At 72.4% G+C, this 57,053-nt stretch carries 51 protein-coding genes and 1 pseudogene (2 of these 52 only partly in view); 24 read left to right on the top strand and 28 right to left on the bottom strand.

Annotation, left to right across the window (positions count from 1 at the left end; genetic code table 11):
- The 8 genes from H7H31_RS31430 to H7H31_RS31465 form a co-directional block, all read right to left on the bottom strand.
- Positions 1-1,103, bottom strand: the 5' portion of a protein-coding gene (locus tag H7H31_RS31430; RefSeq protein ID WP_187065071.1) for a lactate utilization protein B. 373 nt of this gene lie to the left of the window's left edge; only the first 1,103 of its 1,476 coding nucleotides appear in the window; the start codon lies at positions 1,101-1,103; the stop codon falls past the left edge of the window.
- A 17-nt stretch (positions 1,104-1,120) separates the two neighbouring features.
- Positions 1,121-1,873 carry a (Fe-S)-binding protein gene (locus tag H7H31_RS31435; RefSeq protein WP_187065035.1) on the bottom strand — a complete coding sequence of 251 codons (753 nt, stop codon included), beginning with the start codon at positions 1,871-1,873 and terminating at the stop codon, positions 1,121-1,123.
- Positions 1,874-2,108: 235 nt separating this feature from the next.
- Positions 2,109-3,164, bottom strand: a complete 1,056-nt coding sequence (locus H7H31_RS31440) for an NAD(P)-binding domain-containing protein (protein WP_232110397.1) — start codon at positions 3,162-3,164, stop codon at positions 2,109-2,111.
- Between the two features lie 329 nt (positions 3,165-3,493).
- Complete coding sequence (locus H7H31_RS31445) at positions 3,494-4,696, bottom strand: LLM class flavin-dependent oxidoreductase (protein WP_187065037.1); 1,203 nt, start codon at positions 4,694-4,696, stop codon at positions 3,494-3,496.
- Positions 4,696-5,733 carry an ABC transporter substrate-binding protein gene (locus tag H7H31_RS31450; protein ID WP_187065038.1) on the bottom strand — a complete coding sequence of 346 codons (1,038 nt, stop codon included), beginning with the start codon at positions 5,731-5,733 and terminating at the stop codon, positions 4,696-4,698. Before H7H31_RS31450 ends, H7H31_RS31445 begins: the two co-directional genes overlap by 1 nt.
- Positions 5,730-5,912 carry a hypothetical protein gene (locus tag H7H31_RS31455; protein ID WP_187065039.1) on the bottom strand — a complete coding sequence of 61 codons (183 nt, stop codon included), beginning with the start codon at positions 5,910-5,912 and terminating at the stop codon, positions 5,730-5,732. Before H7H31_RS31455 ends, H7H31_RS31450 begins: the two co-directional genes overlap by 4 nt.
- Before the next feature lie 5 nt (positions 5,913-5,917).
- On the bottom strand, positions 5,918-6,904 hold the full coding sequence (locus tag H7H31_RS31460) for an ABC transporter ATP-binding protein (RefSeq protein WP_232110172.1): 987 nt from the start codon (positions 6,902-6,904) through the stop codon (positions 5,918-5,920).
- Positions 6,877-7,686, bottom strand: coding sequence for an ABC transporter permease (locus H7H31_RS31465; protein ID WP_187065040.1), 810 nt, complete (start codon positions 7,684-7,686; stop codon positions 6,877-6,879). Before H7H31_RS31465 ends, H7H31_RS31460 begins: the two co-directional genes overlap by 28 nt.
- 920 nt (positions 7,687-8,606) lie before the next feature.
- Between H7H31_RS31465 and H7H31_RS31470 the strand changes: the two genes are divergently transcribed.
- From H7H31_RS31470 to H7H31_RS31490, 5 genes are all read left to right on the top strand, one after another.
- Positions 8,607-9,275 (top strand): hypothetical protein, encoded by a 669-nt coding sequence (locus H7H31_RS31470; protein WP_187065041.1) that lies wholly within the window; start codon positions 8,607-8,609, stop codon positions 9,273-9,275.
- 1 nt (position 9,276) lies between these two features.
- The gene (locus H7H31_RS31475) at positions 9,277-9,780 is read left to right on the top strand and encodes a phage holin family protein (protein ID WP_187065042.1); all 504 of its coding nucleotides are present in this window, start codon (positions 9,277-9,279) and stop codon (positions 9,778-9,780) included.
- The gene (locus H7H31_RS31480; protein WP_187065043.1) at positions 9,756-10,454 is read left to right on the top strand and encodes a DUF3618 domain-containing protein; all 699 of its coding nucleotides are present in this window, start codon (positions 9,756-9,758) and stop codon (positions 10,452-10,454) included. The genes H7H31_RS31475 and H7H31_RS31480 overlap by 25 nt, the downstream gene beginning before the upstream one ends.
- 181 nt (positions 10,455-10,635) lie before the next feature.
- Positions 10,636-11,640: a YihY/virulence factor BrkB family protein gene (locus H7H31_RS31485; protein WP_232110173.1), complete on the top strand. Its 1,005-nt coding sequence runs from the start codon at positions 10,636-10,638 to the stop codon at positions 11,638-11,640.
- A 42-nt stretch (positions 11,641-11,682) separates the two neighbouring features.
- The gene (locus H7H31_RS31490; protein WP_187065045.1) at positions 11,683-12,102 is read left to right on the top strand and encodes a YjbQ family protein; all 420 of its coding nucleotides are present in this window, start codon (positions 11,683-11,685) and stop codon (positions 12,100-12,102) included.
- A gap of 230 nt (positions 12,103-12,332) precedes the next feature.
- On the opposite strand, the gene H7H31_RS31495 is transcribed toward H7H31_RS31490, so the two are convergent.
- A complete protein-coding gene (locus tag H7H31_RS31495) occupies positions 12,333-13,208 on the bottom strand; it encodes a S1 family peptidase (RefSeq protein ID WP_187065046.1) in 876 nt (291 codons plus the stop codon).
- A 617-nt stretch (positions 13,209-13,825) separates the two neighbouring features.
- Between H7H31_RS31495 and H7H31_RS31500 the strand changes: the two genes are divergently transcribed.
- Positions 13,826-16,900: a helix-turn-helix transcriptional regulator gene (locus H7H31_RS31500; RefSeq protein WP_187065047.1), complete on the top strand. Its 3,075-nt coding sequence runs from the start codon at positions 13,826-13,828 to the stop codon at positions 16,898-16,900.
- 487 nt (positions 16,901-17,387) lie between these two features.
- On the opposite strand, the gene H7H31_RS31505 is transcribed toward H7H31_RS31500, so the two are convergent.
- Both H7H31_RS31505 and H7H31_RS31510 read right to left on the bottom strand, forming a co-directional pair.
- Positions 17,388-19,166, bottom strand: coding sequence for a S8 family serine peptidase (locus H7H31_RS31505; protein ID WP_232110174.1), 1,779 nt, complete (start codon positions 19,164-19,166; stop codon positions 17,388-17,390).
- 786 nt (positions 19,167-19,952) lie between these two features.
- Positions 19,953-22,529: an ATP-binding protein gene (locus tag H7H31_RS31510; RefSeq protein ID WP_232110175.1), complete on the bottom strand. Its 2,577-nt coding sequence runs from the start codon at positions 22,527-22,529 to the stop codon at positions 19,953-19,955.
- 581 nt (positions 22,530-23,110) lie between these two features.
- Here H7H31_RS31510 and H7H31_RS31520 point away from each other — a divergent pair.
- The 4 genes from H7H31_RS31520 (at position 23,111) to H7H31_RS31535 (ending at position 28,090) form a co-directional block, all read left to right on the top strand.
- Positions 23,111-23,545 carry a hypothetical protein gene (locus H7H31_RS31520; protein WP_187065049.1) on the top strand — a complete coding sequence of 145 codons (435 nt, stop codon included), beginning with the start codon at positions 23,111-23,113 and terminating at the stop codon, positions 23,543-23,545.
- Between the two features lie 69 nt (positions 23,546-23,614).
- Positions 23,615-24,160: a hypothetical protein gene (locus H7H31_RS31525; RefSeq protein WP_187065050.1), complete on the top strand. Its 546-nt coding sequence runs from the start codon at positions 23,615-23,617 to the stop codon at positions 24,158-24,160.
- Positions 24,157-26,988, top strand: a complete 2,832-nt coding sequence (locus tag H7H31_RS31530) for a ribosome-inactivating family protein (RefSeq protein WP_187065051.1) — start codon at positions 24,157-24,159, stop codon at positions 26,986-26,988. Before H7H31_RS31525 ends, H7H31_RS31530 begins: the two co-directional genes overlap by 4 nt.
- Before the next feature lie 310 nt (positions 26,989-27,298).
- Positions 27,299-28,090, top strand: a complete 792-nt coding sequence (locus H7H31_RS31535; protein WP_187065052.1) for an alpha/beta fold hydrolase — start codon at positions 27,299-27,301, stop codon at positions 28,088-28,090.
- 289 nt (positions 28,091-28,379) lie between these two features.
- Here H7H31_RS31535 and H7H31_RS31540 read toward each other — a convergent pair whose 3' ends face one another.
- The 3 genes and pseudogenes from H7H31_RS31540 to H7H31_RS34705 form a co-directional block, all read right to left on the bottom strand.
- On the bottom strand, positions 28,380-28,529 hold the full coding sequence (locus H7H31_RS31540; protein ID WP_372456076.1) for a hypothetical protein: 150 nt from the start codon (positions 28,527-28,529) through the stop codon (positions 28,380-28,382).
- 279 nt (positions 28,530-28,808) lie between these two features.
- The gene (recA, locus tag H7H31_RS31545; protein WP_187065053.1) at positions 28,809-29,885 is read right to left on the bottom strand and encodes a recombinase RecA; all 1,077 of its coding nucleotides are present in this window, start codon (positions 29,883-29,885) and stop codon (positions 28,809-28,811) included.
- A 307-nt stretch (positions 29,886-30,192) separates the two neighbouring features.
- Positions 30,193-30,312 (bottom strand): annotated as a pseudogene (locus H7H31_RS34705) (proton-conducting transporter transmembrane domain-containing protein); the annotation flags it as partial.
- 177 nt (positions 30,313-30,489) lie between these two features.
- Between H7H31_RS34705 and H7H31_RS31550 the strand changes: the two are divergent.
- A complete protein-coding gene (locus H7H31_RS31550) occupies positions 30,490-30,942 on the top strand; it encodes a YbhB/YbcL family Raf kinase inhibitor-like protein (RefSeq protein ID WP_187065054.1) in 453 nt (150 codons plus the stop codon).
- Positions 30,943-30,974: 32 nt separating this feature from the next.
- On the opposite strand, the gene H7H31_RS31555 is transcribed toward H7H31_RS31550, so the two are convergent.
- The gene (locus H7H31_RS31555; RefSeq protein WP_187065055.1) at positions 30,975-31,319 is read right to left on the bottom strand and encodes a DUF6343 family protein; all 345 of its coding nucleotides are present in this window, start codon (positions 31,317-31,319) and stop codon (positions 30,975-30,977) included.
- Between the two features lie 386 nt (positions 31,320-31,705).
- Here H7H31_RS31555 and H7H31_RS31560 point away from each other — a divergent pair, with 386 nt between their 5' ends.
- Positions 31,706-32,104 (top strand): ChaB family protein, encoded by a 399-nt coding sequence (locus tag H7H31_RS31560; RefSeq protein ID WP_187065056.1) that lies wholly within the window; start codon positions 31,706-31,708, stop codon positions 32,102-32,104.
- 79 nt (positions 32,105-32,183) lie between these two features.
- Here the strand turns inward: H7H31_RS31560 and gdhA are convergent, their stop codons facing one another.
- Entirely contained in the window at positions 32,184-33,524 is a 1,341-nt protein-coding gene (gene gdhA / locus H7H31_RS31565; RefSeq protein ID WP_222625604.1) for an NADP-specific glutamate dehydrogenase, read from the bottom strand.
- 534 nt (positions 33,525-34,058) lie between these two features.
- Between gdhA and H7H31_RS31570 the strand changes: the two genes are divergently transcribed.
- The 5 genes from H7H31_RS31570 (at position 34,059) to H7H31_RS31590 (ending at position 37,866) form a co-directional block, all read left to right on the top strand.
- Complete coding sequence (locus tag H7H31_RS31570; RefSeq protein ID WP_232110176.1) at positions 34,059-34,958, top strand: LysR family transcriptional regulator; 900 nt, start codon at positions 34,059-34,061, stop codon at positions 34,956-34,958.
- A 415-nt stretch (positions 34,959-35,373) separates the two neighbouring features.
- Positions 35,374-36,021, top strand: a complete 648-nt coding sequence (locus tag H7H31_RS31575) for a DUF4360 domain-containing protein (RefSeq protein WP_187065058.1) — start codon at positions 35,374-35,376, stop codon at positions 36,019-36,021.
- Positions 36,006-36,158, top strand: coding sequence for a hypothetical protein (locus tag H7H31_RS31580; RefSeq protein ID WP_187118182.1), 153 nt, complete (start codon positions 36,006-36,008; stop codon positions 36,156-36,158). Before H7H31_RS31575 ends, H7H31_RS31580 begins: the two co-directional genes overlap by 16 nt.
- A gap of 413 nt (positions 36,159-36,571) precedes the next feature.
- On the top strand, positions 36,572-36,931 hold the full coding sequence (locus H7H31_RS31585) for a hypothetical protein (protein WP_187065059.1): 360 nt from the start codon (positions 36,572-36,574) through the stop codon (positions 36,929-36,931).
- An 80-nt stretch (positions 36,932-37,011) separates the two neighbouring features.
- The gene (locus tag H7H31_RS31590; RefSeq protein ID WP_187065060.1) at positions 37,012-37,866 is read left to right on the top strand and encodes a maleylpyruvate isomerase N-terminal domain-containing protein; all 855 of its coding nucleotides are present in this window, start codon (positions 37,012-37,014) and stop codon (positions 37,864-37,866) included.
- Between the two features lie 28 nt (positions 37,867-37,894).
- Here the strand turns inward: H7H31_RS31590 and H7H31_RS31595 are convergent, their stop codons facing one another.
- Together H7H31_RS31595 and H7H31_RS31600 are read right to left on the bottom strand one after the other, a co-directional pair.
- Positions 37,895-38,383, bottom strand: a complete 489-nt coding sequence (locus H7H31_RS31595; RefSeq protein ID WP_187065061.1) for a glutathione peroxidase — start codon at positions 38,381-38,383, stop codon at positions 37,895-37,897.
- 213 nt (positions 38,384-38,596) lie between these two features.
- Positions 38,597-39,463 carry a TauD/TfdA family dioxygenase gene (locus H7H31_RS31600; RefSeq protein ID WP_261905882.1) on the bottom strand — a complete coding sequence of 289 codons (867 nt, stop codon included), beginning with the start codon at positions 39,461-39,463 and terminating at the stop codon, positions 38,597-38,599.
- Between H7H31_RS31600 and H7H31_RS31605 the strand changes: the two genes are divergently transcribed.
- Complete coding sequence (locus tag H7H31_RS31605) at positions 39,386-40,564, top strand: Rossmann-fold NAD(P)-binding domain-containing protein (RefSeq protein WP_187065063.1); 1,179 nt, start codon at positions 39,386-39,388, stop codon at positions 40,562-40,564. The two genes, H7H31_RS31600 and H7H31_RS31605, sit on opposite strands and share 78 nt — an antisense overlap.
- A 109-nt stretch (positions 40,565-40,673) precedes the next feature.
- On the opposite strand, the gene helR is transcribed toward H7H31_RS31605, so the two are convergent.
- A complete protein-coding gene (helR, locus tag H7H31_RS31610) occupies positions 40,674-42,824 on the bottom strand; it encodes an RNA polymerase recycling motor ATPase HelR (protein ID WP_187065064.1) in 2,151 nt (716 codons plus the stop codon).
- Positions 42,825-43,449: 625 nt separating this feature from the next.
- On the opposite strand from helR, the gene H7H31_RS31615 reads away from it, so the two are divergent.
- The 3 genes from H7H31_RS31615 (at position 43,450) to H7H31_RS31625 (ending at position 46,293) form a co-directional block, all read left to right on the top strand.
- Positions 43,450-44,283, top strand: a complete 834-nt coding sequence (locus H7H31_RS31615) for an SDR family oxidoreductase (protein ID WP_187065065.1) — start codon at positions 43,450-43,452, stop codon at positions 44,281-44,283.
- Between the two features lie 337 nt (positions 44,284-44,620).
- On the top strand, positions 44,621-44,971 hold the full coding sequence (locus H7H31_RS31620) for a YciI family protein (RefSeq protein ID WP_187065066.1): 351 nt from the start codon (positions 44,621-44,623) through the stop codon (positions 44,969-44,971).
- Positions 44,972-45,009: 38 nt separating this feature from the next.
- On the top strand, positions 45,010-46,293 hold the full coding sequence (locus H7H31_RS31625; protein WP_187065075.1) for an RNA polymerase sigma factor: 1,284 nt from the start codon (positions 45,010-45,012) through the stop codon (positions 46,291-46,293).
- A gap of 52 nt (positions 46,294-46,345) precedes the next feature.
- Here H7H31_RS31625 and def read toward each other — a convergent pair whose 3' ends face one another.
- Positions 46,346-47,050, bottom strand: a complete 705-nt coding sequence (gene def / locus H7H31_RS31630; protein ID WP_232110177.1) for a peptide deformylase — start codon at positions 47,048-47,050, stop codon at positions 46,346-46,348.
- Between the two features lie 98 nt (positions 47,051-47,148).
- On the opposite strand from def, the gene H7H31_RS31635 reads away from it, so the two are divergent.
- Positions 47,149-47,736 (top strand): ArsR family transcriptional regulator, encoded by a 588-nt coding sequence (locus H7H31_RS31635; RefSeq protein ID WP_372456075.1) that lies wholly within the window; start codon positions 47,149-47,151, stop codon positions 47,734-47,736.
- Positions 47,737-48,098: 362 nt separating this feature from the next.
- Here H7H31_RS31635 and H7H31_RS31640 read toward each other — a convergent pair whose 3' ends face one another.
- Positions 48,099-48,752 carry a choice-of-anchor C family protein gene (locus tag H7H31_RS31640; protein ID WP_187065068.1) on the bottom strand — a complete coding sequence of 218 codons (654 nt, stop codon included), beginning with the start codon at positions 48,750-48,752 and terminating at the stop codon, positions 48,099-48,101.
- Positions 48,753-49,133: 381 nt separating this feature from the next.
- Here H7H31_RS31640 and H7H31_RS31645 point away from each other — a divergent pair, with 381 nt between their 5' ends.
- Positions 49,134-49,682 (top strand): nucleoside deaminase, encoded by a 549-nt coding sequence (locus H7H31_RS31645; protein ID WP_232110178.1) that lies wholly within the window; start codon positions 49,134-49,136, stop codon positions 49,680-49,682.
- A 60-nt stretch (positions 49,683-49,742) separates the two neighbouring features.
- Here the strand turns inward: H7H31_RS31645 and H7H31_RS31650 are convergent, their stop codons facing one another.
- The gene (locus H7H31_RS31650) at positions 49,743-50,150 is read right to left on the bottom strand and encodes a RidA family protein (RefSeq protein WP_176160279.1); all 408 of its coding nucleotides are present in this window, start codon (positions 50,148-50,150) and stop codon (positions 49,743-49,745) included.
- A gap of 504 nt (positions 50,151-50,654) precedes the next feature.
- Between H7H31_RS31650 and H7H31_RS31655 the strand changes: the two genes are divergently transcribed.
- Entirely contained in the window at positions 50,655-52,064 is a 1,410-nt protein-coding gene (locus H7H31_RS31655) for a polysaccharide lyase 6 family protein (RefSeq protein ID WP_187118183.1), read from the top strand.
- 93 nt (positions 52,065-52,157) lie between these two features.
- Here H7H31_RS31655 and H7H31_RS31660 read toward each other — a convergent pair whose 3' ends face one another.
- The 6 genes from H7H31_RS31660 to H7H31_RS31685 form a co-directional block, all read right to left on the bottom strand.
- Positions 52,158-52,955, bottom strand: coding sequence for an N-formylglutamate amidohydrolase (locus H7H31_RS31660; protein WP_187062087.1), 798 nt, complete (start codon positions 52,953-52,955; stop codon positions 52,158-52,160).
- Between the two features lie 10 nt (positions 52,956-52,965).
- Positions 52,966-53,229, bottom strand: a complete 264-nt coding sequence (locus H7H31_RS31665; RefSeq protein WP_187062088.1) for a hypothetical protein — start codon at positions 53,227-53,229, stop codon at positions 52,966-52,968.
- Between the two features lie 553 nt (positions 53,230-53,782).
- Positions 53,783-54,841 (bottom strand): chitinase, encoded by a 1,059-nt coding sequence (locus H7H31_RS31670; protein WP_187062096.1) that lies wholly within the window; start codon positions 54,839-54,841, stop codon positions 53,783-53,785.
- 416 nt (positions 54,842-55,257) lie between these two features.
- Complete coding sequence (locus tag H7H31_RS31675; RefSeq protein WP_187062089.1) at positions 55,258-56,178, bottom strand: D-alanyl-D-alanine carboxypeptidase family protein; 921 nt, start codon at positions 56,176-56,178, stop codon at positions 55,258-55,260.
- An 88-nt stretch (positions 56,179-56,266) separates the two neighbouring features.
- Entirely contained in the window at positions 56,267-56,953 is a 687-nt protein-coding gene (locus tag H7H31_RS31680) for an HAD family hydrolase (RefSeq protein ID WP_187062090.1), read from the bottom strand.
- A gap of 62 nt (positions 56,954-57,015) precedes the next feature.
- Positions 57,016-57,053, bottom strand: partial view of an Lrp/AsnC family transcriptional regulator gene (locus H7H31_RS31685; RefSeq protein ID WP_176160271.1) — the end only. 445 nt of this gene lie beyond the right edge of the window; only the last 38 of its 483 coding nucleotides appear in the window; the start codon falls outside the window, past its right edge; it ends in the stop codon at positions 57,016-57,018.

Here is a 57,053-nt window from a genome sequence, read left to right on the forward strand (position 1 = left end):
TACGGCAGGGACGCGTCCAGCGCGCTGACGGTGCCCCGGAGCTGCGGCGTCAGGATCGCGCCGATCGGTCCCGGGTAGGCGGACCCGTAGGCGTGGCCGCCGGCGCGCTCGTAGACGGGGCACACGTTGAGGCAGGCGGAGCAGCGGATGCAGCGCAGGGCCTGGCGTCCCACCTGGTCGGCGAGCGCGTCGGTGCGGCCGTTGTCGAGCAGGACCAGGTGGAAGGCGGCGGGGCCGTCGTCGTCCGTGACGCCGGTCCACATCGAGGTGTAGGGGTTCATGCGCTCGGCGGTCGAGGAGCGCGGCAGCAGTTGCAGGAAGACCTCCAGGTCCCGCCAGGAGGGGATGACCTTCTCGATGCCGACGACCGAGATCAGCGTCTCGGGCAGGGTCAGGCACATCCGGCCGTTGCCCTCGGACTCGACGACGACCAGGGTGCCGGTCTCGGCGACGACGAAGTTGGCGCCGGAGACGGCGACCTTGGCCGACAGGAACTTCTCCCGCAGGTGCAGCCGCGCGGCCTCGGCGAGTTCGGCCGGCTCGTCGGTGAGCCCGGCCGGCGCCGGGCGGCCCCAGCGGCTCATCTGGGTACGGAAGATGTCGCGGATCTCGGCGCGGTTGCGGTGGATGGCGGGCACCAGGATGTGCGACGGCAGGTCCTGGCCGAGCTGCACGATCAACTCGGCCAGATCCGTCTCGTACGCCGTGATCCCGGCCGCCGCCAGCGCCTCGTTGAGGCCGATCTCCTGGGTGGCCATCGACTTGACCTTGACCACCTCGCGCTCGCCGGTCTCCCGCACCAGGCGGGTGACGATGGCGTTGGCCTCGGCGGCGTCGACGGCCCAGTGCACCTGGCCGCCGGCGGCCGTGACGGCGGCCTCCACCTGTTCCAGGTAGTGGTCGAGGTGGCGCAGGGTGTGGTCCTTGATGGCGGCGCCCGCCGCGCGCAGCTCGCCCCAGTCGGCGAGTTCGGCGACGGCCGCGGCGCGCTTGGCCCGGATGGTGTGCGTGGCGTGCCGCAGGTTGTTCCGCAGCGTGGTGTCGCGCGTGGAGTGCTCGGCCGCGTCGGGGAACGCGGGGGCGGCGCCGGGCGGGGCGGGCATGCCGAGGTGGATACGGGTCACAGCACCCTTCCTTCCGTACTGGCCAGGATCTCCGCGAGGTGGACGGGGCGCACGGCCGAGCCCCGGCGGGACAGGGTGCCGCCGATGTGCGTCTGGCACGAGTTGTCCACGGTGCACACCACGTCGGCCCCGGTGGCGTCGATGGCGCGGGCCTTGTCGGCGCCCATGGCGGCCGAGACGGCGGCGTTCTTGACGGCGAACGTGCCACCGAAGCCGCAACACTCGTCGGCCCCCGCCAACTCCACCAGCCTGAGCCCCCGCACCTGGCGCAGCAGGGCCAGCGGCCGGTCGCCCAGGCCCAGCATGCGCAGCCCGTGGCAGGTGGGGTGGTAGGTGACGGTGTGCGGGTAGTACGCGCCCACGTCGGTCACCCCGAGGACGTCCACCAGGAACTCCGTCAGCTCGTACGTCCGTGGCACGACGCTCGCCGCCGCCTCGGCCAGCGCACCGCCCCGGCCCTCGGCCCGCGCCCTGGCCCCCAGACGCGGATAGTTGTCCCGCACCATGGCGACGCAGGAGCCGGAGGGGGTCACGATGTGGTCGTAGCCCGCGAAGACCTCGGCGTAGTGGCGCAGCAGCGGTTCGCTCTCGTGCCGGTACCCCGTGTTGTACTGCGGCTGGCCGCAGCAGGTCTGGGCGGCGGGGAAGTCCACCTCGACCCCCAGCCGCTCCAGGAGGGTGACGACGGCCTGGCCGGTGCGCGGGTAGAGGGTGTCGTTGACACAGGTGACGAAGAGGGCAACGCGCACGGACGCTCCTTCCGGCCCGGCCCGTCTCGCGAGGTGCCCTGGCCCTTCCGGTTCGGCCTGCCTCGGCCGGTGGCGCCGGCAGACCACCGGGGCGGGCCCGGAACGTGATCAACCGCGGAGGTCATCCTGCCGCAGCCGAGGTGCGGTGTGAAGTATGACCGGGCCGCCACTCGCGCGCGCCGGCCGGCGCCGTTCGCCCGGTTGGCGGGCCGCCTCCGGAGCGCGTGCCCCGTGCTCAGGCGGCGACCGGCGTGGGCTGGCCCAGCAGCCGGTGGATCTCCCGTACGGCCGCGCCGCCGGCCCGGTTGGCGCCGATGGTGCTGGCCGAAGGGCCGTACCCGACGAGGTGGACGCGCGGGTCGCGGACGGCCCGGGTGCCGTCCAGGGCGATGCCGCCGCCCGCCTCGCGCAGCCGCAGCGGCGCCAGGTGCTCGACGGCCGGGCGGAAGCCGGTGGCCCACAGCACCACGTCCGCCTCGACGAACCGGCCGTCGTCCCAGGCCACGCCGGAGCGGGTGAGCCGGTCGAACATGGGCCGCCGGTCCAGGACGCCCGCCGCCCGGGCCCGCTCCATCGCCTCCGTCATCGGCAGCCCGGTCACGGAGACCACGCTGCGCGGCGGCAGGCCGCGCCGCACCCGCTCCTCGACCATGGCCACGGCGGCGCGCCCCTCCTCCGGGCCGAACGGGCCGCTGCGGAACAGCGGCGGGCGCCGGGTCACCCAGGTGGTCTCCGCCGCGACCTCGGCGATCTCCAGCAGGTGCTGCACGGCGGAGGTGCCGCCGCCGACCACGACGACCCGCTGCCCGGCGAACGCCGCCGGCCCCGGGTACCGCGCGGTGTGCAACTGGCGGCCGGCGAACGTCTCCTGGCCCGGGTAGCGCGGCCAGAACGGGCGGTCCCAGGTGCCGGTCGCGTTGATCACGGCCCGGGGCGCCCAGTCGCCCACCGAGGTGCGCACCAGCAGCCGCCCGTCCGCCCCGTCGCGCACCGAGCTGACGTCCACCGGCCGGCGCACCGGCAGCTCGAAGGCGCGCTCGTACGCGGCGAAGTACGCGCCGATCACCTCGGACGAGGGCCGCTCGGGGTCGGCCCCGGTCAGCTCCATGCCCGGCAGCGCGTGCATCCCGTGCACCTTGCCGTACGTCAGGGTCGGCCAGCGGAACTGCCAGGCGCCGCCCGGCGCGGGGGAGTGGTCGAGCACGACGAAGCCCGTGTGCGGCTCGTAGCCGCGCCTGCGCAGGTGGTACGCGCTGGAGAGACCGGCCTGACCAGCGCCGATGACGAGCACGTCGAGCGGCGTCGGCGGCGCGTGCCGCGCCTCGCCGCCGCTGCCGCCGTCCGCCGCCCGGCCGACTCCGGTCTCTCGCTCCCGCACCACCCCAGTGTTGTTCACGCTTCTACTAACTTGGGCGGCGTGAGAAATCTTCCCGTGGTGCTCGGGGGCCTACGGCGGCATGCCGCTCCAGCACGGCCACCCGCGCGCGCCGCGGCGCGCTCCGTGACGCCCCCAGCTTTCCGTACGCCCCGGCCCCGGGAGAGAGCCCGCGTGCGCCCCGGAAGAGAGCCCGCCCGGCCCCGCCACTCGCTGGCTGGGCCGGACGGGAGCACCGCTGCCCCTCACCGCCCCCCGGCGACCAGCAGCGGTGCGCCACCCGGCGTGGACGCCGGGTGGCCGTGGGTGAGGGGCGCCCGCGCGCCCCCGGTCGAAGTCGCCAGCAGCCCGCGCGCCGCCAACTCGGGCGCGACGCCCTCGCCGAACCAGTACGCCTCCTCCAGATGCGGATAGCCCGACAGCACGAAGTGGTCGATGCCCAGCGCGTGGTACTCCTCGATCCGGTCGGCGACCTCCGCGTGGCTGCCGACCAGCGCCGTGCCCGCGCCACCCCGCACCAGGCCGACGCCCGCCCACAGGTTCGGCGCGATCTCCAGCTTGTCGGGCGAGCCGCCGTGCAGCGCCAGCATCCGCTGCTGGCCCACCGACTCGCTGCGCCCGAGCGCCCGTTGGGCGGCGGCGACCGTCTCCGCGTCGAGGTCGTCGAGCAGCCGGTCGGCGACGGCCCACGCCTGCTTCGCCGAGTCCCGCGAGATGGTGTGCAACCGGATGCCGAACCGGACGTCGCGCCCCGCGCGCTCGGCGAGCCCCCTGATCCACCCGATCTTCTCCCGCACCTGCGCCGGCGGCTCGCCCCAGGTCAGGTACACATCGGCGTGCTCCGCCGCGACCGGCCCCGCCGCCGGCGACGAGCCCCCGAAGAAGACGGGCGGCAGCGGGTCGGGCGGCAGCGCCGTCAGCCCGCCCTCGATCCGGTAGTGCTCGCCGGCGAAGTCGTACGGCTCGCCGCGCCACGCCCCCCGCACCACCGACAGGAACTCCGCCGTGCGCGCGTACCGCTGGTCGTGGTCCAGGTGGTCGCCGAACCGGCGCTGCTCGGTGGAGTCGCCGCCGGTCACCACGTTCAGCAGCAGCCGCCCGCCGGTGATCCGCTGGTAGGTGGCCGCCATCTGCGCGGCGAGCACCGGCGAGAGCACCCCGGGCCGGAAGGCGACCAGGAATTTCAGCCGCTTCGTGTGCTGGGCCAGGGCGGCCGTCGTCAGCCAGGCGTCCTCGCACCAGGTGCCGGTGGGCGTCAACACCGCCTCGAAGCCGAGGTGTTCGGCGGCCTTGGCGATCTGCGTCAGGTAGTCGATGTCGGGCGCGCGCACCCCGCTCACCGGCCCGATGCCCGAGCGTCCGGTGTCGGCGGCGGCGTAGGCGTGCCGATCCACCAGGGTGCGGCCGTCGCCGCCGGTGGGCAGGAACCAGTGCAGGTGGATGGACATCAGTGGCCCTTTCCGTAGGAGCGGGGCGCCGCGGTGGACGGTGGCAGCCCGGCGTTGAAGCGGGTGTCCACGAAGTCCCGGAAGGAGAACCGGCGTGGGGTCAGGCCCAGCTCGGCGAAGGTGTCGGCGATCTTCTGCTCGGAGGCGACCGCGGCCTCGTCCACGGCGACGGTGACCCGGGTGCCGTGCGAGCGGCGCACCGAGTCGAGCGCCGTCTCGTACGGCAGTCCCGTCTCCTTCGCCCACACCCTGGCCCACTCCTCGGGGTGCTTGAACACCCAGTCCTGGGCGCGGTGCAACCGGCGCAGGTAGTCGGCGATGGCCTTGGACTTCTCGCCGTCGTCGAGCGCCGCCGGGGCGGCCACCTGGAAGCCGAGACCGTTCACCACCCCCTGCCCCGTCGTGAGCACCCGGGCGTCGGCCTGCCGCAGGGCCTGTGAGGTGTACGGGTCCCAGATCGCCCAGGCGTCCACCTTGCCCCGGGTGAACGCGGCCAGCGCGTCGGCGGGTTGGAGGAGGCTCACCTTCACGTCGTCGATCGACAGGCCGGCCCTGGCCAGCGACGCGGTGAGTTGGTAGTGCGCCGAGCTGCCCTGGGCCACCGCGACCGACTTCCCCTTGAGGTCGGCGACCGTCCGTAGCTCCGAGCCCTTCTTGACCACGATCGCCTCGCCGTACGAGGTGCCGTGCGTCGCCGCGATCACCTTGATCCTCGACTTCGCGGCGGCGGCGAACACCGGCGGGGTGTTGCCCACGGCCCCGATGTCCACCGCCTTGGCGTTGACCGCCTCAAGCAGCGGTGGACCCGAGGTGAAGGTCGACCAGCGGATCTTGTACGGCAGGTCGTCCAGCTCGCCGGCGGCCCGCAACACCGCCTCCGAGCCGCCCTTCTGGTCGCCCACGTTGAGGGTCACCGAACCCTTGCCGTCGGTGTTGCCCCCGCCCGAGTTCGCGGACGAGGAGCCCGAGCAGCCCGTGAGGAGCAGGACCAGCGGGAGCAGCAGGGCGGGAAGGGCGATGGCGGTGCGCGCGCTCATGACAGCGAGTCCGTTCGGGTGCGGCGGTGGTCGGCGATCCGGGGGCGGGTGGGCGTCGCGGCGCGCGGAGCGCCGTCGGGGTCGCGGCGGGTGCTGCCGCGCGGGCAGTGCGGCCCGCGCCCCCTCGGCGGCACGCGGGGCGCGCCAGCCGCCGGGCTCATGCGGTCCGTGAGGTCCATGTGGCTCACCCCTCCTTCCGGACGGCGTCCGACACGACGTCCGACACGACGTCCGACGCGGCGTCCGACACGGCGTTTGTCACGGCCTCCGCGGTGACGGCGGGGCCGACCGGAGCCGCCACGCCGAGCCGGTCGAGCAGTTCGGCGCGCAGCGCGGTGAACGCCGGGTCGCCCGCGTCGCGCGGCCGATCCAGGCCCACCGGCGTCTCGTACGCGATGACCCCGCGATCCATCACCAGCACGCGATCGGCCAGCGACACCGCCTCGTCGACATCGTGCGTCACGAGCAACACAGCGCAGCCGCGCCGCTGCCAGACGTCGGCGACCAGCCGCTGCGCCGTGATCCGGGTCAGCGCGTCCAGCGCGCCGAAGGGCTCGTCCAGCAGCAACAGATCCGGCTCGCGTACCAACGCCCGGGCCAGCGAGGCGCGTTGGGCCTCACCGCCAGACAGCGTCTTGGGCCAGGCGGTGGCGCGTTCGGTGAGCCCGACCTCGGCCAGCGCGCGCTCCGCGGTGGTCCGGTCGGGACGCCCCGGAAGGCCGAGCAGTACGTTGCGCCACACCCGCTTCCACGGCATCAACCGGGGCTGCTGGAAGGCGACCGCGCGGGCCCGCGGCACCCGGACCAGCCCCTCGATCTCGCGGTCGAGCCCGGCCAACACGCGCAGCAGCGTGGACTTGCCGCACCCACTCCGGCCGAGCAGGGCCACGAACTCGCCCGGGCGCACGGTCAGATGGAGGTCGTCGATGACCCGCCGGCCGCCGAAGGACCGGCTGAGCCCGGCGACCTCGATGGCGACAGCCGCACCCTCGTCCGGCGCACCCACGCTCTGGTCGGCCGTGTCGCCACCGGGGCCGCGCGCGCCCTCGGGTCGCGGTCCACGTGCCGACGCGGGGCCGTCCGTGTGGGGCGCGTCCACCTCCGGAGCCGGGGCCCGGCCGATGGCCGTCTTCTCCAGGGGGCCTATGCGCCCGTGAACGTCGGTCGCCATTGCAGCAACAGCCTTTCGAGAGTACGGACCACGAAGTCGGCGAGCAGCCCGAGGACCGCGTAGACGAGCAGGCAGACGACGATCACGTCGGTCTGGAAGAACTCCCGCGCCCGGTTGAGCAGGAAGCCGATGCCCTCGTCGGCGTTGATCGTCTCGCCGAAGACCAGCGCCAGCCACGCGGTGGCCAGCGAGTACCGCAGCCCGGTCATCGCGCCGGGCAACGCGCCCGGCAGCACGACGTGCCGCACCAGGCCCCACCGGTTCAGCCCGAGCGCGGTGCCGGCCTCGATGAGCCCGGTGTCCACGCCGCGGATGCCCGCGTAGACGTTGAGGTAGAGGTGGAAGGCGACGCCGAGCGCGATGAGCGCGATCTTCGGCGCCTCGCCGATACCGAGCCAGATGATGAACAGCGGGATCATCCCGACCCAGGGAATGCTGCGCAGCATCTGCACGCTGGCGTCGATCAGGTCCTCGCCGAGCCGGGAGAGCCCGGACAGCAGGGCGAGGGCGATGCCGACGAGGCCACCGAGCGCGAGCCCGATCGCCACCCGCTGGACGGACACCGCCATGGCGTCGGGCAGGGTGCCGTCCCGGGTCATGTCGGCCGCGGTGCTGGCGATGGTGCCGGGCGAGGCGAGCGTGTCGGGGCTGAGGACTCCCGTCGCGCTGCACACCTGCCACAGGGCGAGCAGGGCGAGCGGACCGGTGGCGCGGCGCAGCCAGCGCGGCACGGACCGGCGGCGCGCGGACAGGGGGACGACCGGTTCGAGGACCGGAGACATGGGGGCTCCACGGGAGTGGGTAGGCCAGGGCGACCCGCCGCGTGCGGCGCGAGGCACGCACCCGGGGCCCGGGCGAGCGGAGAGGGAGCGGCGACCCGTACGCCGACGCCGACGACCTGCGCCGACTGACGCCGACGAGCGCGCGGGTGCCGGGAAGGCCGGCCCACACCGTCCCGATCAGGGGCCGGTCGGGCGCGGCGGCCGGGCCGTCAGCGTGCGGGAGAACGCCGAGGAAGGCGCGCGGGGAAGCGGGAAAGGAGGAGGAAGAGAGAACGAACCGTCAGCGGGCGCGGCGACACGCGGCGGATGCCACCCGCAGCAGGTCGATGTGACCGCGCGTGGTGAGCAGGGCTGACGTAGACATGCGCTCGAACGTAGCGACGCCCCTCGTATGGGTCAACGCCCGTCTCGCCTGCCGGACCTTTGTGACGGCGGCCTTGCGGGGGCGTGTACCGACCGCACGACCGTGCGCACTGGTCGCCGACGGGCAGGGCAGCAGCGGGCGCGGGCGCTCCCGGCACCCACGCGTCCGGGCTCCGTCGAGGGCCGCCGCGCCGGGACCGTAGAGCGGTCGCGGGCTTTTCCGTCGCGGCGCGGTTGTTTCGTACCTCCGAGGGTGGGTTACCCGGACGATCCGAACCTCGACGCCGGGCGGCGGCCGGCCCCGGCGTCACGGTGGCCCCACGGGGGTCGGGCGTGGCCCGCGACGGAGCGGACACCCCGCTCCGCGCGCGGGTCGTCACGCTACGGCTCCCGCTGCCGCACGACAGACCCGAAGGAGGACCACACCCGGTCGGCAAACGGGCCGAACGGCCCGAGTGAGCCGAGGACCCGAACAAGCCGAAGCGAAGCCGAGCCGACAAGCCGAGCCGACAGCCCTCACCGGCTGGACGGCCGCGACAGGCGACAGAGGAGGACTCGTGAGTGGTGAGCCCGCGAACACTGGTACGGAGCGTGTGCAACAGGCCGGGCAGGCGGCGAAGGACGAGGCGTCGGCGACGGCCGGACACGCCAAGGAGGCCGCCGGCGAGGTCGCGGGCACCGCGGCGCAGCAGGCCAGGGCCGTGACGGACGAGGCCAAGCAGCAGGCCGGCGCGGCGGTGCACGACCTCAAGGGGCGCATCGCCGACGAGGCGGAGGGCCAGGCCGACCGCATGGCGCACACCCTGCGGCAGTGGTCGGACGACCTGGCCGGGCTCGCGCGCAACGCGCCCGACGACTCGCCCGCCCGGAGCCTGGTCTCCCAGGCCGCCGACGGCGGCCACCGCGCCGCCGACTACCTGGACCGACAGGGGGTCAGCGGCCTGGTCGACGACCTCCAGGGGTTCGCCAGGCGGCGGCCCGGTGCGTTCCTGGGCGGGGCGGTGCTGGCCGGCGTGGTCGTCGGCAGGCTCGTGAAGGCCGGCAGCGGCTCGAACGGCCGGGCCACCACCAGCGGTGGCGCCTCGTACGACGGCGCCCGCGACGCTGGCCGAGGCCCCGGCGCCGAGCGCCCGCTGGCCACCGGCGGCCGGGGATCGCCCGAGGACGGGCAGGCCCTGCCGCGCGGCTCCGACCACCCGGAACTGCTCGGATACCCGGAGAGGTGACATGTCGACTTCCACTTCCACATCCACCCGGCCGCGTCAGTACCCCAGCGCGGTCCAGGACCGGGCGCCGGACCTCGACGGGCACGGCGCCACCCGGCACGAGACGTACGAGTCCTACCGCCCCGCGAAGAACCGGTCGGTCGGCGAGCTGGTGTCCGACGTGACCTCGGACGTCCAACAACTCTTCCGGCAGGAAGTGGAGTTGGCGAAGGCCGAGGTGCGGGAGGAGGCCACGAAGGCGGGCAAGGCGGCGGGCATGTTCGGCGGCGCCGGGTTCGCCGGGTACATGGTCGCCGTGCTGCTGTCGCTGACGGCGGTGTTCGCCCTGGCCAACGTGATGGACCTGGCCTGGGCCGCGCTGATCGTCACCGGCATCTGGGCAGTGATCGGAGCGGTTCTGTTCCTGCGGGGCCGCGCCCAGATGAGGACCGTGTCACCGAAGCCGGAACGCACCATGGAAACCCTCAAGGAGGACGCGCGATGGGCACGTCACCCGATCGGATAAGGGCCGACATCGAGACCACCCGGGCCAAGCTGTCCGCTGACCTCGATCGGCTCGCTGACCGCACCAGCCCCCGCCGCGTGGCTCACCGCCGCGGGCGTCGGATGCGCAACTCGGTCACCGGCATGCGAGAACGCGTCATGGGAACCGCGTCGCACGCCACCGACCAGGCCGGGGACCGCGCCCAGCAGGCGAGCGACCGGGCCCAACAGGCGGCGGAGTCCGCCCGCGAGGGCGTGGGCCAAGCGGCCGACACCGCCAAGCAGGCGGCCGGCCAGGCGAGCGACGCGGTCCGCCAGGCGCCCGAACAGGCGGTGGCCCAGACGCAGGGCAACCCGCTCGCGGCCGGCCTGATCGCCTTCGGCGCCGGGATGCTCGTCGCCTCGCTGGCCCCGGCGTCCCGCGCCGAGGAGCAGGCGGCGGCCCAGCTCACCGAGCATGCCAGCGGCGTGATCGAACCGGTCAAGCAGGCCGCCACCGAGTCCGCCCAGCACCTCAAGAAGGAAGCCACGGACACGGCGAAGCACGCCGCCGACGAGGTCAAGGGGACGGCGTCCAAGGCCGCCCGGACCACCCAGGAACACGCCCGCGAACAGGCGGGCGACGTCACCGACCACGCCCGGCGCTCCGGGGCCAACGTGGCCGACGAGGCCCGCGAGGGCGGCGGACAGACGTAGCGGACCGGCGTGGCGACCACGGCAGCCCCCCGACCAAGCGCGAGCGCCCCCACCCTGCGGCGGCGCGGAACGGAGCTGGTGAACCACCATGGCGTTGCACAAGGCAGGACCGAAGCGACGGCATCCATCCAGGCCCCACGGGCCGGATGAGCCCGCGCCGCCGCAGGCCGGGGGCGCCTCCGTGGGAGGCGGCCCCGCCGCTGCCGGCGACCCGCCGGCAGCGGGCCGGTCGGCCCAGGCGCCGCACGGGGACCAACCCCACGCGGACCAACCCGCCAAGGCGCCGACGGACCTGCCCAGCCGGTCCTGGAAGGCCGTCCTCAAGCGCACGATCAAAGAGTTCAAGGACGACAACCTCAGCGACTGGGCCGCGGCCCTGACCTACTACGGCATCCTGTCCATCTTCCCCGCCGTCATCGCCCTGCTGTCGATCGTCGGGTTGCTCGGTACCTCGCAGGTCAACTCGCTGATCGACAACGTGCGCGAGCTGGCGCCCGGTGCCGTGCAGGACACCCTGGTGAGCATGTTGGAGCAGATGCGCGACGGGCAGGGCAAGGCGGGCATCGCCCTGGCCATCGGTGTCCTGGTCGCGCTGTGGTCGGCCTCGGGTTACGTCGCCGCCTTCATGCGCGCCTCCAACGCGGTCTACGACATCGGCGAGGGCCGCCCGGTCTGGAAGACGCTGCCGACGCGCCTGGGCATCACCATCGTGGTGGTCCTGTTGCTCGCGGCCATCGCCGTGGGCGTGGTCTTCACCGGCACGCTGGCCAAGAAGGCGGGCGAGGTCATCGGCGTCGGCGACACCGCCGTCACGGTCTGGAACATCGCCAAGTGGCCGGTGATGCTGCTGCTGTTCAGCGTGATCGTCGCCCTGCTGTACTGGGCCGCCCCCAACGTCAAGCGCAGTATGCGCTGGGTCAGCCCGGGCAGCCTCATCGCCGTCCTCATCTGGATCGTCGCGTCGGCCGGCTTCGCGGTGTACGTGGCGAACTTCGGCAGCTACAACAAGACCTACGGCAGCCTCGCCGCGGTCATCATCTTCCTGGTCTGGCTGTGGATCTCCAACCTGGCCATCCTGCTGGGCCTGGAGTTCAACGCGGAGCTGGAACGCAGCCGCGCCATCCACAGCGGCCACCCACCCACCGAGGAGCCGTACGTCGAACCCCGCGACACCCGCAAGTTGTGACCCCACCCCACGGCGTCGGGTGAGGAGCGGCAGGATGAAGCCATGAGCCCATTCACCACCCACGTCCTCGACCTCACCACCGGCTCCCGGGAGACGGTCACCGACCTGACCTCGGCGTGCGCCGACTTCCTGCACGAGGCAGCCGCCGGCCGGGACGGCCTGCTGAACGTCTTCGTCCCGCACGCCACGGCCGGCGTCGCCGTCCTGGAGACCGGCGCGGGCAGCGACGACGACCTCCTGGCCACCCTGCGCGACCTCCTCCCGGCCGACGACCGCTGGCGCCACCGCCACGGCACCCCGGGCCACGGCCGCGACCACGTCCTGCCGGCACTGGTGGCACCGCACGCGACGTTGCCGGTGGTGGGTGGGGAACTGGCGCTGGGGACGTGGCAGTCGGTGTGTCTGGTGGACACGAACGTCGACAACCCGCGGCGACAGGTGCGGCTGAGCTTCCTGGGCTGACCACGATCAACCTGTGCCAGCACGCGTGTGTGCGGGGCCCCTGGGAGGGCCCCGCACCGTGCGCTGTGACCGTGGAGTCGACCGCAGGCGCAGAAGACGCGGCGGCCCGGGTGCCGCGTCTGGCGCCGCTGCGAGGCTAGGCCCGATGCTCGTCACCCTCGCGGTGGTTGACGGCTTCGCCGGGTGACTTCCCGGGTCAGCCAGGCGGGTGTGAGTGTCAGGCCGTGCGGTCAGCCCCTGGTCAACTGGGTCTTGACCCAGTCACCCATCTCGTTGGTGAGCCGTCCCCACGCGCCGTAGCTGGTGCAGCCGGTCTTCACCCACGAGGCGACGCCGACCACGACGCCGTCCACGACCAGCGGGCCGCCGCTGTCACCCTGGCAGATGCCGTCGTGGCCGTTCGCGTACCCGGCGCAGATCATGGTCGCGTCCTTGAAGTTGCCGAAGGCGCCGCAGGTGTTGCGCCCGTCCACGATCGGCAGGCTGGCCTTCTTCACTCGTGCGTACTGGTTCTCACCCAGGCGTACGCGGCCGTAGCCGATCGCGGTGCCGGTCTTGCCCGGCTTGGACAGGCTGCTGTCGGCCGACGTGGCGAACCTGGCGTACTGGCCGCCCTTGACCGGGATCGTCTGCTTGGTCTTGACGACGGCCACGTCGTAGCCGGTCGGCCGGCCGTCCGGTGACGAGTACTTGGGGTGCTGGGTGTAGGACTCGACGTCGATCTTCACTCCTCCCGCCGGTTTGGTGAGGTCGTCGGCTCCGTAGAAGAAGGACTTGGCGCCGTCGCCGTTCTTGCAGTGCGCGGCGATCAGGATCGTCTTCGGGCCGATCACCGATCCCGTACACGTCTGGCCCATCGGGCGCTGCCCGCCCTCGCGCAACGCGGCGATGATGTAGGGGTACTCGGCGACCGTGGTGGGCTGGCCCCCGACGATTCTGGTGTGCGCCTCGCTGGGCGCGGGCGCCGTGTCGGTCGGGTTGACCGCCCGCGTGCGGTGGGTGGTGTCGCCGGTCGCCGCCTGAGCACCCCCGGACAACAGTGGTGCGACGGCAAGGGCCGCGACCGTGAGGCTGGCCACCTGGTTCAGCCGCTTGGTTCTGCTCATGCTGTTCCTCTCTCCGTGGATGCCCGCCATGGGGCGGGCGGCCCCCAACCGGCTGGCAGCACCCGCTGACCCCGGCTCCATGGCCACGCCACCGCGCTGGCGTGGCGTAGAGCCGCGTCGTTCGTCGCGTGTCGGAGGCGCTGTCGGGGCCTGGTTCCCGCCGCGGTTCGGACTCCGTCGTCTGATCCCGGCCCCGAGACGCCTGGGCCGGTTCGCTGTGGGGAACCTTGTCGGGTGCATGTCGTGGTGGGGGGATGAAAGGACCGTAGAGGCGGTACGCGAGGGGGACAATCCGTGTTTTCATCCGTAGCTGGACCCGCCAAGCGCGTGATCCGGCACGGGCGTTGACACCGCCTCCGACCAGCGGCTGGGGCACACCCAGGAGTTCGCGCCGGAACCCTCTTGCTCCGGCGGCCCGTGGAAAGTAGCTTCGCGTTACCGCGGTGGCCGACTGGCTACGGGCGAGCCGGAAGAGACAGCCGATGGGTGACGACCGGGACACCGGTGCGGTCTCCACAGACCTACGGCCACGACCGAGATGGCCAGTCCGGGCGCGTCGCTGCCCGCCTGCCACCGTGAGCCATGGCCTCGGCCTTCCCTCGGGCACGGAGTCCTCCATGACCAGTCCACTTCTTCGCCGTTCGGGAGCCCCGGCCCTCGTCGGTCGCACCGGCGAACTGCGCGCGCTGCTCGACGTCGTCAACCACCCTCCCGCGGTCGCCTTCGTCGAGGGAGAGGCCGGGATCGGCAAGACCCGGCTGATCCGGGAGGCGTTGGGGCACCCGTCCGTACGGGGCCGCCGCGTGCTGCTCGGCACCTGCCAACCGCTGCGCGAGCCCTTCCCCTACGGCCCGTTCTTCGACCTGTTACGGCAACTCGAAGGCCAGTTGCCACGGGGTCTCAACCCCGTGTGCGGCACGCTGCGGCCCTATCTGCCGGAGTTGGCCGACGCGTTGCCGCCCACGCCGGAGACACTCCACGACCACCAGGCCCGCCGGCACCGACTCTTCCGCGCCGTGCGCGCGCTCCTCGCCTCGCTGGGTCAGGTCGTCGTGGTCGTGGAGGACCTGCACTGGGCGGACGACGGCACCCGTGACCTGGTCGGCTTCCTCGTCGAGGACCCACCCGCCGAAGTGGCGATGGTGCTCAGCTACCGCCGCGAGGACCTCGCGAACGTCGGGTTGCAACTAGGCCGCGCCTATCGGCACCCGCCCGGCACCACCTCCGCTCTGATCCCGCTCGGACCCCTGGACGTGTCGGCCGTCCGCAGTCTCGCCACCGCCATCACCGGCGGCGAGACCGTACCCGCCGACCTCGCCGCCGAACTGCGCGAACGCACCGCCGGCATCCCGTTCGTCCTGGAGGAGGTCGTCCGCGCGCTCGTCGTCAGCGGTCTGCCGGCGGGCTGGGGCGCACAGCGGGAGACACTCGACGCCCTGGAGGTGCCCAGGCTGCTGCGCGAGGCGATGGTGGACCAGACGACGGGGTTCTCGGCGCATGCCATGGCCGTGGTGCGTGCGGCGGCCGTGCTCCGCGTCCCCGCCGCCGAGGACCTGATCGCCGCCGTCGCAAGCGCTGAGCCCACTGTCGCCGAACCCGGTGATCCCCGGTCCTCCGCCAGCGTCGGCCGAGCGGATACGCGCGCAGCCGCACCGAGCGCGCTGCCCGGGCACGCGGCCGGCGGCGGCGCGTACCCCCGGGCGCCCCGGTCCCCGAGCGGCGTCGACGCGGGCAGGGGGATCAGGGAGGCGCTGCTGGCGGGCGTGCTCCACGACTTCGGGGGTGACCGCTACGGCTTTCGGCATTCCCTCGCCCAGCAGGCGGCCTACGACGCACTGCCGAGCCTGGACCGGCGCCGACTGCACCGCCGTGTGATGGCCGTGCTCGTCGACGCCGAACCGCCGCCGCTGAGGCAACTCGCCTACCACGCACGGCAGGTCGGCGACCTCGATGCCTGGTTGCGGTACAGCGAGGCGGCGGTGGACGCCGCCCGTGAGCTCGGCGACACCGCTGTCGCGGCGGAGATACTTGAGGGGCTGCTGTCCGACCCGCGACTGCGCGGTGACGACCGGGCCAGGTTCGCCGTCCAGCTCAGCCGGGTCGCGGTGTTGGGCCTCGCCTACCGCAGGGCCGTCGCGCTGTTGCGGGGCATCGTGCGCGACGGCGATCTCCCCGACGTCGTACGCGGTGAGGTCCGGCTCAACCTCGGGCTGTTGCTCAGAAACCAGGCCGGACAGTACGAGCAGGGTTGGACGGACACCGAGATCGCGGTCCGGGAGCTGCGCGACTCACCCGAACTCGCCGCCCGGGCCATGGCCGCGCTGGCCATGGCGAGTTCGGGCGAGCAACCGTACGCCGCCTACCAGCAGTGGATCGCCCGTGCCGAGGGGCTCCTCACGGACCAGTCGGACCCGGCCCTGCGGCTGGCCGTACGGGGCAACCACGTCGTCCTGCGCATGATGGCGGGCGATCCCACGGTCTGGGCCGAGGCTGAGGAGATGATGGGCACCGGGCGGACCCCCGAAGAGTGCCTACAGCTCGCCCGGCTGTCCGGCAACCTGGCCGAGGCCACCACCTGGCTCGGCCACTACGCGGCGGCGCAGCGGTTCCGGCGCGCGGGAGAGCGGCTCGCCGCCGAGTGCGGCTCACCCTGGCTCCAGGGGATCATCGACGGCACCTCGCTGCGGCTGGAATGGGGCCTGGGCAACTGGCATGACCTGGCCACGCGTGCGCGCCAGGTGCTCGACATGGTGCAGGGCGTGTCCGGCACCGCGGCCGACGCGTACCTGGTCCTCGGGCTGCTCGCCATCGCGCGCGGTGAGTGGGACGAGGCCACCGACGCACTCGAAGCCGCCGCCCTCGGTGACCCGGTCAACGCCCGGGCCCCCGTCCTGGCCGCCGCCGCGGGGGCGATGATCCGGGTGTGGATGGCCCGCGGCGAGATGGGGGCGGCCCGGGCGGAGGCGGAACGGGCCGTCGCCAGGGTCCGACGCAAGGGGATGTGGGTCTGGGGCGCGGACCTCATGCCGACGGCGGTCGCCGTGCTCGTACGGCACGGACGGGTGTCGGAGGCGGATGCCCTGGTCGCGGAGTACGCCGCGGGCATCGCCGGCTGCGACGCGCCGCTGGCCGCCGCCGCACTGGAGGCATGCCGGGGCGCGGTGGCGTACGCACAGGGCCGCCTGGCCGAGGCCATCGCGGCCTACGAGGCGGCGAGCGCTCGCTACGCGGCGTTGCCCAGACCGTATTCGGCGGCCCGCACCGCTGAGGCCGCCTTGCGCTGCCGCCTCGCTACGGGTGGCCTTGGCGGCAAGGCCGGCCTGGCCGGTACGGCAGGGCGCGGCGGTGCCGGCCGCGCGGGAGACACCTCCGGGGCGCGGGTCGCGAGGGAACTGACCGAACTCGCCGAGCGCTTTGCCGCACTGGGCGCAACGCGGGACGCGGCCCGGTGCCGTCGGGTGCTACGTGATAACGGTGTCAGCATCTCTGCGCGACGCGGTCGACGTGGCTACGGCGACCAACTCACTCCGCGCGAGCGGGAGGTGGCCCGTCTCGTGGCCACGGGGCGCACGAACCGGGAGATCGCCGACGTGCTCTTCCTGTCGCCACGGACGGTCGAGCAGCACGTGGCGAGGGTGCTGCACAAACTCAACCTCACCTCCCGAAGCGAGGTACCCGCAGACGCCTACTGACCGGTCTGGCCTGCCCGGCCTGCCCGGTCCGCCCGGCCTGTGCGGCGAGGTCGTGGGGTGGTTGGCTTCTCAGTCGTCTGTTTCGTCGTCGGGCATTGTGGGGTGGGTGCACGGCGGAGTGGGAGTGGTCGGCCCTCGCGCGCCGGCTTGCCGGGCTGTGGCAGTCCGGCCCGGGCCAGGCCGAGTGCGCGTGCGCACGTGGTGCCCGCGTCCCGGGGCCTGCGCGAGGGGATGCGCGGTCCTGCGGCAGGATGCCGAGCACATCGACCGGACGGCCGCGGGTCGCGTACGCCGCGACGAGCCGGTGCGGGGCCCCTGGGGGCCCCGCACGCTGTGGGTGGTCTCCCTCGGAGGCCGGGCGTGGGACGCCCGGCCTCCGAAGCGACGAGCGGTAGCCGTCGTTGTCGGGAGGCTCGGCGGCCGGTGCGGGAAGGCAGTCGGCCGTGGCGGATAGGAGGGTCGGACGGCCTGTTGGGCGGCGGTAGGGTCAGTTACCGAAGCAGACGGTCTGGCTGCCGTAGTCGCGGCACTGGACCTGCTTGGCCGCGGTGCCGGCGTTGCCTGCCCGGTCGGTGACCGTGAGCTGCGCCGTGTAGGTCTTCTGACCCGCTGGGTAGGTGTTCTTGGCGGTCTTGCCCTCGCCGGTCTTGCCGTCGCCGAACTTCCAGGCGTACGAGGCGATGTCACCGTCCTTGTCGGTGGAGCGGGAGGCGTCGAAGGTGCACGCGTCGTTCCGGCAGGAGACGGTGAACCGTGCCACCGGCGGCTCACCCGCCGGCTTGCCAACGGCCACCTCCCTGGTGACGGTTCCGGTCTTGCCGCTGTTGTCGGTCACCGTCAGCTTGACCTCGTACGAACCGGCCTTGTCGTAGGTGTGCGACGGCTTGGCGCCCTCGCCGGTCTTGCCGTCACCGAACTCCCACGCGTACGAGGAGATCGAACCGTCCGGGTCCTTCGACGCGGACCCGTCGAAGGCGCACGTCGTGTTGGCCTCCGAGCAGGTTGGTGTGAACTCCGCGGTCGGCTTGCCCGGGTCCGCGGGCGCACCGAGCTTGGACACGTCGAGGAACTTGTTGGGCGAGCCCGTGCCCGGGTTGGTGACCACGCCGTCCCGCGCGGCGGCGATCACCGCGTCGGTGGCCTGCGTGCTGCTCGCCCTCGGGTTGTTCTCCAGGTAGAGAGCCAGCGCGCCGGCGGCGTGCGGCGCGGCCATGGAGGTGCCGCCCATGGTGGTCTTGCCCGTGTCGGAGCTGTTACTGGCCGAGGTGATGTTGCCGCCGGGGGCGAACAGGTCGATGCAGCGGCCGTAGTTGGAGAAGCTGGACCGCGCGTTGTTGCTGTCGGTGGATCCGAGGGACAGCGCCTCGGGCGTGTCGCCGGGCGAGGTGCCGCACGCGTCCTGGTTGGCGTTGCCCGCCGAGATCGCGGTCGGGAATCCCGCCTGCACAGCTCGCTTGGTCGCCTCGCGCATGCCCTGCGGGTCGGCGTTCGGGCCGCCGGAGCCGAGGCTCATGTTGATGACGCCGGGCTTCTTGCCGTTCTTGACGACCCAGTCGATGCCCTCGATGGTGTCCGCGTCGGGACCACTGCCCTGGCAGTCGAGCACCCGTACGGCGACGATCTTGGCCTGCTTGGCGACGCCGTACTCCTTGCCGGCGATGGTGCCGGCCACGTGCGTGCCGTGGCCGAAGCAGTCGGCGGCGTCGGTGTCGTCGTCGAGGAAGTCGTAGCCGGACGAGGCCCGACCCTCGAAGGTCTGGTGCGAGAACCGGGCGCCGGAGTCGATGACGTACGCGGTGACACCCGCGCCCGTGCCCGGGTAGTCGTACGCCTTGTCCTGCTTGCCGTCCACGGCGTCCAAGCCCCAGGACGGTGGGTTGGGTTGGTTGCCGCCTTCGGTGGCGCGCACCATCAGGGACTGCTGTACGTAGGCCACTTCGGGGTCCGCCGCCAGCCGCTTGGCCTGGACGGGCGTCATCCTGGCGGAGAAGCCGCGCAGGGCCGCTGTGTAGATCCGATCGGCGTCGCCGCCGTAGCGGTCGGTGAGCCGGTCGGCCTGGTCGGTGACGGCGGTCTCGGCAGCCGCGGAGGCTGAGGTGGAGCCCTTGAGCGAGACGATGTACAGGCCGTCGATGGCACCGGGCGCCCCGGCGTTGATGACTCTTCCTTCGGCGGCCGTACCGCCGCTGTCCTCGGTGGCCTGGGCGGGTGCGCCGGCCATGGCCAGCGTGGCGGTGACGGCGAGCCCGGTACACCATGCCGTCAACCAGCGGTAGTTCCTTTGCGTGGTTCTCATCCTGGGTGTGTCTGCCTTTCCGTCTTGGTGGAGCGCGTGTGCGTGGTACTTCGGTGGGACGCCGGCCATACGCGGCGCACAGCCGGCGGCAAGGGACGGACAGTCGAGCGCGGGTGGAAGGTGCCGGGGCCCGCTCGTACCGCTCGCCGCGAATGTTGGCGAGCGGGGCCTTCCGCGACGGGAGACGGGCGCGCCCCGGCTCCGATCGGGCTGCCGCGCCCAGACGGCCAGCCGCCGTGGTGAGGCGCTCGACCGCTCGCACGGTGCGAGCGGGCCCGGTGGGGCGAGAAGGCGGTGCGTAGCGTCTGCCTGTCCCGCGCCGAGGCTCACGGCCTGGGCGAGGTCGCCGTCGCCGGCGCTCGACCTACCGGTACTGACCATCGCGGACACTGTCGCGGCGGCGGCAACCCGACACAGCGTCGCCCGCCGCCTGTTCCGTGCCGCTGTCCACCGCCTCCGGTCGGAGGCGTCGTTCGGCCCGATGTGTGGTCGGGCCGAACGAGGAGTCCGCCAGCGACGCCGTCGAGGGGTGTGGGAGGTGCGACGGCGCCGGCTGACGGGCCTACCTTGACGGTGTGCGGGGGTCGGTAGCAATCCGTGTCGCCCTCCGTATCGCGGACAGTCCGGACGTCGACGGTCTGGCAGCCAGCGTGCCCGGTGCCTCGCACGGCTTCCTCGTCGGACCCGCGCAGAATCATCGGAGGCTGCCCACCGTTGTGATGGGTGCCGCTGTCTGTGCGCGGCGGCGTCGCCCGGTCAGCTCGGCAACAGGGTGTCGAGCACCCGGAGTTCCGTCCTGGCCTCGGCCTGGCGGAAGCTGCGGTGTTCGGTGAGGGTGGCCAGCGCGGCGCGTACGGCCGTACGGGCTTCCGCGAGCCTGCCGACGTGGCGCAGGACGATGCCCAGTTCGAGGTGGGCGGGCCCGCTCCAGGCCGGCATGTCGGAGCTCTCGAAGGCGGCGAGCGCGCTGCGTAGCGGCCCCTCGGCACGCTGCCACTGGCCGAGCGCCGCGTGGTCGTTGCCGACGTGTTGCGCGGTGGCCGCCTGGTAGAGGGCGAGCAGGTCGGGGCAGAGCCCGGGGATGCCGGCGCGGCAGATCTCCGCGCCGCGCAGGTGGATGTCCAGGGCCTGCTGGGCTTGCCCCTGTTCGCGCAGGACCTCCCCGAGGACGTTGAGGGTGGTCAGCTCCGCGATCCGGCCCTCGGGCGTGGCGTTGCGTTGATGGCAGGCCGCCGCCTCACGCAGCCCGGCCACCGCCTCGTCCAGCCGGCCCAGCCGGCGCAGCGCCCCCGCCTCGTAACCCAGCGCCCACCCCGTCTGGAGCTGGTCGCCGCTGTCCCGGGCGGCGACGTACGCGGCCCGGGCGGCGGCCAGCGCGGCACGGTGGTCGTAGACACACAGGTTGTACGCCCAGGCCAGGTAGTTGAGGTGGGTGGCCTCCTCGCGGCCGGAGCCCAGCGCGCGGGCCGCGTCCGCTGCGCGCCGGAAGACCTCCACCCACAGCTCCCAGTGTTGGGTGAGGTCGGAGAACCAGTGCATCGCCTCGGCCGCGTCCACCACCGCCCGGTGCCAGCCGGCCTCGGCCGCGTGTCGCAGGGCCGCGAGCCACTGGGCCCACTCGTCCTCCAGCCAGCGCCGGGCCTCGGCCCGGGTGGCGGGCGTGGTGGCCGGGTCGGGGTCGCCGGTGGTTGGCTCGCCAGGATCAGCGCCCGGGCCGCCATGGACGTCGGTGGTCTCGTCAGGTGGGGCGGGCCGCCGGGCGTCGAAGTGGAGTCCGGCCGCCGTCGCGCGCGCCAGCATCCAGCGCGCGGTCCGGTCCCGGGCGGCCCGCTCCGTGCCGGGCCCGTCCTCGCTGGCCACCAGCTCGGCGGCGAACAGCCGCAGCAGGTCGTGGAATTGGTAGCGCTCGGCCACGGCGTCGGCCTGGAGCAGGCCACGGTCGGCCAGTTCGTCCAACCCAAGCTCCGCCTCGGGCAGGGACACACCGGCCAGCAGCGCGGCGGTCTCGGGGCTCACATCCGGCCCGGAGGCCATCGCGGAGCGGCGCAACAGAGTCTGCGAGGCGGGGGAGAGCTGCTCGTAGGACAGCCCGAAGGCGGCCCGTACCCGCAGGTCACCGGCGTTCAGCAGGTCCAGCCTGCGCTCTTCGCGAGCCAGTTGGGCCACGAGCTTGGCCAGCCGTTCCCGCGGGCGGCCCGCCAACCGCTGGCCGACGATGCGGATGGCCAGCGGAAGGTGTCCGCACAGGTCCGTCAGATCGCGTGCCGCCTGCGCCTCCCGGCCGACCCGCGCGGAGCCGACGACGCGGGTCAGCAGTTCCACGGACTCCTCGCGGCGCAACAGGGGCAGGGCGATCCCATGCACCCCCTCCAACCCGGTCAGGCCGCTCCGGCTGGTGATCACGGTCAGCGAGCCGCCGAGGGACGGCAGGAGGGGGCGTACCTGGGCCTCGTGGGCGGCGTTGTCCAGCACCAGGAGCAGCCGCCGGGGCGCGAGCAGCGAGCGCAGCAACCCCGAGCGGCCCGCCAGGTCGTGGGGGATGGCGTGTTCGGCCACCTCCAGCGCTCGCAACAGCGTGGCCAGCACCTCCCGTGGGTCGGTCGGCTCCGCGTCCATGCCCCGCAGGTTGACGAAGAGCTGTCCGTCGGTGAAGCGGGGCGCCAGGGTGTGGGCGAGGCGGACGCCGAACGCCGTCTTGCCAAGCCCGGGTTGGCCCGTGACGACGAGGACGGGCGGGTGGTCCGCCTCCGCCCGGTCGACCAGCGCGCACGCCTCGTCCAGGGCCTGCTCGCGCGCGGTGAAGTCCCGGGTGTCGCGAGGCAGCGACAGGGCCAGGGCGGCGTGCGGCGAGCTCGCGGGACGTTCCGTGCCGCCCGCCGTGCCCGTGCCGCCCGCCGTGTTCGGGCCGCCTTCCGGGCCTGTGCCGAGCGCCAGGCTCGCGCCGCCCACGGTGCTTGGACCATCCTCCGGGCCCGGGCCCGTGCCGCCCGGCGTGCTCGCGTCGGCCGCCGTGCTCGGGCCGGCCGCGCCGGTGGACCCGCCCCCGTGGGGTGGGACGCTCCCGCCGGCGGGATCAGCCGAGGCGCGGAGGCGTCCGGGGGCCGCGGCGGCCTCCAGGGCGTGGGCCTCGTCGGGGGCGAGGGCCAGCGCGCTGACCAGGGCCTCGACGGTGCGGCGCCGTGGCCCTCGGGTGCGGCCCCGCTCCAGGTCGGCCAGGGCCCGTACGCTCACGCCCGCCGTGTGGGCGAGCTGCTCCTGGCTGAGACCCGCGCGCCGGCGCAGGTCGCGTAGGAGCCGCCCGAACGCGCGCGGCGGGGGTGCTGTGCTGCTCACGGGGCCGACCTTCCTCTGTGCGTGCCACGGCCGGCACTTCCGGCAGAAGTATCCCTGAACCGCACTTTTGCCGGTGATTCCGCCTGGTGTCGGGCGTCCCGCCTTGCTGAACTGGGCACCGGGAGATCGTCGGTCCACGGACCCAACGGACCAGTACGCCAGTGCGTCCGTACGCCGAACACACCGTCACATCGGCACGCCGAGCACATCGGCACGTCCGCTCCGGCACGTCCGCACACCAGCACGTCCGTACGTCGCCAGGCCCATGGCCGGCGCGATCGTGGGGCCGCACCCTACCGAACCCGGTGCGGGTGGCTGGCGCGTACGGGCGGGCGCCGGCGCGCTCCCGTCACAGCTCCGACGGCCGGCAGGCCCGTTCGGTCCGGCACGGTCACGCGGTCCACAGGGACCGGAGAAAGGCAGGAACGTCATGGGTGGGGGGTTGCGCTGTGCGCTTCTCTAGGCGTGGAACAGACCGCGCGCGGGACGCCGGGAGACGGCGGGGACGTTTCGTACCCGCGGTGTTGGCGGTCGTCTGCTCGGTGGCGGTGACCCTGGGGGCACACACCCTGGGCTCCAGCGTGGGTGAGCGTGAGTACCCGGTGCGGCTGGAGAACGCCGGCCCGGCGGGCCAGGGCGCGCGGGAGGGGGAGTTCATGTTGTACGAGCCCGTCTGGACCACCGCGCACGTCTACCAGAAGGGTCTCAACGACCCGCCCTACGACACGGGACTCGTGGTCTCGTACATCACGCCGCTCGGCCGCAACCCCGGCAAGCAGGGTGACTGGGTCGGCATCTACGAGAAGGGCCAGCTCGACAAGGCCCACCGCAAGGACTGGGACTGGGTCTGCCCCAACGAGCACGCGCGCTGCAAGTCGTTCGGGTCCGCCATCGTGCCCGCCGGGAACGACGGCCTGGAGTCGGGCAAGACGTACACCGTGGCGTACTGGACCGACGACGCCAGCGAGTCCAGCGGCAGGCCGGCCGTGACCGTCGACTACGTCGTGCCCTGGTAGCACACGCCACCGCCGGCCGCACGGCCGACGGTTCACCGCATCCGATTCCCCAGAAGGAAGCTTCTCACCATGCGTCTGAGTACGCGCGGAGACGGTAGGCGACGCCGCTTCCTGCCCGCCGCCGTCACCGCCCTCTGCTCCGCCCTGGCCGTCGCGGGGACCCAGTTCCTGCTGCCGGACCGGGCCACCGGCACCAGCGTCCAGCAGTCCCAGCGGATCGGCCTCGCGGCGGGCCCGCACGGCTCCACCCACTTCGACATCCTGGACGCGACCTGGACCACCGCCCACATCGACCAGAAGGGCATCCACCTCAACCCCAAGGACACCGGCCTGGTGCTGACCTACCTGACCCCGGTCGGCCGCAACCCGGGCGAGCGGGGTGACTGGGTCGGCATCTACGAGAAGGGGCGGATCGACAAGGCCCACCGTAAGGACTGGGACTGGGTCTGCCCCAACGAGCACGCGCGCTGCATGGACTACGGCGCGGCCGTCATCCCGGCCGGCGACGACGGCCTGCTGTCGGCCGCGACCTACACCGTGGCGTACTGGGCCGGCGGCACCAGCGAAGGCAACGGGACCCCCGCCGCGACCATCGACTACGTGGTGCCGTGGTGAGCCGGCCCACCGTCGGCGCGCACGGCCGACGCCTCAGCGAGGCCGCCCTGTCCGGCTGCCTCGCCTTCCTCCTCGCCCTCGTCTCCACCGTCACGGTCCTCGGCACCCCGGCCGTGGCCCAGCCGGCGGAGCGGAACCGCGACGTGGCCACCAACTACCTGCACATCGTCGAGCAGATCGTGGAGGCGGCCAGGAACGCGGAGCGGCCGGTCGCCGGACCGTCCACCGGGCACCGCCGGGGCCACCGGTCCACCACCGGAGCCGGCCCGGCCCGCGCCAACCCCACCGACCTGGCCCGCCCGATCGGCGGTCACCCGCGTCAGGGCTTCGCCCTGATCCCCCTCGACTCCCTGAACTGGCGCACCGACATGCCCTCCGTCAGCCTGGTGATCCGCCTGGACACCATGTACGTGATGGGCTTCTACCAGCAGACCCTCAGCCGCACCTTCTTCCGTTTCGACGAGGAGAGCCTGGGCCAGGCGCCGCCCGAGATCTTCCCGGGCCAGGGCCAACTGAACACCGTGACCCTGCCCTTCACCAGCCGGTACGGCGAGGGCGGCATGGGTGGGCCGGACGTGTGGACCCGGACCGTCACGGGCGACAACCTGCGGGACGCGGTCCGCGACCTCGGCCGGGTCACCGCCCAGAACATGCACGAGGGCTGGGTGGGGCCCTCCCTCGCCCGCCTGGTCATGACCCTGGTGGAGGGCGCGCGGTTCAACAACGTCCGGGACGCCGTACACACCGCGCTGAGCGGCGAGCAGAGCTGGCCGGCGGCCGAGTACCAGCCGTACATCACCAACTGGGCCACACTCTCCCAGGCCGTCCGCAACGGCGACTACACCACCACGCTGAGCGCCGGGGCCCTCGTCCTGTTCATCACCTGGGTACGCGCCAACGTCAACATCCTCCAGATGCCTCCGGGCGGGAAGCCCCCTCGGCTGTGCTCGGGCACCGGGGCCGGTGCGACACCCTGTGCGTCGGCCCTGACCTCCGAGGACCGGCTCGAACCCGTCGACGGCCTGCCGGACTGGAGCGAGGCCGGCTACCGGAGCGGCGGCGCCCTGCCCGACCACCAGCAGTACACCGCCGAGCCCGCCTGTCGCATCACACCGACCAAGCTGGCCGACACCTACGGGGTCACCCCGGACGACGGCAAGGACGATTCGGCCGGCCTGCAACGCGCCATCGACGACATCCGCACCCGGTGCGCCGGCGACGCCAACTTCGACCAGCTCTCGCTGATCACCCTGCCCAGCGGCCAGGTCGACATCTCGCGACAGATCTCCGTGGACGCCGACTACCTGGTCATCCGTGGCCAGGGCAGCGACCCGGGCGACGAGCGGCGCACCCGCGTCGTCTTCCGCCCGGACGCCGACACGCGCTACGACACGCTGAGCAAGGACGGCAGCCGCTGGGACCCGGACTCGATGGCGCACGAGGCCGGCGCCGACACCGCCAAGGGGGGTTGGATCTGGCCGGGCCGGGGCCTGTTCCGCGTCCAGACCCGGGAGGTCGCCACCCGGTACGCCGACGAGTGGGCCGCGGCCCCGGCCAACCGCAAGGACCTCTACGAGGGCTCGGTCAACCAGCACTGGGCCTCGGGCGTCAAGCTGCGCGCGGCGGCCGACGCGCCGGGCTACGCGGCCAGGGAGGGCGGCCGGGTCATCCACCTCGACGCCAAGGCGAACACGTCCCGCTTCCGACCCGGCGGACACCTGTGGGTGGGCGCCGCCAACAGCCGTAAGTTCTACGAGCTGCAGGGGGCCACGGACGAGACGCGCTTCGACGACCTGCACATGCGTCAGCAGGTCTTCCGGATCGCCGCCGTGGACGCGGACAACCGCACCGTGACCATCGACAAGCCACTGGAGTTCGACGTGCCCGTCGACTCCACATCGGACGGCTCCGCACCGATCGGCACCACCGCGTACGCCAGCAAGGTGACACCGCTGACGATGGTGGTCGGCGTCGGGTTCGAGAACTTCGCCTTCACCCAGGAGATGCCGGGGCTGGACGCCAAGCAGGCGGAGCACAACTACGGCAACCTGGCACCCGAGTCCGCGATGCACGGCCTGGTCTTCAAGTGGGCCGCCGACTCCTGGGCCCGCGGCGTACGCGCGGAGATGACCGGATCCCACCCGATCGTCACCGAGGTCGCCAAGAACCTCCAGTTCGAGGGCAACCACCTGGACGGCGCCTGGAACAAGGGCAAGGGCGGCAACGGCTACCTCCGTGGCAGCCGCGTCTGGGACTCCCTGTACGCGTACAACACCACCCGCAACCTGCGACACTTCACCCTCCAGTGGTCCGCGTCGGGCAACGTCGTCTACGCCAACGACTTCGACTCCGACCTGAACCTGCACGGTGGTTGGGAGCGCCGCAACCTGTTCGAGAACAACACGGTGCGGGTGCCGTACGAGCACTACTCGGGCAACTGCACCGCCCGCTGCGGTGGCGAGAGCGGTGACGTCGAGGCCGGCACCTGGTACCCGATCTGGTGGGCGGCCGGTGAGAAGGCCGTGAAGTGGGCCGGGTCCTCCGGGCCGCAGAACGTCTTCCACAACAACGTCCTCACCAAGCAGCTCACTCGGGGCGGCCCCTACGTGGAGTTCCGGCCGTACAGCAGGTCGGGAGAGGGCAAGCAGCCGATCCACCAGTTCGGCTCGGCCGCCGACGACCCCGGCCGCTTCCAACACCTGACCCAGGACGGTGCGCCGATCCCGGACTGGAACGGACACGAGAGCGCGGACTACGGCGGCGACAGGGGCGTCCACAGCACCCGTACCGCCCCGGGCGCCTCGCTCTTCCTCCACTCCCCCCACTAGCGGCACCCCTCCCAGACCCCGACGTCCAGGCGTCGGGGTCTGTGGCGTCCCCTGGTACGACCTCTCCCGTCGCGTTCGCGCCCCCATCGCCCCGGACGGGCGGCGCCCCCGTACAGGCGCGGTGGCGGTGCGGCCATGGTCCTACGACGGCCACGCGAAGTGCCCGCTCGGCGCACAAGGCGGACGACGGCGAACCGTTGAGGTGGCAGGCTCTGCACCGTGAGGTCAGCAAAGCCGCCCTCACGGATCGCCTGTTGTCCAGCGCTTCCCGAAGTGCTGCGCCCGCCCACGGAGTTGAGGAGACCAGCCGATGCCCTACGCGACGGCACCCGACGGGACCCGCATCGCCTACCAGGTCGAAGGCGAGGGTGTGCCGCTCGTCCTGCTGGCTGGGCAGGCCAACAGCCACCTTTGGTGGGAGACGGTGCGCGCCGACTTCCACCCCGCACGCAGCACCCTGACCCTCGACTACCGGGGCACCGGCGACAGTGACAAGCCCGATACGCCCCACAGCACCGAACTGTTCGCCCAGGACGTCATCGCCGTCCTCGACGACCTCGGCATCGAGCGGGCCGATGTCTACGGCACGTCCATGGGTGGGCGTGTCGCCCAGCAACTCGCCGCCCGCCACCCGCGCCGAGTCCGCGCCCTGGTCCTGGGCTGCACCTCACCCGGCGGCCCGCACGGCATAGAACGCGGCGACGACGTCCGCCAGGCACTGGCCCAGCCCCACTCCGGAGCCGCGCGACAAGCCCTGCTGGAGTTCATGTACACACCCCGCTGGCTCGCCGGCCATCCGGGCCCGCACCACACCCTCGGCGACCCCCGGATGCCCGCCCACTCCCGGCGCCACCACCTCACGGCCAGCGACCGCCACGACGCCTGGGACCTCCTGCCCAGCATCAGCGCACCCACCCTGGTCCTCCACGGAACCGACGACGTACTCAACCCCACCGCCAACGCACCCCTACTCGCCGACCGCATCCCGGGCGCCCGGCTCCACCTGATCCCCGACACCCGCCACGCCTACTTCGAGGAAGCCCACACCCACGCCAGCCCCCTGGTCCTGGACTTCCTCACCACGACCTCGCACCAGCCGTAACCACGCGACCGGCCGCGTCGCCACGCGACCGGAAAACGAGCAGTTCTGCGGGAGGGGGAGGCCCCGGCAGAGGCGACCGTGGCAACCAGCCCGGCCCACCACGGTTGCCCCCCGCACCCAAGCCAGTTGATGTGCCCGATGCCGGGCGGCGGGCCCACCTGGTGGGAGGTGGTTGACGTCCGGCAGTGGGTCTGGGACCCGGTCACGCGGCGTGGCAGGCGTACGCGTGGTGCGGCTGTCCGGGGGCCGGCCTCGGCGTGGGGCGCTCCGTGCGGCATCGCTCCTGATGTCACTCGTGGCATCGGCGTCCTTGCCGGCCGCCGCCCCGATCTCTCGCCCCGATCTCCCGCCCCGCGATCTCGATCGGGCCGCCCTCGGGCCGCCTGAGCCGCAGGGATTCCAGCAGCGTCGTCGTCTTGCCGCTGCCGGACTCGCCCACCAGGCCCAGCGTCTCGCCCCCTCAGTAGCTCGAGGCTGACCTCGTTGACCGCGTGGACGTACGGGTACGGAGCTGCGCCACGAGGGGCGGATGTCAGCTTGACCCGAATGAGATGCCCACGCCTTGTTTTGGCTGGCTCTGCCTCGCGGCTGCGATGTTGCGCGGCTGCCGCGATGTTGCTGAAGCAAAATGATCACCGAAGCGGCTCAAGGACGCGGAGCATGTCGCAAGCGGGTGCCCGTCGGGAAGCCCGTCCTCCGGCGGGTCGGCCCGTGCCTGTCAGACGGGGCTTCCGGTCGAGGCCCCGGCGGTGTCGGGGGTCGGGGTGGGGTCCGCGTCCTCGGCGGCCGGGGCCTTCGTCGATGCCCCGATGCCGAGCTTCGTGAGGATCTTCTTCTCGATCTCGTCGGCGAGGTCGGGGTTGTCCTTGAGGAAGTTGCGGGCGTTCTCCTTGCCCTGGCCGAGCTGGTCGCCCTCGTACGTGTACCAGGCGCCGGACTTGCGGACGAAGCCGTGCTCCACGCCCATGTCGATCAGGCCGCCCTCGCGGCTGATGCCCTGGCCGTAGAGGATGTCGAACTCGGCCTGCTTGAAGGGCGGGGCGACCTTGTTCTTGACCACCTTGACGCGGGTGCGGTTGCCGACGGCGTCGGTGCCGTCCTTCAGCGTCTCGATCCGACGGATGTCGAGGCGCACCGACGCGTAGAACTTCAGCGCGCGGCCACCGGTCGTGGTCTCCGGCGAACCGAACATCACGCCGATCTTCTCGCGAAGCTGGTTGATGAAGATCGCCGTCGTCCGTGTCTGGCTGAGCGCGCTGGTGATCTTGCGGAGCGCCTGGCTCATCAGTCGGGCCTGCAGGCCCATGTGGGAGTCGCCCATCTCGCCCTCGATCTCGGCGCGTGGCACCAGCGCGGCGACGGAGTCGATCACGATCAGGTCGATCGCGCCGGAGCGGATCAGGATGTCGACGATCTCCAGCGCCTGCTCGCCGTTGTCCGGCTGGGACAGGATCAGGGAGTCCGTGTCCACGCCGAGCTTCTTGGCGTACTCCGGGTCCAGGGCGTGCTCGGCGTCGACGAACGCCACCGCGCCGCCGGCCCGCTGCGCGTTCGCCACCGCGTGCAGGGTCAGCGTCGTCTTGCCGGAGGACTCCGGCCCGTACACCTCCACGACACGGCCGCGCGGCAGGCCGCCCACGCCGAGCGCCACGTCCAGCGCGGTGGAACCGGTGGGGATCACCTCGATGGGCTCGTTGGGGCGCTCGCCGAGGCGCATGACCGCGCCCTTGCCGAACTTCCGCTCGATCTGTGCGAGCGCGGTGTCCAGGGCCTTCTCGTGATCGGTTCCTGCCATGAGCTTCACCTGGTCCGATTGAGTGGCACACCGCGCGTCGGAGAACGCGAGTGTTTCCTGCCGACAACGGACGTGTCGGAAGCCCCAAAAGCGAACATCCGATCGATTTTCGTGTCAATGAAAGGTACCAAACCGAGCAACGGTCGGGTCGCGCACCGCACCCTGGCTCATCGTGGTCGCGGCCCTCAACACGCTCGACTCCCTCTTCTACTACCTCCGCTGGGCCGCCCCGGCCTTCCGCCCAGCACATGGCCCCACCCCGCGCGACCGGGGCGCGACGAGTGGGTGGGCCTGAGTCGTCGTGCTCGTAGCCGCCGTCCACGGCAGCGGCGAAGACCTCCAGCTTTCCGACGAACACGCCGGTCGGGGGCGTGCCCACGAGCCCCAGCAGGGCGATGGCCGGGGCGATGGCGAGCAGCGGGCCCCGCACGCCCTGCCGGCCGAGAGCCAGGAGGAGCAGACCTGGCCCGTTGCCTGTGAGGGCCGCATGGGTGACGCCCGCCAGGCGTGCACCAGGTCGGGGCCCGTGCCGCGCCTGTCCTGGCGGAGAAACCCCAGGTGAACGACGTGTTTGCCCGGAAATGACCGGGGTACCCCGGGGTCCATGGCTGGCATCGAACTCATCAGCGACGCGTTCAACGACCACGCCTTTCTGGCCCGCCGGTACGCGTTCGAAGGCGAGAACACCTCGCCGCCCCTGACGTGGCGCGGCGTTCCGGACGACGCTTCCGAGCTGGTTCTGCTGTGCGAGGATCCCGACGCGCCGTCGGGCACGTTCGTGCACCAGGTCGTGGTCGGCATCGATCCCCACAGCGACGGCGTCGAAGCGGGACAGACGCCACCCGGCGGCACGGAGTTGGTCAACGGCTTCGGTGAACGGGGCTGGGGTGGACCACACCCGCCTCCCGGCGACGAGGCGCACCGCTACTTCTTCCGTCTCTACGCCCTCGCGGAACCGTGCGTCCTGCCCGACGCCCCCAGCGCCGAACAGGTGCACCAGGCGGTCGATCCCCGGCAGCTCGCCAGCGGCAACCTGGTGGCGCTCTACCACCGTTGACGGTGCGCGGCGGGCGAGGTGCGCGGCGCGCCTCACTCCGCCGGCGGTCGGCCGCCGTGCTCGCGCCTGAGGCGACGGGTGACGACCAGCAGGTCGGCCGCCGCGAAGAGGGTGAGCGCCGCACACACCGCCGCGAGGGTGACCAGCGGACCGCGTCCCGGGTTGTCGTCGGAGCCCGACCTCGCCGCCCACACCCCGAAGACCACGGCCGCCCCGCCGAACAACGGCAGGAACACGGTCGACAGAACCCGCCGCAACCCGAGCGCGCTCTGCGCGGTCATGGGCTCGGTCCCGGATCGGGCGAAGCGACGGCCGATCACGCCGGAACGCCCGCGCGGCACCGGACGCTCGCGCCGCCTCGGGCTCTCATCGTTCATGGCGTACTTCCTTCACCGATCTCGGGTGGTGCGGGGGAGGGACGACCAGGGGACGGCCGCTGCGGCTGACGGTCGTGGCGGCGGAATCGGCGAGCACACCCCCGCGTACACCGGAAGCCGGTCGCCGCCGGCCGGGCCCCACGAGGACTATGCCGCGACGGCGCCCACCCGGACGGGCCGGCGCGCCGCTTTCGGCCGCCCGGGCGACCCGCGCGGCGCGGCGGGCGAAGCCGCCGCCACCGTTACCGCCAGCAACCGTGGGGAACCCGAAGACCCAGACCCCGACCAGGCACAGCCGCCACGCACACCCGAATGTCACTCCGAACGTCACACCCGATCACACCCGACAGTCACACCCGACAGTCACTACCCAGGAGATGAGGCAGGTGCCCGGACGACAGGAGATGCCGTCGACGCTGGAACGGTCCCCGAAGGGCGCCCAACGCACGTGGATCAAGGCGCACGACTCGGCGGTCGACCAGTACGGCGAGGGCGAACGGGCGCACCGGGTGGCGTACGGGGCGCTGAAGCACAAGTACGAGAAGGTCGGTGACCACTGGGAGCGGAAGGAGGGTGGCCGCAAGGGGCCTTCCGACCCGCAGTCGGCGCGGCCCCGGCAGCAGGGCGGACGCAGCGGTGAGGGCGTCGACGAGAGCGCCACCAGGGAACACCTCTACGGCGTCGCGCGGTGGCTGGACATCGACGGCCGGTCGCGCATGTCGAAGGCCGAACTGCTCGACGCCATCCGCAAGGCCAACCGCTCCGAGACCCGCGCGGCGCGCTGACGCGCCCCGGGGCCACGGACCAGACGACCGTGCCCGGCGGCCGGCGCGTGTTTCGCCTGGGACCGCCGGGCATGTGGTGTCAGATGACGCCCTGCGCCAGCATCGCGTCGGCCACCCGCTCGAAACCGGCGATGTTGGCGCCCGTTACGTAGTCGCCGGGGGAGCCGTAGCGCTCGGCGGTCTCGTGGCAGGTGGCGTGGATGTCGTTCATGATGTGCGTCAACTCGTCCTCGACCCGCCGCGCCGACCACGACGTACGGGCGTGGTTCTGCGCCATCTCCAGCGCGCTGACCGCGACGCCGCCCGCGTTGGCCGCCTTGCCGGGGCCGAACGCCACGCCGGCCTGCTGGAACAGGTGGACGGCCGGGGGCGTCGTCGGCATGTTCGCGCCCTCGGAGACCGCCTTGACACCGTTGCGGATCAGCGCGGCGGCGGCGTTCTCGTCCAGCTCGTTCTGCGTGGCCGACGGCAGCGCGACATCCGCGGGAACGTCCCAGACACTGCCACCGGGCACGAAGCGGGCGGAGGCGCCCCGGCGCTCGGCGTAGGTGTCGACGCGACCGCGCTCGACCTCCTTGACCTGCTTGAGCAGCTCGACGTCGATGCCCTTCTCGTCCACGACGTACCCGGAGGAGTCGGAACAGGTCACGGGGTTCGCGCCGAGGGCGCGCAGCTTCTCGATGGTGTGAATCGCGACGTTGCCGGAGCCCGAGACCACCACCGTCTGGCCCTCGAAGTCCTCGCCGCGCTCGTTCAGCATCGCCCCGGCGAACAGCACGTTGCCGTACCCGGTCGCCTCCGGGCGGATCAGCGAGCCGCCCCAACCCTGTCCCTTGCCGGTCAGCACGCCGGCCTCCCAGCGGTTGGTGATGCGCCGGTACTGGCCGAACAGGTAGCCGATCTCCCGGCCGCCGACGCCGATGTCACCGGCCGGCACGTCCGTGTGCTCGCCGATGTGCCGGTACAGCTCCGTCATGAAGGACTGGCAGAACCGCATGACCTCGGCGTCGCTGCGCCCGTGCGGGTCGAAGTCGCTGCCGCCCTTGCCGCCCCCGATGCCGAGGCCGGTCAGCGCGTTCTTGAAGATCTGCTCGAAGCCCAGGAACTTGATGACCCCGAGGTTGACCGACGAGTGGAAGCGCAGGCCGCCCTTGTACGGGCCGAGGGCGCTGTTGAACTCGACGCGGAACCCCCGGTTGACCTGGACCCGTCCGCGGTCGTCCTGCCACGGCACGCGGAACATGACCTGGCGTTCCGGCTCACACAGCCGCTCGATGAGTCCTGCTTCGGCGTACCTGGGGTGGGCCGCGAGCACCGGCGCCAGGGTCTCCAGGACCTCGTGCACGGCCTGGTGGAACTCGGGCTGGGCCGGGTTGCGCTGCTCGATCTCGGTCAGGAGGGTGCCGAGTACGCTCTGCATGTCGGATCGCGTCGCCACAGAATGCCTTTCTGGCGCGGCTGTGACCGGTGCCGGCAGGAGTGTGACTCGCTCGGGCCCGGTCCATCGGTGAGCGCTCGGCGCCATTGCCGCACGCGGGGCAAAGTAAGTGTGACGCCCATATAAACATCTTGACTAGTACCTGGGTCCGGCCACCCAGCATGTGAGACCCCACACGAGGTGATAGGGCACCCACCCTGGTGGCGGCCGGGACGAGCGGCGGGCCGCGTACCGCGCGCGACCGTCTCGGCATCGCGCCGCGAGCGAGCCCTGCCGTGGTCAGGCGCCGCGCCGCACGCTCCCGGGCGGTGGTACGAGCGCCCTGACTCATTCCCGCCGCCCTCGGGAGGTCCTTCGACCCTTCCCGCCGCCCGGGCGGGCCCCATGGCGCCGACGATCACGGTGCCGCGCCGCCGTGGCCCTCGCCGTAGCGACCTGCGCGCACACCCTGCCGCCATGACCCCCGCGTCGTCTTGTCTAAGGTCGCTACCGCTATGGCGTCATCTTCTCGGAGGCGTGGTGGAGCTGAACGCGCTCAGGCAGTTCCTGGTGGTGGCGCGGCTGGAGCACCTCAGTCGGGCGGCCGACGAACTACGCGTCGCGCAGCCGTCGTTGAGCCGCACCATCGCGCGCCTGGAGGGCGAACTGGGTACCCCGCTGTTCGACCGGAGCAGCCGGCTGCGACTCAACGACGCGGGCAGGGTCTTTCGGGCGTACGTCGAACGCGCCCTCGGCGAGCTCCAGGCCGGACAGCTCGCCGTCGCCGAGGCCACCACCGAGGGCCTCGGCACCGTACGGTTGGCGTCGGAGACCTTTCTCACCCTTACCGGGCCGCTAGCGGTCTACAAGCGTGACCACCCCGCCGTGGAACTCGAACTCCAGTGGTCGCCGGCCGAGGACATGGCCCGCCGGCTGCGAGCCCGGGACGTCGACCTGTGCGTCGCCTCGCAGCCGATCCACGCCGAGGGTGTGGCGGGGACGCGACTCTTCGAGGACGCGGTGGGCGTGGCCGTGCCCCGCGACCACCCGCTCGCGGGTCGGGCGCCCGTGGGCCTCCACGAACTCGCCGAGTACCCCTTCGTCACCGCCCGCGCGGGGCACTGGCTGCGTCGACTGCTCGACCAACTCTTCGCCACCCGGGGTCTCGCCCCGAGGATCGTCTGCGAGAGCGACGAACACAGCGCCATCGCGGACCTGATCGGCGCCGGCCTCGGCATTGGTCTCGTCCCCTCCTTCGCCCGTCGCAAGAACCCGCGTACGCCATTGGTATGGGTCCCGGTCGACAGCCCGGACTGCCGCCGCACCGTCACCCTGTGCTGGGCCGCCGACGGCCACCTGTCGACCGCGGCCCAACTGATGCGCGCCACGATCACCGGCTGGGACTGGCGGAACGACCAAGCCCTCAACGCCTTCTGATGCTCTGTCAGGTTGTGGCCGGCTCATGGTGGCACCTTCACCGCGTGCGGCGCGCCCGGTCCGCCTGTGCCCACCGGACCCGTATCGGCTCTTCCGGCGGACCCCGTGTGCCAAGGCATGGGGCGTGAGGCGCGGCATGTGGCGCCTGGGGCGCGGCAAAGGCGCGTCACGCCAGGTCGCGAGGCGTGGCCCGAGTATTGGCCTGAGTTCGCCCTAGGCGGTGCCTCCACGGTTCCTTAACATCTCGCTCAATTGGCATGCGCATGTCCGATCGGATCACATGCGCCTCCGCCTCATCGCTCCGCCCGTCACGGGTCCCGGCGGTCGCCGCTCACGCACAGCACGTTCCCAGCACACCTCGGCGACCCCTGCCTGCCCTGACTGCCCGTTCCCCGAGGCAAAGGATTGGATCATCATGCACACCGGCATACTCGCAACCAGCGCGGTAGTTGGCCTGTTCGGCGCGACCCTCTCGCCCCAGAGCCCCGCCACGATCGAGAACCCGCCCGCCGACAAGATCGTGATCGAGGTCGCGACGGTGAACGGTTCCGGATGCCCCAAGGGAACGGCCGAGGTGGCCGTCTCCCCGGACAACACCGCGTTCACCGTGACGTACAGCCGCTACCTGGCGAGAGTCGGCGGCACCTCCGATCCAACGGACTACCGGAAGAACTGTCAGCTCAGCCTCGTCGTGTACGTCCCGAGCGGCTTCACCTACGCCGTCGCCAGCGCCGACTACCGCGGTTACGCGTCTCTGCAACCCGGCGCCACCAGCGAGCAGAAGGCCTCGTACTACTTCCAGGGGTCGCCGGACACGGCCGCGCGCTCCCACCCGTTCAAGGGCCCGCAGGACGACAACTGGCAGGTCACCGACAAGACCGACTGGGGACAAATGGTCTGGGCGCCGTGCGGCGCGCGGCGCAACTTCAACATCAACACCGAGCTGCGCGTGAACGCGGGCACCTCGGACCCGAAGAAGACCAGCTTCATGACCATGGACTCCACGGACGGTGACATCAACACCGTCTACCGGCTCGCCTGGAAGCAGTGCCCCAAGCCCTGACCCCCGCGCGGGGTGACGCGATGCCGTTGGCCCGCAGGCTCGTACGGCTGGAGGAGGCACGGTCCTTCGGCCGTACGGGCACCGGCGGCCGACAGCCCGCGCCGCGCGGGGCGTCCCAGCCGACGCGGGCGACCTGAGGCCCGACATGGCCCTGCGCACCGCGAAGGGTGACATCGTCCAGGTGCCAGGAGCCCGCCGCGACGAGAAGCGGCAGCGCACTCACAACCTGACCGTGGCGGACGTGCACACGTGCTACGTACTGGCTTGGCAACGGCCCGCCTGGGGGCGCCCCGCGCTCCGCGGACGAGGGTTTCGAAGGATGGCGAGGCCGAGAGTTCGTTGCCTGGCTCGATGGGCCAGGCAACGCGGTCACTGCCGGAGGCGGGCGCACGCTTGCCGGAGTCCACGACGTGCGGATGGGTCGGTAGCGCCTAGGGAGTCAACCCGGTAACCGGGCTGGCTCCCTAGGCGACCTGTCTGCCTACTATCTTCCCGGCAGGTCAGCGCTGCGCATCCGGGCCGGGCGCGTGGCTGTGTGGCGGGGGTAAGGGTGAGCTTCGATCTGGCCTTTTGGATCCAGAAGTCAGTGCCAACCTTGGAGGAGTCTGCCTGGGCGTACGACCAGTTGACGGATGGGCTTACCGGAGTCGTCGAAGAGGATCCGGCTGTGGAGGATTTCCGCGCATCCGTGATCTCTGCCTTTCCGGACCTCACCGAGGAGACCATGGATGAGTCGCCGTGGGCCTCTCCTCTGTACGGCAACAGAGAGTGCGTCATCGCAGCGATCTCCTGGTCGCGCTCCACCGAGGTCTCCTCGGTCCTGCTGGACTTGGCCTCTCGGCATGGACTGACTGCCTACGACCCACAGGACCAAGTGGTCTACGGCATCGAGGGAGAGCGCTCGCGCTGACAGCCCTCCCTCTCCCCAGCACCTACCGCCACCCCGCTACCCGGCGGTAATCTGCGCTCCCGACCGCAAGGGGGAGTCGCATGGGCGCCGTCACGCGTTTCGATCCCGTCGCCGAACACGCGCGGACCCGTGCCGCGTTGGGTGACGCCATTCCGCGGCTGGTCCGGCTGGTGCGCGCAGTGCCCGATCTCGACGTGGCCTCGGGTGTCCCGGTGTGGACGGTCGGCGACGTCGGGGCGCACCTGGCGGCCGTGTACCTCGCCTACCACGCCGTCGCCCACCCCGACGCGTCCGTGGAGTGGGGCCGGATCGTGCCGCCGGGTGAGACGTCGCTCAGCGAACGCGTCGGGGCCGTGAACGCCGCGTCCATCGGCCTACTCAGCCGCGAGGAACGCGCCCGCCTGGGCGCACTCCTCGCCGAGCGGGGCGAGACCTTCCTGCGGGACACCGAGGACTTGCCCCCGGACACCCTCGTCCACGCACCCTGGCTGGGGCGGGAGATCACGGTGGCGACCGCGACGGGGCTCGTGCTCAGCGAGACCCTCGTACACGGCCTGGACATCGCGCGTGGCGCCAGGCTCCCCTGGTCGATCGGCCCGGACGCGGCGCGCCTGGTGCTCGGGCAGTCGATGCCGACGATGATGCGGATGGCCCTGGACGCGTCGCGGGCGCGAGGTGTGAGCATCGCGTTCGACCTCGCGATCAAGGGTGGTCCGCGACTCGCGGCCGTCGTCGACGACGGAACGATGACGGTGACCCGCGACGCCCCACCCCGCGCCTACGACTGCCGGATCACGGCGACCCCCACCGCGTTCCTGCTGGTCTCCTTCCGGCGCACCCCCACCTGGAAGGCGGTGGCACGCGGCCGCCTGCGGGCCAGCGGGCGCAGGCCGTGGCTGGCCAGGCAGCTCGGGTTGCTCGTCGCCAGCCCCTGACGGCGCAAGCCGCCACCCCGCGTGGGCGTCAGGCTGGCAGGGTGGCCTCGATGGCGGTGGTGACCTCCGGGGCGTCCGGCTCGGTGCGTGGGCCGAAGCGCGCGGTGACGGTGCCGTCGGGGGCGATGAGGAACTTCTCGAAGTTCCAGCGGATGTCGCCGCTGTGGCCTTCGGCGTCGGCCGTGCCGACGAGTTCCGCGTACAGGGCGTGCCGCTGGGCGCCGTTGACGTCGGTCTTCTCCGTGAGGGGGAAGGTGACGCCGTAGGTGGTGGAGCAGAAGGTGGCGATCTCCTCGGCGCTGCCGGGCTCCTGGCCCGCGAACTGGTTGCACGGCACGCCGAGGACGGTGAAGCCGCGTGCGGCGTAGCGCTCGTGCAGCTTCTCCAGCGCCGCGTACTGCGGGGTCAGGCCGCACTTGGAGGCCACGTTGACGACCAGGACGGCCTTGCCGCGGTACTGCGCGAGGTTGGCCGGACCGCCGCCGAGGGCGTCGATCTCCACATCATGGAAGGGCATGTTCACTCCTACGTTCGTCGTCGCGCCTGACTGGGAGAGAAGGTCGGGCTGTTGACGAGCGTACTGGGCGGGCCGGGAGCGGCAGGCCGCTTCCGGTGTCCCCGCTGTCACCGCCGGACGTCAGGCAACCGTCAGCCTCGGGCCAGGAGGCCGTGCGGGCGCGGGAGGTCGGGCGCGCGGGAATCGCGGAGGCGCGGGAGTGCCCGGAGGCGGTTACGGTGTGCCCTCCGGTACCGGCTCGGCGACCCAGTAGCGGGTGAGGCGTCGGCGGGTGTCGGCGAAGCCGGTTCGGGCGTGGAACATCCGGTGGTTGTCCCAGATCAGCAACGCGTCTTCGGGGATGAGTACGGAGGTGCCACCCGTCTCGACGAAGTCGACGGCTCGTTCGGCGAGGGCGACGCCGCCGGGGCCCATGGGCTGGGAGTCGGCGGTGGGTTGGTCGAGGGTCTCCGAGTACGCGCCGACCCGCAGCAGGGTGGAGCTCATGCGGATGACGGTCCGGGAGGGGGTGCGGTCCACGACCGGCTTGCGGACACCCACGGCGTCGGGGTGCTCCTCGTACGAGGGCCAGTAGACGGGGTGCTGGTGGGCCAGGCGCTGGAGGTCCTCGTCCAGGGTGGTGAGGAACTGGCGCCCGTCGGCGAGCAGGGTGCGACCGCCGCCGCAGGTGGCCTGGACCCGGCAGTGCAGCGCCAGGTAGCGCGGCGGCAGGCTCTGGCCCGGCGCCTCCGTGTGCGGCCGGAGGGTGTGGGGGCTCCTGGTGTCCCGTAGCGCCTCGAACCCCGCGTGGGCCTGGATGTCGTAGGCCACCTCCCCGGTGGTCTGCGGAACCAGCTCCCCCAGTTGCCGCAGTAGGGCGGTGGCCTCGTCGGGCTCCAGGGGGCCCTCCACCAGCGCATATCCATGGCTGTCCAAATTGCTCATTGCTGTCTCGAATGTCTGCTTCATTCGTGTCACGTTAGCGTAATCACAAGAACGCGTCGCGTAAGGAGAAGGTGGGTCATGGGTAGGTTGAGCCTGGGCGTGGTGGCGACCACCGGGAAGAAGCACGAGAAGCGCGTACCGCTGCACCCCGCCCATCTGCCGCTCCTGGACGCCGACATCCGGGCCAGGTTGTATCTGGAACGCGGTTACGGCAGGCGGTTCGGGCTCTCGGACGGCGATCTCAGGCCCCACGTCGCGGGCGTCGTGCCCCGGGCGGAACTGATCCGCGACTGCGAGGCCGTCATGCTGTTCAAGGTGACACCCCAGGACATCGCCGAACTGCGCGAGGGACAGGTCCTGGTGGGTGCCCCGCACTTCGCGCAGAACATGGAGACCACCCAACTGGCCATCGACAAGCGGCTGACCGTGATCTCCCTGGAGGCCATGCGGCACTGGCCGACGGACGGCACGCGCGACCGTTTCGCCTTCTACCGGGTCAGCGAGATCGCCGGCTACTGCTCCGTTCAGCACGCCACCCAGTGCGTAGGCAGGACCGGGGCCTGGGGCCGACCGCTCAGCGCCGTCGTCATCGGCTACGGCTCCACGGGGCGGGGCGCGGTGGCTGCGTTGCGGGCCCAGGGTGTGTCGGAGCTGAGCGTGGTGACCCGGCGCCCCAGTGCCACCGTCAGCCCGCCGGCGGGCACCACCCGGATGGGCCAGTTGCGCTACGACCCCTCGCGGGAGCGCGACAGCACGGTGCTGCTCGCGGAGGGCGAGGTGCCGCTCGTCGCCTTCCTGGCCGAGCACGACATCGTCGTCAACTGCGCGCTCCAGGACCTCGCCGCCCCCGAGGTGTACGTGACCACCGGCGACCTGGACCGTTTCGCTCCCGGCTCCCTCATCGTGGACGTCTCGTGCGACACGGGCATGGGCTTCGACTGGGCGCGTCCCACCTCCTTCGACCAACCCACCATCACGGTGGGTGGGAACGTGCACTACTACGCCGTGGACCACAGCCCGTCGCTGCTGTGGGACTCCGCCACCTGGGAGCAGAGCCAGAGCACCCTTCCGTACCTGCCGGTCCTCGTCGACCGCGAGAAGTGGCACACCCACGAGACGGTCCGGCGGGCCATCGAGATGCGGCACGGCGTCGTCCTCAACCCCGGCATCCTGTCCTACCAGGGCCGCTCGCCGGCCTACCCGCACCAGCCGGTGACCACGCGGGCCGCCGGCCCCGTGCCACTGGTCGGCACCTGACCCCGCCCCCTCGCGGCGCGCCCACCGGCTCGCGCGGGGCGGGGCGCGCCGCCGGGGGAGTGGGTGACACCGCGACCAGGTAGGGGAGTCGGGCCCCTGGGGCGGCCTGTCACGCGCCGGTCAGGACGACCAGTCGCTGGGTTGCTCGCGTCATCGCGACGTAGCGGTCGACGGCCCCCTCGATGCCGGTGCCGAACGCCTGTGGGTCGACGAGGACGACCAGGTCGAACTCCAACCCCTTCGCCAGCTCAGGGGTCAGCGACCGGACGCGGGGCGTGGCCAGGAAGGCGGGGGCGCCGATGACGCAGGCGACGCCCTCGGTGTGCTCGGCGAGCCAGCCTTCGAGTACCGCGTCCAACTCCGAGACGTGGCCGTGTGTGACGGGGATGCCGCTGGCGCGGATGGAGGTCGGCACGTTGGCGTCCGGGAGCGCGGACTTGATGACCGGCTCGGCCTCGGCCATGACCTCGGCCGGCGTCCGGTAGTTGATGCTGAGGGACGCCACGTCGATGTGGCTGAGCCCGAGCCGCTCAAGCCGCTCCCGCCACGTCTCCGTGAACCCGTGTCGTGCCTGGGCGCGGTCCCCGACGATGGTGAAGCTGCGGGACGGGCAGCGCGTCAGCAGCATGTGCCACTCCGCGTCGGTCAACTCCTGTGCCTCGTCCACGACGACGTGCGCGAACGGGCCGGCGAGCTGGTCCGGGTCGGTGCGGGGCAGGGCGGTCTGGTCGACCAGGGTGTCCTGGAGGTCCTGGCCGCGCAGCATCGTCACCGCGCCCTCGCCGTCGTCCTCGGCCGCGAGCACGTTGTCGATGACGTCGGCCATGCGCCGACGTTCGGCCGCCACGGCGGCCTGGTGGGCACGCCGGCGCCGCGCCACCTCCGGGTCGCCGAGCCGGTGCCGGGCCGCGTCGAGGAGCGGCAGGTCGGACAGCGTCCACGCCTGCGGGTCCGCGCGCTGGAGCGCGCGCACCTCGTCCGGGCTGAGCCAGGGAGCGCACTTGCGTAGGTAGGCGGGGACCGACCACAGGTCGCCGACCAGGTCGGCCGCGTCGATCAGCGGCCACGCCCGCTTGAGGGTGGTGACCAACTCCCTGTCCTGCGCCAGCGCCCTGCGGAACAGTTCGGGGGAGATCTCCTCGCCCTCGTACTTGTCCCACAGGATCGTGACCAGTTCGTCCCAGACCTGGTCGCGTGCCTCGTTGTGCGGGGTGCCCGGCTCCGGCGCGTCGAACGCGGCGGCCCAGTCGCCTGGGCCGAGCCAGATCTCGGCCCAGGGGGTGGAGACCGTCATTCCCCGGGTGGGCGGCTCCTCGTAGATGCCGACGGCCGGTTCGATCGCGCGCACCATGTCCGCGGTCGACTTCAGCCGGGCCACCGTCGGATCGGTCTCGACCGTCGCGTCGGCGCCCTCGGTGACCAGGCCCCGCAGGGTGCACGTCCGCACCCCCTCCTCACCCAGGCTGGGCAGCACGTCGGCCACGTACGCCAGGTAGGGCTGGTGCGGACCGACGAACAACACGCCGCCCCGACGCTGCCCGAGGCGAGGGTCGGAGTACAGGAGGTAGGCGGAGCGGTGCAGCGCGACGACGGTCTTTCCCGTGCCCGGGCCGCCGTCGACCACGAGGGCGCCGCGCGAGCCCGCGCGGATGATGGCGTCCTGGTCGGCCTGGATGGTGCCGAGCACGTCGCGCATGCGGGACGACCGGTTGCCACCCAGGCTGGCGATGAAGGCGGACTGGTCGTCGAGCGCGGCATGGCCGGCGAACCCTTCCGAGGCGAACACCTCGTCCCAGTAGTCCCCGATCCGACCGTGGGACCAGCGGTACCGGCGGCGGCTGGCCAACCCCATCGGGTTGGCGTGGGTCGCTCCGAAGAAGGGTTCGGCCGCGGGGGAGCGCCAGTCGAGCAGCAGTTGCCGCCCCGCGCTGTCGGTGAGGCCGAGCCGCCCGACGTACACCGGCTCGGAACCGTCCGCGCTGACCATGTGTCCCAGGCACAGGTCCAGGCCGAAGCGGCGCAGGGCGCGCAGCCGGGCGGTCAACCGGTGGATCTCCGTGTCCCGGTCCATCGCCTCGCGCCCGACGCCACCGGGCGCCCTGCGCTCGGCGTCGAGCTGGTCGGTCAGCTCGGCGATCGCCTGCTCAAGGCAGTCAGCGATGGCCGCGAAGTGCCGTTCGTCGCCGGCGATCAGGGCCGGGTCGGCCTTGGCGGAGAGGCGGTCGGGAAGGTTGAAGACACTGGTCTTCAGGGAGTGCACGGCATGTCTCCGATGTCAGGTTGCTCGCGGCCCGTGGGCGCGCGGTACGACGTGTGGGTCGAGGTGGTGGCGGGGCCGCCCGTGAGCGACGCCCCGCCTGACGTGGTCCCGTGGCCCGGGTGGGGGCGCCAAGGGGGTGGATCTCGTGTTCCGGGCCCGAATGCACAGCGGGTGGCCCGGCGCCCGCGTCACCCCGCGCGGTGTCCGCTCGGTCGCGTCCGGCACGGGGCACTGCCAGCCGCGGTGTCACCCTGCTCGCCATCGGGCGTAACCCATGCGCTCCGCCCCCACACCCGCACCATGTGACTCCCAGATCGTCCGGTTCTGCCTACGGCGGGTGATTGTGCAGGACAACCGGGGCCTTGCCGCAAGCCCCCCGGTGCGCTATACGTTAAGAGTGGAAAGGAGCGGCGACCTCCTTTCCCTTTTCTTTTTCTCCCCTCCCTGTGTTCTCCCCGCTCCCTCGGTACGGCACGTCGGTCGCGGCTGGCCCGCATCGGCCTCGCGGCCCGGCCGGGGCCGTCTTCGACCGCGTGACGAGGGAGAACGCCGCCTTGACCTGAAGCGCGCTTCAACTTCTAGCGTTCCCGGCAGTCGATCACCTGACAACGGGAGACACGCGCTCATGATCCTCGTAGCCGGAGCCACCGGAAACATCGGCAGCAGTCTGTTGGGGGAGTTGCGCGCGAGCGGCGTCGGGCCGTTGCGGGGGCTCACCCGGAACGCCGCCCGGGCCACCCTGCCCGACGGCGTCGCCGTCGCCGAGGCGGACCTCGCGCGTCCGGCGTCGCTGCGGCCCGCGCTGGAGGGGGTGCGCTCGCTGTTCCTCGTTCCGCACCTGGGCCCGGACGCCGACATCCTGCGGGCCGCCCGGCTGGCGGGTGTGGAGCACGTGGTGTCGGTCTCCTCCCTCACCGTGCGGACCCACCCCCACCTGGGCCCGGCGGCCGAACACCTGGCGGTCGAGCGGCTCGTCCAGGACAGCGGCATGGCCTGGACGATCCTGCGGCCGACGCAGTTCGCCTCGAACGCCCTGCTGTGGGCCGACACCATCCGCGAGTTCGGGACCGTGCGCGTGGCGTACGCGGACACCGCGCTGCCCACCATCCACCCGGCGGACATCGCGTCGGTGGCCCGGGTCGCCCTGACCGAGCCGGGCCACCACGGCGCCACGTACGAGCTGACGGGGCCGGCGCCCGTCTCCGCCCGGCAACAGGTGGCGACCATCGCGACGGCCCTGGGCAGGCAGGTGCCGTTCGCCGAGGTCAGCCGGGGTGAGGCCCACGCGTGGATGGTCGCGGCCTTCGGCCCCGAGGCCGCGGACGCGGTGCTCGACGTCACGGGCGGTGACGTCAACGACGAGCTGCTCCGCGTCCGGGACACGGTGCCGCGACTCACCGGCGCGCCGGGCCGCCCCTTCCAGCAGTGGGTCGCGGAGAACGTCGCAGCGTTCCGCTGAGTTCGCCGCCCCCGCCGTGCGAGCCGGTCCCGAGGAACATCGGTCGTGCGTACGGCGCGGCGCCGGCCGGTGCACCCGCGATCCCGTCCCCTGGCCGCCGCCCCCGGGCGGGCGGCCTCCCGGTCTCGGGCGGCGGCGCGGCGGAGAACGTATCGTCGCCAGGCGGGACAGAGACGGGGGCGGGGGCGGTGCTCGGAGCGGGCCGCCCGCCGCCAGGTCGCGAGCGCGTGCGGAAAAAACTTTCGGGGCGGGTGTCGATCGGGCCGCTGTCCGTTCGTCGTCATGGTGTACGGCGACTCGCCGCACGCACGGACCACGGGATGACAGGAGTCGGACCATGAAGTACATGCTGCTGATCAACGCGGGCACGATCGGCGAGGACGGCACGGCCGCCGAGTGCACCGTCGAGGACTGGATGAGCTACGACAAGGAGGTCAAGGACGCGGGGATCTTCGTCTCCGGGGAGTCGCTGGCGGACCTGGTCACCGTCACGGCGGTACGGGTCGAACCGGACGGCAAGCGCACGATCACCGACGGGCCGTTCGCGGAGACGCGCGAGGTGCTCGGCGGCTTCTACGTGATCGACGTACCCGACCTGGACGTCGCGCTCGACTGGGCCGCCCGCTGTCCCGGCGCGCGCGGCAGCGGCTCGATCGTGGTCCGCCCGATCGCCGACTTCGGCGCCTGACCGTGGGAGACGAGCAGCGTGCCGAGCCCGGCACACCGATCGCCGCGGCCCAGCAGGCTCCCGCGCGGGCGTCCGTGGAAGCGGTCTTCCGCGAAGAGCGCGGACGGCTGCTCGCCTCCCTCGTCCGCCGCTTCGGCGACCTCGACCTGGCCGAGGAGGTCACCTCCGAGGCCGTCGAAGCGGCACTGCTGCACTGGCCGACCACGGGCGTTCCCGCCCGGCCCGGGGCCTGGCTGCTGACCACCGCGCGGCGCAAGGCCGTCGACCGCCTGCGCCGCGACCAGGCGTACGCCGCCCGGCTCGCCCTGCTGCACCTGGAGGCGGAGCGGGCCGACCCCGCCCCGCCCGCCGACGCCGACGGGGAGCTGCCCGACGAGCGGTTGCAGATGTTCTTCACCTGCGCCCACCCCGCCCTGGCCGCCGAGGACCGGGTCGCGATCACCCTGCGCTGTCTGGCCGGCCTGACGACACCGGAGGTCGCGCGGGCCTTCCTGGTCCCGCCCGCGACGATGGCCCAGCGGATCGTGCGGGCGAAGAAGAAGATCCGCGAGGCGCGCATCCCGTTCCGGGTGCCCGGCCCCGACGAACTGCCCGAGCGCCTGCCCGGCGTGCTCCAGGTCGTCTACTCGGTCTTCACCGAGGGGTACGCGGCCAGCTCGGGCCCCGCTTTGCAGCGGCTCGACCTGGCGAGCGAGGCCATCCGGTTGGCGCGGATCCTGCGCCGGCTGCTGCCGGCCGAGCGCGAGGTGGCCGGCCTGCTCGCGCTGCTGTTGCTGGTCCACGCCCGGCGCGCGGCCAGGACCGGCCCGGACGGCGCGCTCGTCCTCCTCGACGAGCAGGACCGCGCGCGCTGGGACCGGCCGATGATCGAAGAGGGCCGGGACCTGGTGGTGCGCGCGCTGCGGGGCGGGCCGCCCGGGCCGTACGGCGTGCAGGCGGCCATCGCCGCCCTGCACGACGAGGCGGCCGACCTCGCCAGCACCGACTGGCCGCAGATGGTGGCGCTCTACGACGTGCTGCACGCGCTCACGCCGTCCCCCGTGGTGGCGCTGGGCCGGGCGGTGGCGGTGGCGATGCGCGACGGACCACTGGCGGGCCTGGCGCTGCTCGACGGCCTGGCCGGCGAACGGCAGCTCCAGGCGTATCACCCGTACCAGGCCGCCCGCGGGGACCTGTTGCACCGGCTCGGCCGGCTGTCGGAAGCCGCGGCGGCCTACCGGCAGGCCCTCGCCCTGGCCGGCACCGAACCCGAACGCGCCCACCTGCGAGGGAAGTTGGACGCGATCGCGCCGCCCGACCCGCCGGCCGGAGCGCGGCGATGAGCGAGCGAGCCCGGTAGCGGGGCGGCGGGGGAGGCGGGCCGCCGGGTCGGGCTCAGCGTTCCGGCGCGGCCTGCGCGGTGGGTGACCCGCCCGGCGCGCGGCCCAGCCTGGCCGCCTTGGCGGCGCGCTGGGCGAAGACCCGCTCGCGACGGTCGGCCATCTGCCGCAGCGCGTCCTTCCGGTCCCGCTTGGCGAGGCGCTGCACGTACAGCCGCCCGTCGAGATGGTCGCTCTCGTGCTGGAGGCACCGGGCGAAGTACCCCGTCCCCTCGATGACCAGCGGCTTGCCGTCCCGGTCGACGCCGCGGACCACGGCCCGGTCGAGGCGGGGAACGTTCATGGTCGCCCCCGGCACGGACAGGCACCCCTCGCCCTCGTCGACCAGCCGCCGCTCGGCTGGCGGGAGTTCGTCGAGCACCGGGTTGACGATGTGCCCGACGTGGCGGACACCGTGGTCGTCGGGACAGTCATAGACGAAGATCCGCAGGTCCACGTCGACCTGGTTGGCGGCCAGGCCGGCGCCGTCGGCGGCGTGCATGGTCAGGAACATGTCGTCGATCAGGGCTGACAGTTCGGGTGTGCCGAACTCGGTCACCTCCCGGCACGGGCGGTGCAGCACGTCCTCGCCCAGCACCGTGATGCGCCGGATCGTCCCGCGCTCCGCCTCGGGGGGCAGTGCCGGATAGGAGTCGACGGGCTGGCCCTGCACCCGGACCCGACGGTCGACAGGGCCGGGCTGGTCGTCACGTACGGACACCGCGGACATCATCCTTCCTCAGCGTGACAACGCCTGGGGCGAGTGGCGAAGCGGGTGGTTGCTTGCCAAGTGCTTTGCAAAGTAGCAGACTTTGCAAAGTGACTGAAGAAGGTGTCAACGCGTCGGCGCCCACGGGGGCTGGCGGTTCCGCCCCCGCCGCCGGCCACCTGCCCGAACACCAGGTGCGTCGGGCCCTGCTGGAGCTGCTCGCCGAGGTGGGCACCGTCACGGCCACCGTGGCGGCCGAGCGGCTCGGCTACAGCTCCGGGCTGTGCTCGTTCCACCTGCGCCAACTCGCGCGCTACGGGCACATCGAGGAGGCCCCGCACGTGGGCGGTCGGGCCCGGCCGTGGCGCCTGCGGCAGGAGGAGGCGGCGCCGGCCGATCCGTCCCCCGCGGCGGGGTTCGGGCAACTCGCCCGTGGGTTGGAGGACGAGAGCTACCAGCGCTGGCTGACCCGGCGCGACCGGGCCCCGCTGGCGTGGCAGCGGGACGAGGCGTTCAGCGCGGTGGTCTACCTGACACCCGAGGAGATGGGCACGGTCGCCGAGGCGGTGCGCCGGACGCTCGCCCCCTACCAGGACCGGGAGCAGCGCCCCGCCGAACGTCCCGCCGGCGCCGAGCCGGTCGCCCTCATCGCCCGACTCTTCCCGCTGCTGCCCGAGGCGGCGGGCGAGGACGGCTGACGTCGCGGGGGCGGCTGGCGCCGCGAGGACGGCTGTTGTCGCGGGGGCGCTCGCTCGGGTGCGCGGGCGCGGGCGGTCGGGGGCGCGGGCGACCGGGGGCGCGGCGTCCGGCGTACGTCTCCGCGTGCCGCCGGTGCCGAAGGTGCCGGAGGTGCCGGAGGTGCCGAGCACGCTGGGCCCGGCGCGGGGCTCGGGCGCGCGGGAACGCGGCTCGCCGTGGTCCGGCCGGGGGAGCCACGCGCGGGGCCCCGGCGTTGGATGACGCCGGGGCCCCGCTTGGTCGCGCTGGTCAGTGGGGGTGTTGGTGCCTGCTGGGCGGTGGGGTCGGGCGGCCCCGGTGGGGCGGGGCCGCGCGCGCCTGGTCAGTGTTTGCCGGTCGCTCCCCGGTCGCAGGAGCAGGAACAGCAGGCGGCCCGGACCACCACGTCGTCGATCACCGGGCCGTGCGCGCTGTTGGCCGTGGTGCTGGCGAAGGAGAGGGTGGTGGAGGCGGACCGGGCGACGAAGGTGACCTGGCGTCCCACGTAACCCATGTTCGTCCTGGTCTTGCCCGTGATGTCGAAGGTGAAGTCCTGGACGGTCTGCCCGTCGATGAGGACGCGCCCCGTCTTGACCGCCGGGCCGCCGGGGTTGCCGGCGAGGGCGTAGGTGATCGAGTACGTCGTGCCCGGGGTCGTCGGGAACGTCTGGGCGACCGTGCCCGGCGCCCCGCCGTTGAGGTCGACGGACTGGTTCCGCTCCGCCGCCTGCCAGAATCCGCGTCCGATGTGGTCCACGTTGCCACGGGTGACGGTCCACGGGCCTATCGCCCCGCCCGTCGCCACGTTGGTGAAGCTGTTCGCGGGTGCCGTGGGGTACTCGAAGCTCCCGTCGTCGACGCCGCGTGCCTGGTGGGTCGATGTCGCCGTGCTGGTCGCGCTGTGCTGGTGGCTCGTTGTGGCCTGCGTGGCGCCGGCCGCGGCACCGAGCAGTCCGAGGGCGGCGATCACGGTCACGTACGGTCGTGCGGACACCATGTCCTCCCGAGTTTCGACAGCTTGGACGAGCACCGTGAACTCTGGCCCCTGCCCCTGGCATGGGCCACCCTCGGCCGAGGGCGTGCCGACGCGCGGGGGTGCTACGGGCGCCGAGCGAGCGCCGACCGCGTGCTCCCGCGAGCCGGCGCGCGGGAGTGGGTTTCGGACACCCGGTAGGGGCGGCCCGGCCGGGGCGCGACCCGACTTCCGGCGGTGTCCCGCCCGCGAGCGACGGGAGTGCCGCGCCGAAGTCGGGGTGGGCCGGCGAAGTTGCCGTCCCGGCCCCGTCGCATATGGTCGTAAAAGGGGCTGACCGGGCATCTGTGCGACGGGGCGAGCGCGTCGGGACGGAGACAGGGCATGTCAAAGCACCTGATATTTATGGCCGAGGCCGTGCGGTTGGCGACGGAATCGGTGGAGAACAACTGGGGCGGCCCGTTCGGGGCGGTCATCGTCCGAGACGGGAAGATCATCGCCCGGGGCCAGAACCGCGTCCTGCTGACCGCGGACCCCACCGCGCACGGCGAGGTCGAGGCCATCCGCAAGGCCATCCAGATCCTCAACCCGTCGGCGCCCTCGGTCGCCAAGAACCGCCAGGACGCCAGCACCCTCAAGCTCATCCCGCGCGAGGAGGGCTCGCCCGACCCGCTCCCCAAGCGGGCGCGCATGCTCAAGGGGTGCACGATCTACACCAGCGGCGCACCCTGCCCGATGTGCATGAGCGCCATCTACTGGGCACGGCTGGACGCCGTCTACTTCGCCTGCGACCTCAAGGCCACCGCCGAGATCGGCTTCAGCGACGCCTACCAGTACGAGGACTTCAAGAAGCCGCTCGACCAGCGCCTGATCCCGATCAGGCAGATCTACCCCGAACTCGGCGCCACCTCCTACTCGGCGTGGAAGTACAAGCAGGACAAGCACCCGTACTGAACCGGCGCCGGAACGCGGGGGAGTGGTGGGGGCGGGCGGGTTGGACGGCTGCCGCGCCGGTCAGTCGATGACGGCGGTGGCCTCGATCTCCACCAGGTGCTCGGGCACGTCGAGTGCCGCGACACCCAACAGGGTGCCCGGCGGCACGGGGGTGGCTCCCAGGCGTGCGCCCGCGCGCATGGCGCCCTCCAGGAACAAGGGCATCTTGTCGGGGGTCCAGTCGACGACGTAGACGGTGAGCCGGGTGACGTCGGCGAAGGTGGCGCCGACGGCGGTCAGGGCGGTGTTGACGTTGAGGTAGCACTGCTCGACCTGGGCGGCGAGGTCGCCCTCGCCGACCGTGGTGCCCTCGGCGTCCCAGGCGACCTGGCCCGCGACGGAGATCAGCTTCGTCCCGGTGGCGATGGACACCTGCCGGTACGCGTCGACCGCCGGCAGTCCGCTGGGGTTGGTCAGGGTGATGGCCATGGTGCGCGTCTCCTCGTCGTGCGGGCCCCGCGGACGCACGTCCGCCGATCCACGGAGCCCTTGCTCTCTCGTGGTTACCGCATGACTGTAGGAGAGTGGCCGCTGACATGGGAGAACGCACTTTTCGGTGACTCGGGCACCCCCAGGTGACCCAGCAGCTCAGCGGCCCGCCCGAGGAACGAACCCGTCGGCCGGTCGGGCCCTGACCCGGGGCGGTCGCTCCGCGCGCGGCGTCGGGGGCGACGGCGTACGAGGCGGGAGCGGCGCGCGCCCGCGAGCGGCCTCCTGTGCCCGAGATGTCGCCGGCGTTAGCGGCACGCCAGCGGAACGGCAGGGCCGGGCCCGAAGCTGTGGGGCGGACGGGGGCTCGGCCGTGCGGTGTGGCAGGGCGCCGGGTGGCTGGCGCCCGCCCGCGTCCGCTCGGTCGCGTCCCGCTCCCCACCGCTCGGGTGGCGGGCACGACCACCCCGTCGACCAGCACCGTTCCGTTCCCCAGGAGGCACCATGCACAGACGCACCTTTCTCGCCGGCACCGTGTTGGGCGCGGCGGCCCTCACCGCCGTGCTGCCGGCCAGCGCGTCGGCGGCGCCCGTCACCTCCCTGAAGGAACTGCAGAGCGCGATCGACCGCGCGACGCCCGGCGCCCGCATCGTGGTGGCCAACGGGACGTACACCGTTCCCTCGGGCGGCATCAGAGTGTCCGGCAAGCACGGCACGACCAGCGCGCCCATCACCATCACCGCGGAGTCGCGCGGCGGCGTGGTGCTCAAGGGGGAGCGCGGCTTCGTCTTCGACGCGTCGAGCAACATCACCGTCAGCGGCTTCGCCTTCCGACAGTCCACGAGCCTGGAGATCCCGGGGAGTTGCCAACGCATCCGGCTGACCCGCAACGACTTCCAACTCGCCGACCTGACCAAGCTCTACTGGGTGGTGGTGCGGGGTGACGACACCAAGATCGACCGGAACCACTTCCACCACAAGACCACCGCGGGCATCTTCATCGTGGTCGACGGGCCGGACGAGGCCACCATGGCGCAGCGGCTGCACGTCTTCCGCAACCACTTCTCCGACCACAGCTTCAGCGGCCTCAACGGCGGCGAGGCGATCCGGCTCGGCGTCAGCAGCCGGGCGCTGGCCAGCGCGAACGCGGTGGTGGAGTACAACCTCTTCGAGCGGTGCGACGGGGACCCCGAGGCCGTCTCGGTGAAGTCGTCGGACAACACCATCCGGTACAACACGATCCGCGACAGCCGGGGTGGCATCGTGCTGCGCCACGGCAACCGCTCCACGGTCGAGGGCAACTACCTGATCGGTGGGGCCGACGGGGTGCGCGTCTACGGCAACGACCACCTGGTCGTCAACAACTACCTCAGCGGGCTGTCGGACGACGCCCTGGTGATCGGCAGCGGCACCACCCGCGACCACCACGCGGGGGAGAGCGAGGACGAGCGGCGCGGCTACGACGCCTGCGACCGCGCGGTGATCGCCCACAACACCCTGCTGAACAACCGCAACACGCTCTCCAGCGACGGCAAGCCGCACGAGCCCCGTGACGTGGTGGTCGCCGACAACCTCCTGGTGAGCGACGCGGGCACCCTCGTCGCGGTGCCGAAGTCCACCGGCTTCACCTGGCAGGGCAACATCCTGTGGGGCGCGGCGTCGAACGGCACCGTTCCCACCGGCGGTTTCACCCGCGTCGACCCCCGGCTGCGCAAGGCGTCCGACGGGATCCACCGGCTCGCGGCGGACAGCCCGGCGATCGGCGCCGCCACGCTCGCGAGCCCGGCCGTGGCCGAGGACATCGACGGCCACCCGCGCGGCGACAAGCGCGACGTCGGCGCGGACGAGTACGCGACGGCCGCCCCCGTACGCGCCCCCCTCACCCCGGCGGACGTGGGCCCGAACGCCGCGTGAGCACCCGCCGCTGACCCGCCCGCGCCGCCCGCCGGCCCGCCCCACGCCTCCGGGGCGGGCCGCCGGGCGTGTCCCGCCCCGGGGGCCCGCCCGTCAGGCGGGTATCCGCGCGACGAGGTCGGCCAGGGCCTCGGCCAGCGCGTCCAGGCCGGGGCCCGCCGGGCCGCCCGGCTCGTCCATGTAGAGGTCACGCCGGATCTCCACCATGAGCGCGCTGACCGACGCGGTCTTCCCGTAGTACGGCAGCGGCACGTACGTCCCCGCGAAGGGGCTGTCCAGGCCGACGCCGCCGAACCCCGCGAACGCCCGCCGCGCCGCGGCCAGCAGCGGGGCCGGCGTGTGGAAGGCGTCCGTGCCGAGGCAGATCGGCGGGCGCGGGCCCGTGCCGTGCAGCTCGTACGGCAGGGGCTCGGTCGGGTACGAGTGGACGTCGATGATCACGGCACGCCCGACCGTGGCCAGCCGGTCGGCCACCGCGTCGGTCATGGCCCGCGCGTACGGGTGGAAGTAGCGCTCGATCAGGGGCCGCCCGTCGAAGTCGGCCAGGCGCAGGTCGGCGTGGTGCGTGGTGCGGGTGTAGACCGCGCCCATGCCGCGACTGAGCATCTCCTCGCGCTCGTCGGGGAACCGCTCGGGGTCGACGACCAGGCGGGAGAGCTGGTTGACGAACCGCCAGGGGGTGTGGTGTGCCGCCTTCGCCGCGCGGGCGGCGAGCCGTGCCGTGTGGGCGTCGGTGATGTGGTCCAACTCGACCGCCAACTCCTGGTCGTCCAGCACGATCTGGGCGCGGACGGCCGCGGGCAGGGCCCGCGAGGAGTGCGGGACGTGAAGGAGCACGGGGGAGTCGGGCGCTCCCGGATGGAGTCGGAAGGGGGCGTCGGCGGTGGGCATGCGTTCCTCGCTAGGCGTCCGGTACCGGTGCGGTCTCCCGCACATCATCGGCCCCGGCGACCGCGAGGGTCGCGGCGGCCATCCGGTCGACGACGTCCGCCAGGCGCCCCCGGTCCTCGTACGCGGCCCGCTGCAAGTCGCTGCCGCTGCCACGGGTCGCCAACCGGTCGAAGAGGTGGGCCACGTCGAGGAACTCGTCGTAGGCGGTCAGGACCGGCTGGACGTGGGCCAGCAACCGCCGTCGCCGCTCGGGCTCGGGTGATTTCCCGATCATCGCGCGTTCCCGCGGTATTTCCCCGCAGCGTGGTGCGCGGCCCCGGACCTCGCTGTCATCGGACCACTCCTGATGTCAAAGATCGCCGTATCAAGAACTTTCGACACCCGACGGTCCACTCCAACACACGCCGGAACAGCCATGTTGGGTGCGCGGGAAGCGCCCGTCGGCGACAGGTTTCCGGCCGAGGCGCGGTGGCCGGATGAAGGTGATTCCGTCCTTCTCTCCGAGTGACGGGAGATCGGGAAAAGGGGCGGCATTCCCTGGTCGTCGCTCAGCGTTCCCGCCGCTGTTATCCCGCGCTCTCTTTCCCCGTTCCGGCCGTATCCCGGAAAACCCGGAGCGCGCCGGCGGGAGCCGCCACCGCGGGTGGGCCGGACGAGCCCGGGGAGTCGCTGCGGGGCCGGCGAGTGTGCGGTTCGGGTGGGGCGAGGTGTCGCCGCGGTGGAGCGCCGGGCATGACAGAAGCCGACCCGCGCCGGGGCCGTGTGGCGCGGGTCGGCTCGTGTGGGGGACGGCGGGGTGCCGCCCTGGGTGTGGGTGCTCGGCCGGGTCAGCGCCCCTGGAGGGACTTGACGTTGTTGCCGAAGCTCCAGGAACGGCTGCCGTCCCAGTTGATGGACCAGGTCATCAGGCCCTTGAGGCCGCCGCTGTACTTGTTCCACGCCTGGCTCACCAGGCTGGGCGACATGTAGCCGCCGCCGGCGCCGGGTTGGGCGGGCAGCCCCGGGACCTGCTTGTCGTAGGGAACCTTGATGGTGGTGCCCTGGATGACCAGGCCCTTGTTGAGGCAGTCGGTCTGCGCGGTGAAGCCCTGGACCGTGCCGGCCTGGTACGAGTCACCGGAGCAGCCGTACATGCTGCCGTTGTAGTACTGCATGTTCAGCCACCACAGCCGGCCGTTGTCCGCGTACTTCTTGATGATCGGCAGGTAGGCGCCCCAGATCGAGCCGTAGGTGACGCTGCCGCCGGTGACGTACGCCGTCTCGGGGGCCATCGTCAGGCCGAAGTTGGACGGCATCTTGGCGAGGACGCCGTCGATGATGCGGATCAGGTTGGACTGCGAGGCGGAGAGCTGGTTGATGTTGCCGCTGCCGGTCAGGCCCGTCTCGATGTCGATGTCGATGCCGTCGAAGTTGTACTTCTTCAGGATCGGCACCACCGTCTCGACGAACCGGTCGGCGACCTTGCTGGAGCTGAGGTCGATGCCGGCCGCGGCGCCGCCGATGGACATCAGCAGCGTTGCGCCGTTGGCCTTGGCGTCGCACATCTCGGCCGGTGTCGAGACCTTCACCGTCGCGTCCATCCCGTCCTCCCACAGGACGGTGCCGTCCGAGCGGATGACCGGGAACGCGGCGTTGATCACGTTGTAGCCGTGGTCGCGGATGCGCTTGTCGTTGATCGGGACCCACCCGAAGGGGGGGTGGACGCCGTTGGCCGCGCCGTCCCAGTTCTCCCAGTAACCCTGGAGCACCTTGCCGGTGGGCCGGGACTTGACCTCGCAGGTGTCGGCGCGTGGGGTGTCAGGCGTCTCGGCCGCCTGGGCGGCGGGTACCTGGGCGGCGAAGGCCAGCGCGAGGCCGACTCCCAGCAGGCGTAACGTCCGACCGATCATGCTGTGCTCCCTTCTGGCCGCGAACGGTGGCACCGGATCGGCGCGCGGTCCGCGGTGGCGTGTCTTCGGGCGCGTGGGTGGGGACCGCCGGCCGTGGCCGTGCCAATGTGCGCCAATGGATGTGCACATGACACGCGAGGAGGCGTGGGGGAAGGCACGCGTACCTCCTGAGTCGGGGTGGACCCGAAGATGGGGCATGGGTGTGTGGTGGGCCACACCGTAAGTTGGTCCAGACCTCTCGTCAAGAGGTCTGGACCATGTCGAAAAGGGGGTCGCTCGGCACGATGCCCCGCCCGGAGGAGTTCCGAGCGGGGCACCGCACGACCCGAGTCGGCCCCGAAGCCGGCCCCGACCACCACGGGCGATCCGCCTCCAGGCGGGTGCGCGCGCGGCGGCCGGGGCGTCGACGGACCCTAGTCCTGCTGTGCGCTGCTGGGCAGCGCGCGCCAGGCGACCTTGGTCTTGGTCTTGAAGGACCAGTCGAGCATCTTCTTCGCGTCCGCGTAGCGGTTGCCGTCATTCAGGATGACGCCGACCACGGTGCGCTTGCCCTTCGTCGTGGCGAAGACCAGGCACGGACCGGCGGCCGTGCCGGTGCCGGTCTTGATGCCGAAGGTGCCCTGGTACGAGCCGAGCAGCTTGTTCGTGTTGTACCAGGTGTACGTGCGGCCGTTGGTGGCCTTCTGCTTGGTGCTCTGCGCCTTCACGACCGTCTTGAAGGTGCTGTTGCCGATGGCGTGCCGGGCCAACTTCGCCATGTCGCGCGGCGTGGTGTAGTTGGAGCCCTTCGCGGAGATGCCATCGAAGGAGTCGTACTTGGTGTTCTTGAGCCCCAGCGCCTTGGCCCGGTCGTTCATCTTGGTGATGAACGACTTCTTCCGGGCCGCCATGGTGCTGCCCGAGCCGAAGGTGTCGGCCAGCGCGTACGCGGCGTCGCAACCCGAGGGAAGCATCAGCCCGTACAGCAGTTGGCGCACCGTCACCTTGTCGCCGGTCTTCAGGTCGGCGGTGCTCGCGCCTTCCTTGGCGACGTAGTCGCGGTACTCCTTCTTGATGGTGACCTGCTTGTTCAGGTTCACCTTCTTCGTGTCGAGCACCACGACCGCGGTCATGATCTTGGTGGTGCTCGCCATCTGACGCTTGGTGTCGGCGTCCTTGGCCCACAACTGCTTGTTGGCGCCACTGTCGAGCAGGTACGCACCACGGGCGGTGATGCCCGAGGGCCCGCTCGCCGCCTGGGCGCTGCTCGTCGGGACCATCACGGCGAGCGCCGCTGTAGAGGCGACCACCGTAGCTCCCCACCGGTAGGCCGCGCGTCCCCCACGTCGTTCCATATGAACTCCACTTCGTCTTGCGTGTTGATCGTGCGAGCGAATGCTCTCATTAGGTCATTTACGCCAGAAAGGTGGGGGTGTCGAAAAATCAGCCGGACCCGGTCAGCCAGGCGTACGCACGCTCCGCGTCGAACTCACCCTGACCGCCCGGGAAACGGAGTCCGGCGGCGGCGAACCGCGGGTCGTCCGCGGTCGCCGGCACGTACGGCACCGCGACGCACCGCATCCCGGCCCGGCGCGCCGCCTCCGCGCCGGGCGGAGCGTCCTCGACCACCGCGCAGTCGGCAGGCGGCACGCCCAGGCGCCGGGCCGCCTCCACGAAGACGTCCGGCTCCGGCTTGCCGTGCGCCACCTCCTCGGCCGAGACGTACGTGGCGAAGTGCGCGTCGAGCCCGGTGGCGCCGAGCACGGCCTTGATCGCGGCGCGCGACGAACCGGACGCCACGGCGATCGGGTGGCCCCGCGCGGACAGCCGCTCCACGAACGCGCGCATCTCCGGGAACGCCTCGGTCGAGGTGCCCACCAACTCCAGGTAGTGCCGGTTCTTGGCCGCCAGCAACGCGTCGACCGACGCCTCGATCCCGTGCTCGGACCGCAGGATGGTCAGCGTCTCCCGAGTGCCGATGCCGATGAATCGGGTGTGTTCGGCCCAGTCGAAGTCGGTCACCCCGTACGCGGCCAGGGTGCGCCGCCCGGCTTCGAAGTAGTGCGGCTCGCTGTCCACGAGTGTGCCGTCGAGATCGAAGATGACCGCGGTGGTGGGGGAAGTGCTCATGGGCACAGCATGCCAAGGAGCCGGGCGCGGCGTACGCACGGAGGGAGCGAGAACCGCCCCGGCTACCGCTGCCGGCCCGCCTCCGCGCCCACCGCGTCCA

It is taken from the genome of Streptomyces buecherae (assembly GCF_014295035.1).
GTDB classification, from domain to species: domain Bacteria; phylum Actinomycetota; class Actinomycetes; order Streptomycetales; family Streptomycetaceae; genus Streptomyces; species Streptomyces youssoufiensis.

Coding starts and splice junctions, on each gene's coding strand:
- H7H31_RS31460 (WP_232110172.1), bottom strand. CDS start 6,904: ATGGCGACCGACGTTCACGGGCGCATAGGCCCCCTGGAGAAGACGGCC.
- H7H31_RS31445 (WP_187065037.1), bottom strand. CDS start 4,696: ATGTCCATCCACCTGCACTGGTTCCTGCCCACCGGCGGCGACGGCCGC.
- H7H31_RS31650 (WP_176160279.1), bottom strand. CDS start 50,150: ATGGCCATCACCCTGACCAACCCCAGCGGACTGCCGGCGGTCGACGCG.
- H7H31_RS31640 (WP_187065068.1), bottom strand. CDS start 48,752: ATGGTGTCCGCACGACCGTACGTGACCGTGATCGCCGCCCTCGGACTG.
- H7H31_RS31655 (WP_187118183.1), top strand. CDS start 50,655: ATGCACAGACGCACCTTTCTCGCCGGCACCGTGTTGGGCGCGGCGGCC.
- H7H31_RS31645 (WP_232110178.1), top strand. CDS start 49,134: ATGGCCGAGGCCGTGCGGTTGGCGACGGAATCGGTGGAGAACAACTGG.
- H7H31_RS31660 (WP_187062087.1), bottom strand. CDS start 52,955: ATGCCCACCGCCGACGCCCCCTTCCGACTCCATCCGGGAGCGCCCGAC.
- H7H31_RS31475 (WP_187065042.1), top strand. CDS start 9,277: ATGTCGACTTCCACTTCCACATCCACCCGGCCGCGTCAGTACCCCAGC.
- H7H31_RS31590 (WP_187065060.1), top strand. CDS start 37,012: ATGGGCGCCGTCACGCGTTTCGATCCCGTCGCCGAACACGCGCGGACC.
- H7H31_RS31495 (WP_187065046.1), bottom strand. CDS start 13,208: ATGAGCAGAACCAAGCGGCTGAACCAGGTGGCCAGCCTCACGGTCGCG.
- H7H31_RS31605 (WP_187065063.1), top strand. CDS start 39,386: ATGGGTAGGTTGAGCCTGGGCGTGGTGGCGACCACCGGGAAGAAGCAC.
- H7H31_RS31455 (WP_187065039.1), bottom strand. CDS start 5,912: ATGGACCTCACGGACCGCATGAGCCCGGCGGCTGGCGCGCCCCGCGTG.
- H7H31_RS31500 (WP_187065047.1), top strand. CDS start 13,826: ATGACCAGTCCACTTCTTCGCCGTTCGGGAGCCCCGGCCCTCGTCGGT.
- H7H31_RS31615 (WP_187065065.1), top strand. CDS start 43,450: ATGATCCTCGTAGCCGGAGCCACCGGAAACATCGGCAGCAGTCTGTTG.
- H7H31_RS31525 (WP_187065050.1), top strand. CDS start 23,615: ATGCGTCTGAGTACGCGCGGAGACGGTAGGCGACGCCGCTTCCTGCCC.
- H7H31_RS31680 (WP_187062090.1), bottom strand. CDS start 56,953: ATGAGCACTTCCCCCACCACCGCGGTCATCTTCGATCTCGACGGCACA.
- H7H31_RS31465 (WP_187065040.1), bottom strand. CDS start 7,686: ATGTCTCCGGTCCTCGAACCGGTCGTCCCCCTGTCCGCGCGCCGCCGG.
- H7H31_RS31575 (WP_187065058.1), top strand. CDS start 35,374: ATGCACACCGGCATACTCGCAACCAGCGCGGTAGTTGGCCTGTTCGGC.
- recA (WP_187065053.1), bottom strand. CDS start 29,885: ATGGCAGGAACCGATCACGAGAAGGCCCTGGACACCGCGCTCGCACAG.
- H7H31_RS31550 (WP_187065054.1), top strand. CDS start 30,490: ATGGCTGGCATCGAACTCATCAGCGACGCGTTCAACGACCACGCCTTT.
- H7H31_RS31535 (WP_187065052.1), top strand. CDS start 27,299: ATGCCCTACGCGACGGCACCCGACGGGACCCGCATCGCCTACCAGGTC.
- gdhA (WP_222625604.1), bottom strand. CDS start 33,524: ATGCAGAGCGTACTCGGCACCCTCCTGACCGAGATCGAGCAGCGCAAC.
- H7H31_RS31480 (WP_187065043.1), top strand. CDS start 9,756: ATGGGCACGTCACCCGATCGGATAAGGGCCGACATCGAGACCACCCGG.
- H7H31_RS31665 (WP_187062088.1), bottom strand. CDS start 53,229: ATGATCGGGAAATCACCCGAGCCCGAGCGGCGACGGCGGTTGCTGGCC.
- H7H31_RS31450 (WP_187065038.1), bottom strand. CDS start 5,733: ATGAGCGCGCGCACCGCCATCGCCCTTCCCGCCCTGCTGCTCCCGCTG.
- H7H31_RS31595 (WP_187065061.1), bottom strand. CDS start 38,383: ATGCCCTTCCATGATGTGGAGATCGACGCCCTCGGCGGCGGTCCGGCC.
- H7H31_RS31490 (WP_187065045.1), top strand. CDS start 11,683: ATGAGCCCATTCACCACCCACGTCCTCGACCTCACCACCGGCTCCCGG.
- H7H31_RS31620 (WP_187065066.1), top strand. CDS start 44,621: ATGAAGTACATGCTGCTGATCAACGCGGGCACGATCGGCGAGGACGGC.
- H7H31_RS31600 (WP_261905882.1), bottom strand. CDS start 39,463: ATGGGCGGGGTGCAGCGGTACGCGCTTCTCGTGCTTCTTCCCGGTGGT.
- H7H31_RS31555 (WP_187065055.1), bottom strand. CDS start 31,319: ATGAACGATGAGAGCCCGAGGCGGCGCGAGCGTCCGGTGCCGCGCGGG.
- H7H31_RS31675 (WP_187062089.1), bottom strand. CDS start 56,178: ATGGAACGACGTGGGGGACGCGCGGCCTACCGGTGGGGAGCTACGGTG.